The organism is Peribacillus sp. YIM B13472, assembly GCF_042788005.1.
Classification (GTDB): Bacteria; Bacillota; Bacilli; order Bacillales; family DSM-1321; genus Peribacillus; species Peribacillus simplex_E.
The window spans coordinates 57,672-115,342 of record NZ_JBHZPG010000012.1; the positions used below are offsets into that span (position 1 = coordinate 57,672).

The 57,671-nt window shown below is 37.9% G+C and carries 51 protein-coding genes and 3 pseudogenes (2 of these 54 cut by a window edge); 44 read left to right on the forward strand and 10 right to left on the reverse strand.

The genetic code is table 11. From position 1 onward, the window contains the following. Positions 1-286, forward strand: a pseudogene (locus ACFX4I_RS11810) (hypothetical protein) (it extends 69 nt beyond the left edge of the window). A gap of 193 nt (positions 287-479) precedes the next feature. On the opposite strand, the gene ACFX4I_RS11815 reads toward ACFX4I_RS11810, so the two are convergent. Beyond that, the gene (locus tag ACFX4I_RS11815; RefSeq protein WP_377420779.1) at positions 480-1,040 is read right to left on the reverse strand and encodes a hypothetical protein; all 561 of its coding nucleotides are present in this window, start codon (positions 1,038-1,040) and stop codon (positions 480-482) included. A gap of 500 nt (positions 1,041-1,540) precedes the next feature. After that, the gene (locus ACFX4I_RS11820) at positions 1,541-2,314 is read right to left on the reverse strand and encodes a DeoR/GlpR family DNA-binding transcription regulator (RefSeq protein WP_230304058.1); all 774 of its coding nucleotides are present in this window, start codon (positions 2,312-2,314) and stop codon (positions 1,541-1,543) included. A gap of 269 nt (positions 2,315-2,583) precedes the next feature. Between ACFX4I_RS11820 and ACFX4I_RS11825 the strand changes: the two genes are divergently transcribed. From ACFX4I_RS11825 to ACFX4I_RS26400, 5 genes and pseudogenes are all read left to right on the forward strand, one after another. Then, positions 2,584-3,570: an ABC transporter substrate-binding protein gene (locus ACFX4I_RS11825; protein WP_377420781.1), complete on the forward strand. Its 987-nt coding sequence runs from the start codon at positions 2,584-2,586 to the stop codon at positions 3,568-3,570. A 75-nt stretch (positions 3,571-3,645) separates the two neighbouring features. Further along, the gene (locus ACFX4I_RS11830; protein ID WP_377420783.1) at positions 3,646-5,211 is read left to right on the forward strand and encodes a sugar ABC transporter ATP-binding protein; all 1,566 of its coding nucleotides are present in this window, start codon (positions 3,646-3,648) and stop codon (positions 5,209-5,211) included. 2 nt (positions 5,212-5,213) lie between these two features. Next, positions 5,214-6,200, forward strand: coding sequence for an ABC transporter permease subunit (locus ACFX4I_RS11835; protein WP_283932898.1), 987 nt, complete (start codon positions 5,214-5,216; stop codon positions 6,198-6,200). A gap of 32 nt (positions 6,201-6,232) precedes the next feature. After that, positions 6,233-6,868 (forward strand): annotated as a pseudogene (locus ACFX4I_RS26395) (glycoside hydrolase family 32 protein); the annotation flags it as partial. A 1,341-nt stretch (positions 6,869-8,209) separates the two neighbouring features. Next, positions 8,210-9,769, forward strand: a complete 1,560-nt coding sequence (locus tag ACFX4I_RS26400) for a glycoside hydrolase family 32 protein (RefSeq protein WP_483878223.1) — start codon at positions 8,210-8,212, stop codon at positions 9,767-9,769. 313 nt (positions 9,770-10,082) lie between these two features. Here the strand turns inward: ACFX4I_RS26400 and ACFX4I_RS11845 are convergent, their stop codons facing one another. Beyond that, a complete protein-coding gene (locus tag ACFX4I_RS11845; RefSeq protein WP_377420787.1) occupies positions 10,083-10,265 on the reverse strand; it encodes a hypothetical protein in 183 nt (60 codons plus the stop codon). A 70-nt stretch (positions 10,266-10,335) separates the two neighbouring features. Between ACFX4I_RS11845 and ACFX4I_RS11850 the strand changes: the two genes are divergently transcribed. The 11 genes and pseudogenes from ACFX4I_RS11850 to ACFX4I_RS11900 all read left to right on the forward strand — a co-directional run bounded on the left by ACFX4I_RS11850 (position 10,336) and on the right by ACFX4I_RS11900 (position 15,633). Next, the gene (locus ACFX4I_RS11850) at positions 10,336-10,464 is read left to right on the forward strand and encodes a hypothetical protein (protein WP_283932899.1); all 129 of its coding nucleotides are present in this window, start codon (positions 10,336-10,338) and stop codon (positions 10,462-10,464) included. Between the two features lie 40 nt (positions 10,465-10,504). Further along, positions 10,505-10,765, forward strand: coding sequence for a metal-sensitive transcriptional regulator (locus ACFX4I_RS11855; protein WP_230303846.1), 261 nt, complete (start codon positions 10,505-10,507; stop codon positions 10,763-10,765). A gap of 39 nt (positions 10,766-10,804) precedes the next feature. Continuing rightward, a complete protein-coding gene (locus ACFX4I_RS11860) occupies positions 10,805-11,110 on the forward strand; it encodes a monooxygenase (protein WP_377420789.1) in 306 nt (101 codons plus the stop codon). Between the two features lie 124 nt (positions 11,111-11,234). After that, positions 11,235-11,714, forward strand: a complete 480-nt coding sequence (locus tag ACFX4I_RS11865) for a DsrE/DsrF/DrsH-like family protein (protein WP_214795994.1) — start codon at positions 11,235-11,237, stop codon at positions 11,712-11,714. A gap of 27 nt (positions 11,715-11,741) precedes the next feature. Then, positions 11,742-12,110, forward strand: a complete 369-nt coding sequence (locus ACFX4I_RS11870; RefSeq protein WP_230303844.1) for a rhodanese-like domain-containing protein — start codon at positions 11,742-11,744, stop codon at positions 12,108-12,110. 18 nt (positions 12,111-12,128) lie between these two features. Further along, a complete protein-coding gene (locus ACFX4I_RS11875) occupies positions 12,129-12,425 on the forward strand; it encodes a rhodanese-like domain-containing protein (RefSeq protein ID WP_377420791.1) in 297 nt (98 codons plus the stop codon). 53 nt (positions 12,426-12,478) lie between these two features. After that, positions 12,479-13,051 (forward strand): sulfurtransferase TusA family protein, encoded by a 573-nt coding sequence (locus tag ACFX4I_RS11880; RefSeq protein ID WP_377420793.1) that lies wholly within the window; start codon positions 12,479-12,481, stop codon positions 13,049-13,051. Positions 13,052-13,080: 29 nt separating this feature from the next. Next, a pseudogene (locus ACFX4I_RS11885) lies at positions 13,081-13,415 on the forward strand (DsrE/DsrF/DrsH-like family protein). Continuing rightward, complete coding sequence (locus ACFX4I_RS11890) at positions 13,405-14,532, forward strand: MBL fold metallo-hydrolase (protein WP_377420795.1); 1,128 nt, start codon at positions 13,405-13,407, stop codon at positions 14,530-14,532. The pseudogene ACFX4I_RS11885 and the gene ACFX4I_RS11890 overlap by 11 nt, the downstream one beginning before the upstream one ends. A gap of 42 nt (positions 14,533-14,574) precedes the next feature. Then, positions 14,575-14,802: a sulfurtransferase TusA family protein gene (locus tag ACFX4I_RS11895; RefSeq protein WP_377420797.1), complete on the forward strand. Its 228-nt coding sequence runs from the start codon at positions 14,575-14,577 to the stop codon at positions 14,800-14,802. A gap of 51 nt (positions 14,803-14,853) precedes the next feature. Further along, positions 14,854-15,633: a sulfite exporter TauE/SafE family protein gene (locus tag ACFX4I_RS11900; RefSeq protein WP_377420799.1), complete on the forward strand. Its 780-nt coding sequence runs from the start codon at positions 14,854-14,856 to the stop codon at positions 15,631-15,633. 219 nt (positions 15,634-15,852) lie between these two features. Here the strand turns inward: ACFX4I_RS11900 and ACFX4I_RS11905 are convergent, their stop codons facing one another. Continuing rightward, complete coding sequence (locus ACFX4I_RS11905) at positions 15,853-16,335, reverse strand: DUF456 domain-containing protein (protein ID WP_101221754.1); 483 nt, start codon at positions 16,333-16,335, stop codon at positions 15,853-15,855. Positions 16,336-16,698: 363 nt separating this feature from the next. Between ACFX4I_RS11905 and ACFX4I_RS11910 the strand changes: the two genes are divergently transcribed. Further along, positions 16,699-17,019 carry a hypothetical protein gene (locus tag ACFX4I_RS11910; protein WP_101221755.1) on the forward strand — a complete coding sequence of 107 codons (321 nt, stop codon included), beginning with the start codon at positions 16,699-16,701 and terminating at the stop codon, positions 17,017-17,019. 507 nt (positions 17,020-17,526) lie between these two features. On the opposite strand, the gene ACFX4I_RS11915 is transcribed toward ACFX4I_RS11910, so the two are convergent. The 3 genes from ACFX4I_RS11915 to ACFX4I_RS11925 all read right to left on the reverse strand — a co-directional run bounded on the left by ACFX4I_RS11915 (position 17,527) and on the right by ACFX4I_RS11925 (position 21,281). After that, complete coding sequence (locus tag ACFX4I_RS11915) at positions 17,527-18,849, reverse strand: CitMHS family transporter (protein ID WP_377420801.1); 1,323 nt, start codon at positions 18,847-18,849, stop codon at positions 17,527-17,529. A gap of 397 nt (positions 18,850-19,246) precedes the next feature. Continuing rightward, positions 19,247-20,374: an AbrB family transcriptional regulator gene (locus ACFX4I_RS11920; RefSeq protein ID WP_377420803.1), complete on the reverse strand. Its 1,128-nt coding sequence runs from the start codon at positions 20,372-20,374 to the stop codon at positions 19,247-19,249. Positions 20,375-20,420: 46 nt separating this feature from the next. Beyond that, positions 20,421-21,281 carry a LysR family transcriptional regulator gene (locus tag ACFX4I_RS11925; RefSeq protein WP_318566009.1) on the reverse strand — a complete coding sequence of 287 codons (861 nt, stop codon included), beginning with the start codon at positions 21,279-21,281 and terminating at the stop codon, positions 20,421-20,423. Between the two features lie 268 nt (positions 21,282-21,549). Between ACFX4I_RS11925 and tcuA the strand changes: the two genes are divergently transcribed. Next, positions 21,550-23,061, forward strand: a complete 1,512-nt coding sequence (tcuA, locus tag ACFX4I_RS11930; protein WP_377420805.1) for an FAD-dependent tricarballylate dehydrogenase TcuA — start codon at positions 21,550-21,552, stop codon at positions 23,059-23,061. A 702-nt stretch (positions 23,062-23,763) separates the two neighbouring features. On the opposite strand, the gene ACFX4I_RS11935 is transcribed toward tcuA, so the two are convergent. Beyond that, positions 23,764-24,891, reverse strand: coding sequence for a 2-methylaconitate cis-trans isomerase PrpF family protein (locus ACFX4I_RS11935; RefSeq protein WP_377420807.1), 1,128 nt, complete (start codon positions 24,889-24,891; stop codon positions 23,764-23,766). Between the two features lie 149 nt (positions 24,892-25,040). On the opposite strand from ACFX4I_RS11935, the gene ACFX4I_RS11940 reads away from it, so the two are divergent. Together ACFX4I_RS11940 and ACFX4I_RS11945 are read left to right on the forward strand one after the other, a co-directional pair. Next, positions 25,041-25,904 carry a LysR family transcriptional regulator gene (locus ACFX4I_RS11940; RefSeq protein WP_377420809.1) on the forward strand — a complete coding sequence of 288 codons (864 nt, stop codon included), beginning with the start codon at positions 25,041-25,043 and terminating at the stop codon, positions 25,902-25,904. Between the two features lie 249 nt (positions 25,905-26,153). Next, entirely contained in the window at positions 26,154-27,464 is a 1,311-nt protein-coding gene (locus ACFX4I_RS11945; protein WP_377420846.1) for a CitMHS family transporter, read from the forward strand. Positions 27,465-27,554: 90 nt separating this feature from the next. On the opposite strand, the gene yyaC is transcribed toward ACFX4I_RS11945, so the two are convergent. After that, complete coding sequence (gene yyaC, locus ACFX4I_RS11950; protein WP_230176480.1) at positions 27,555-28,088, reverse strand: spore protease YyaC; 534 nt, start codon at positions 28,086-28,088, stop codon at positions 27,555-27,557. A gap of 380 nt (positions 28,089-28,468) precedes the next feature. Between yyaC and ACFX4I_RS11955 the strand changes: the two genes are divergently transcribed. From ACFX4I_RS11955 to ACFX4I_RS11970, 4 genes are all read left to right on the forward strand, one after another. Next, entirely contained in the window at positions 28,469-28,708 is a 240-nt protein-coding gene (locus ACFX4I_RS11955) for an alkaline phosphatase PhoX (RefSeq protein WP_377420848.1), read from the forward strand. An 88-nt stretch (positions 28,709-28,796) separates the two neighbouring features. Next, the gene (locus tag ACFX4I_RS11960) at positions 28,797-29,120 is read left to right on the forward strand and encodes a hypothetical protein (protein ID WP_377420811.1); all 324 of its coding nucleotides are present in this window, start codon (positions 28,797-28,799) and stop codon (positions 29,118-29,120) included. A gap of 56 nt (positions 29,121-29,176) precedes the next feature. Then, positions 29,177-29,560 carry a bifunctional UDP-sugar hydrolase/5'-nucleotidase gene (locus ACFX4I_RS11965; protein ID WP_377420813.1) on the forward strand — a complete coding sequence of 128 codons (384 nt, stop codon included), beginning with the start codon at positions 29,177-29,179 and terminating at the stop codon, positions 29,558-29,560. A 1,003-nt stretch (positions 29,561-30,563) separates the two neighbouring features. Further along, positions 30,564-30,791, forward strand: a complete 228-nt coding sequence (locus tag ACFX4I_RS11970; protein WP_377420815.1) for a hypothetical protein — start codon at positions 30,564-30,566, stop codon at positions 30,789-30,791. Between the two features lie 803 nt (positions 30,792-31,594). On the opposite strand, the gene ACFX4I_RS11975 is transcribed toward ACFX4I_RS11970, so the two are convergent. After that, positions 31,595-32,353, reverse strand: coding sequence for a GTP cyclohydrolase II (locus ACFX4I_RS11975; protein ID WP_309519054.1), 759 nt, complete (start codon positions 32,351-32,353; stop codon positions 31,595-31,597). A 712-nt stretch (positions 32,354-33,065) separates the two neighbouring features. Here ACFX4I_RS11975 and ACFX4I_RS11980 point away from each other — a divergent pair. The 19 genes from ACFX4I_RS11980 to ACFX4I_RS12070 all read left to right on the forward strand — a co-directional run. Beyond that, complete coding sequence (locus tag ACFX4I_RS11980) at positions 33,066-35,135, forward strand: bifunctional aldolase/short-chain dehydrogenase (RefSeq protein ID WP_377420817.1); 2,070 nt, start codon at positions 33,066-33,068, stop codon at positions 35,133-35,135. 183 nt (positions 35,136-35,318) lie between these two features. Next, positions 35,319-36,572, forward strand: coding sequence for an L-rhamnose isomerase (gene rhaA / locus ACFX4I_RS11985; RefSeq protein WP_283932912.1), 1,254 nt, complete (start codon positions 35,319-35,321; stop codon positions 36,570-36,572). Positions 36,573-37,592: 1,020 nt separating this feature from the next. Beyond that, entirely contained in the window at positions 37,593-38,630 is a 1,038-nt protein-coding gene (locus ACFX4I_RS11990; protein ID WP_377420819.1) for an autoinducer 2 ABC transporter substrate-binding protein, read from the forward strand. Further along, a complete protein-coding gene (locus ACFX4I_RS11995) occupies positions 38,620-40,491 on the forward strand; it encodes a cache domain-containing sensor histidine kinase (protein ID WP_377420821.1) in 1,872 nt (623 codons plus the stop codon). Before ACFX4I_RS11990 ends, ACFX4I_RS11995 begins: the two co-directional genes overlap by 11 nt. After that, positions 40,457-42,070 carry a response regulator gene (locus ACFX4I_RS12000; protein ID WP_377420823.1) on the forward strand — a complete coding sequence of 538 codons (1,614 nt, stop codon included), beginning with the start codon at positions 40,457-40,459 and terminating at the stop codon, positions 42,068-42,070. Before ACFX4I_RS11995 ends, ACFX4I_RS12000 begins: the two co-directional genes overlap by 35 nt. 192 nt (positions 42,071-42,262) lie before the next feature. Then, on the forward strand, positions 42,263-42,952 hold the full coding sequence (rpe, locus tag ACFX4I_RS12005) for a ribulose-phosphate 3-epimerase (protein WP_048677821.1): 690 nt from the start codon (positions 42,263-42,265) through the stop codon (positions 42,950-42,952). Beyond that, on the forward strand, positions 42,949-43,920 hold the full coding sequence (rbsK, locus tag ACFX4I_RS12010) for a ribokinase (protein ID WP_377420825.1): 972 nt from the start codon (positions 42,949-42,951) through the stop codon (positions 43,918-43,920). Before rpe ends, rbsK begins: the two co-directional genes overlap by 4 nt. 23 nt (positions 43,921-43,943) lie before the next feature. After that, positions 43,944-45,491, forward strand: coding sequence for a sugar ABC transporter ATP-binding protein (locus ACFX4I_RS12015; protein ID WP_377420827.1), 1,548 nt, complete (start codon positions 43,944-43,946; stop codon positions 45,489-45,491). Next, positions 45,488-46,471 carry an ABC transporter permease gene (locus ACFX4I_RS12020; RefSeq protein WP_098186552.1) on the forward strand — a complete coding sequence of 328 codons (984 nt, stop codon included), beginning with the start codon at positions 45,488-45,490 and terminating at the stop codon, positions 46,469-46,471. Before ACFX4I_RS12015 ends, ACFX4I_RS12020 begins: the two co-directional genes overlap by 4 nt. A gap of 15 nt (positions 46,472-46,486) precedes the next feature. Next, positions 46,487-47,461: an ABC transporter permease gene (locus ACFX4I_RS12025; RefSeq protein WP_377420829.1), complete on the forward strand. Its 975-nt coding sequence runs from the start codon at positions 46,487-46,489 to the stop codon at positions 47,459-47,461. Between the two features lie 68 nt (positions 47,462-47,529). Beyond that, the gene (locus tag ACFX4I_RS12030; RefSeq protein ID WP_283932918.1) at positions 47,530-48,567 is read left to right on the forward strand and encodes an autoinducer 2 ABC transporter substrate-binding protein; all 1,038 of its coding nucleotides are present in this window, start codon (positions 47,530-47,532) and stop codon (positions 48,565-48,567) included. Between the two features lie 95 nt (positions 48,568-48,662). Then, positions 48,663-50,327, forward strand: a complete 1,665-nt coding sequence (locus tag ACFX4I_RS12035; RefSeq protein ID WP_377420831.1) for a ribulokinase — start codon at positions 48,663-48,665, stop codon at positions 50,325-50,327. Further along, on the forward strand, positions 50,327-51,790 hold the full coding sequence (rhaB, locus tag ACFX4I_RS12040) for a rhamnulokinase (RefSeq protein WP_377420833.1): 1,464 nt from the start codon (positions 50,327-50,329) through the stop codon (positions 51,788-51,790). The genes ACFX4I_RS12035 and rhaB overlap by 1 nt, the downstream gene beginning before the upstream one ends. Before the next feature lie 15 nt (positions 51,791-51,805). Next, the gene (locus ACFX4I_RS12045; protein ID WP_377420835.1) at positions 51,806-53,101 is read left to right on the forward strand and encodes a class II aldolase/adducin family protein; all 1,296 of its coding nucleotides are present in this window, start codon (positions 51,806-51,808) and stop codon (positions 53,099-53,101) included. 119 nt (positions 53,102-53,220) lie between these two features. After that, a complete protein-coding gene (locus ACFX4I_RS12050) occupies positions 53,221-53,982 on the forward strand; it encodes a DeoR/GlpR family DNA-binding transcription regulator (protein WP_101221779.1) in 762 nt (253 codons plus the stop codon). Between the two features lie 444 nt (positions 53,983-54,426). After that, positions 54,427-55,326, forward strand: coding sequence for an ABC transporter ATP-binding protein (locus ACFX4I_RS12055; protein ID WP_377420837.1), 900 nt, complete (start codon positions 54,427-54,429; stop codon positions 55,324-55,326). Beyond that, the gene (locus tag ACFX4I_RS12060) at positions 55,319-56,569 is read left to right on the forward strand and encodes an ABC transporter permease (RefSeq protein ID WP_377420839.1); all 1,251 of its coding nucleotides are present in this window, start codon (positions 55,319-55,321) and stop codon (positions 56,567-56,569) included. Before ACFX4I_RS12055 ends, ACFX4I_RS12060 begins: the two co-directional genes overlap by 8 nt. A 152-nt stretch (positions 56,570-56,721) precedes the next feature. Then, the gene (locus ACFX4I_RS12065; protein ID WP_377420841.1) at positions 56,722-57,024 is read left to right on the forward strand and encodes a hypothetical protein; all 303 of its coding nucleotides are present in this window, start codon (positions 56,722-56,724) and stop codon (positions 57,022-57,024) included. Positions 57,025-57,430: 406 nt separating this feature from the next. Beyond that, on the forward strand, positions 57,431-57,671 hold the 5' portion of the coding sequence (locus ACFX4I_RS12070; RefSeq protein ID WP_377420850.1) for a metal-sensitive transcriptional regulator. The gene runs 98 nt beyond the window's last position; 241 of the gene's 339 nt are visible here — the first part of the coding sequence; it begins with the start codon at positions 57,431-57,433; its stop codon lies beyond the right edge, outside the window.

The following is a 57,671-nucleotide window of genomic DNA, read 5'->3' on the forward strand; positions in this document are numbered from 1 at the left end:
ATTATCGAAGTGGCAACTGAAGAAGAAATGGAAAAGGCAGCAGAGCTTGAAATTAGACATATGGCTTTCATGAGGTTGCAGGAAATGAATATACAATTTGACGGTGCGTCATATAAAGAACTATTAAAAGAGTTTCAAGATTTTGAAACCGATTCGAGTAATTTTTGGAGAGGTGTAGCAAGCCGTTTATCGGTTCCGTATGAATGGCCAATCAGAATTGTATGCAAACGGCCCAATTTATGTTGGTGAACACGATTTATATGAAGAAGAAGAGAATGAAGATTGATATTGAAATTTATGCTTGGCATAGTCGAATAGGTTCATGTATTAGTTATTCATGTATGTTAATCGATTTTAGAGCGTTGACCAAAGGGGTAACGCTCTTTTTATTTTGGCTCTGTTAAATAATATTGTGATATAAGCTAATATAAATTGAGGACCTCAATCAAGGTCCTTGATTTTGTTCTTATTTAAGCTAATTAAATGTCGCTGTTCTCCAAATCAAGCGAGTAGGCTTCTGATATAAAGTGTGTAATTTTTTTAGGGGAGTTGTATTTGTCATTCTTACTAACTATAGTGAGTCCAACCTCGTGTACATCAATAAATGTATCGACCTTTTCAAAATCTAGATTTTTAAATTCAATAGGTTTATCCCAGTTTCTTGTTGGGACTAAATTCCCTTCAGAAAGTCCTTGTCCAAAGAAAATAAACACGCTCAATCCATTTAAAACTAAATCAACCGTACTACTACAAATCACTTCTAGTGTGTCAACCGAATCAATTTTGATAATAATACCGTCCGAAGCAAACTTATAGTAAGGGATATTCCTTTCCAAAATAATCTTTTCAATATGTTCAAAAATCACAGATTCCAGCACAAAGAATACAGGAAAGCTGAACATATTTTGAACCAATGTATAAAGAAAGTCCGTATCTATGTCTCTAATTCCGACATCCATTGATTTAAACATATCTTTCGGAAGGGCAAAATCATCTTTTATACTATCGTCTGAGAATTGAACAAAATATTGTTTTTTCAATTTCTCACCTCCTACTTAGGTTATTTTTAACATTTCTCTAAAATTCACCCGTCCCCATACGGCCTTTCCCCGATTGAATACCGAGAAAAGGCCGCAGCTTGAACTACTCTTTTTTTTCTCTACTTGACAGGGTTATGTGCAGACGCTTTCATTTTTATTTAACAAACCATTCTACCGATAGGAAGATATTAAATTTATCACTTTTTTAATAATGAAATGAGAATTCTGTAAATCACTTAATCCTTGTCTGTAATTCCTCTTATGAGTAACTTGTTAAACACTCCAGCCGCAGGTAGAACAAATTGTGCAAGCTCTTTTCCTTATGGATAGAAATATTTAGAAAATGACTATTTTCTTTTGTAAAAATCTTTTTTCTTAATTTATGCCGTTATGATAAATGACTCGATATAAAAATGAATTTTTTTCAATTTCAATCACTGTCTAAGGGTCAAACGTCAGTTACTTCTTAGATTAAGGAATGTTTTTTCTGTTAAATAGCTTCAAGGTCGAGTCTGAACAGAAATAACCTCAACCCCAAGGTCTTCCATTGATTTTTTAAAGGAAGGGTGGAGTCGATCATCCACTATAAATTTGTCAATTTCCTGCAAGTCTGCAACCTTTGCAAAAGAAACCTTTCCCATTTTGCTAGAGTCGCTTAATAGGATAACTTGCTGTGCATTCTGGATCATCAATTTTTTTATCCTAGCTTCAATTAAATTTGGTGTTGTCAAACCTTCAGTTAAATGAACACCATTTATCGCCACAAAAGCTTTGTCCACACGGATCATTTCCAAGTTGTGTTCAGCAAACGGTCCTACCGATGCAAGCGTTTCATTTCGCAGGCTTCCGCCTAAAAACAATATTTCTATACCTGCAGAGGGTTTGAAATTTCTCATAATCAGTATGGAATTGGTGACTATTGTTAACTGGGAAAACTGTTGAAGATCTTCGAGGATTGGCAGGGTAGTTGTTCCAGCATCTAAAAGAATTGTATCCCCATTGTCAATAAATTCAACAGCTTTTTTTGCGATGGCTTTTTTTTCTTGTACATATTCAACTTCTTTATCCATAATCTTTGGTTCAAAATTAACGGCTTGTAAAGAAACAGCTCCCCCATGAGTTCTTTGAATCTGGTTAGTTTTTTGAAGTTCTTTCAAATCTCTTCGAATCGTTGATTGCGATACTTTTAGATAATCACTTAAATCTTGGACTGAGGCTCTAGAATAGTTAGTTATAAAATCAATAATTTTTAATTTTCTCTCTTCACTGTACAAAAAAATCTACCTCCATCACAGTGTACATCGTAATTGTACACGATTAAGCAGAGCAATACATTATTTTTAAAAGAATTCTAAATCTTTAGAAAACATTGACAATTATTTAAGATTCTCATAAAATTGTCATATATAATCATAGTTGGTCAAAAAAAATCATAAATGATCAATTATGAAAGCGATTCCAAATATATAGTGTGGAGGTGATACATTTTTTAACTAAGAATTTAACTCAATAACAGGCGAAATTCAAAAAACGGGAGGATTTTATGAAAACTTATCTAAAATCGTCATTTATTCTGATTATCATGTTGTTTCTGGTTGTTTTGACTGCTTGTAGCGTAATTGATACAGGATCAGATTCACAATCAAGCAGTGCGAGAAGTGTTGAAAAAAATAAAAGTGACCAAAAATTAAAAATAGGGTTAACACTAGGAACGCTCTCTAATCCTTTCTTTGTTTCTATGTCAAAAGGAGCGAAGGAAGCGACAAAAGAAATGGGGGCTGAGTTAATTACGGTGAGTGCAGACTATGATTTGGCGAAGCAAACTTCTCAAATTGAAGATTTCATTACAAAAGAAGTTGATTTAATTCTTTTAAATGCAGTCGATTCAAAAGGAATTGCTGCGGCAGTACAACAAGCCAAATCAGCGGGTATCCCGGTTATTGCAGTTGATGTAGCTGCAGAAGGCGGAGTGGACAGTGTCGTTACATCTGATAATTACCAAGCAGGTAAAATTGCAGGTGAGTATATGATCAAACAATTAAAAGGGAAAGGAAATATAGCAATAATTGAAGGACCACCGGTATCTGCAGTTACAGATCGTATTAATGGTTTTGAAGAAGCGATTAAGAAATCAGAGATTAAGGTGATTGCTAAACAAAATGGAGAAGGAAATAGAGAAAAAGCGTTATCTGCAACAGAAAATATCTTGCAAGCACATTCGAAAGGCTCTATTGATGCAATTTTTGCTATTAATGATCCTGAAGCACTTGGAGTAAAGATTGCTCAAGAACAAGCAAAACGTGAGAAGGAATTTTTTATAGTGGGTGTAGATGGTGCTCCAGAAGCAGTCGAAGCTTTAAAAGAGAAAAATAGTTTTACAGCTACTTCTGCACAGCATCCAGATGAGATGATGAAAAAAGCATTGGAAATTGGGAAAGATGTGTTGGATGGAAAGAAAGTCGACAAGTTAGTCAAAGTTCCTGTTGAATTAGTTACTCAAGAGAATGTGAACAACTATAAAGGTTGGTAATGAGATGCTGAATAAGATCTTCCTTAGAAGGTCTTATCTTTTTTAAGATATTAATTCATTAAGGGGGACAATAATGTGAACAGTGTACAATTAATTGAGAATGATGTTGTTTCGGTATCTGACTCTCCTTCTCCCATTCTGAAAATGAAAGGGACCAGTAAGACATTTTCAGGAGTAACTGTTTTAAAAAATATTAATCTTGAACTCTATAAGGGGGAAGTTCATGCATTAATGGGGGAGAATGGAGCAGGGAAATCTACACTTATTAAAATATTATCAGGTATCTATCAGCCTGATGCAAATGGTGGCAGCATCATATATAAGAATAATTCTGTCACTTGGAGTGGTCCAGTGGAAGCGAAGAAACAAGGAATTAGTGTGATTCATCAAGAACTGAAGCTATCTCCAAATTTGACAATAAGTGAAAATATTTTAATGGGTACTAAATTTCCTGAAAATAAATTTGGCATGGTGAAATGGAATGATGTTCATCATAAAGCAAAAGAAATTTTACATTCAATGGGATCTGAATTAAATCCCAAAACGATAGTATCCACATTAAGTGTGGCACAGCAACAAGTTGTAGAAATTGCTCGTGCTCTTTCATATAAAGCAGACGTGTTAATTATGGATGAGCCGACCGCGTCGTTAACTGATAAAGAAATTGAAAAGTTATTTGAGATTATTGAGGATTTAAAAAAGAAAGGTGTTGCTATTGTTTACATTTCTCATCGAATGGATGAAATTTTTCGGATTTCAAACAGGTATACCGTTCTAAGAGATGGCGAGTGGATAAATAGTGGACCAATCAAGGATACCAATCCTGAGCATCTTGTAAAGTTAATGGTCGGAAGGGAATTAAACTCCCTTTTTAAGAGGCACACAAAAGTAGCTACATCTCGTGTCGAGAACACGAAGCCCGCCCTTGAAATAAATGGAATATCTGATAAAAGGGTTGTGAAAAATGTTTCGTTTAAAATATATCCTGGAGAAATTGTAGGACTTGCTGGTCTTGTAGGGGCAGGCAGAACCGAATTAATTCGGACCATCTTTGGAGCTTCTCAAAAAACAGGCGGTGAAATTCTGGTTAATGGAGAAAAAGTGAATATTACCTCTCCGAATGATGCAATCCGACATGGAATTGCCCATGTGCCGGAAAGTCGAAAGGAGCAAGGATTGTTTCTGAACATGAATGTCAAAGAAAATATTATTATGAATGAATTAAAAAAATTTCGCAAAGCTGGGAAATTGAACTGGAAAGAAATTGATCAAAAAGCAGATTACCTTATAAAAGAATTAGGAGTAAAGGTTTCTTCGTCTGAACAGCTTGTTGCCAATTTAAGCGGTGGAAACCAGCAAAAGGTTGTCATCGCACGGTGGCTCTCGATTGGTCCAAAGGTGCTACTTCTCGATGAACCAACTAGAGGTGTGGACATTGGGGCAAAAACAGAGATTCATAAAATTGTATCAAAGTTAGCTGAAGCTGGATTGGCAGTGTTAGTAGTTTCCTCCGAGCTGCCTGAAATTTTGGGAATTAGTGATCGAATTCTAGTAATGCACGAAGGTAAATTACAAAAGCATTTAACAAGGCAAGAAGCAACTCAAGAAAAAATCATGTTTTTTGCTACAGGGGGGCAATGAAAATGAAAGCTAATACAACGGTTGTGACCACTGATAAAGCCCGATATGGAAAGGAAGCTCTACAAATTTGGAATCGCTTAGGAATGCTCATTATTTTAGTATTATTATGTGTTGTGCTGGCTTTTACTGCACCAAATTTCTTGGAAATGTCGAACTTGTTAAATGTACTTAAACAAGTGTCCATAAATGGCGTACTGGCAGCTGGAATGACGCTTGTCATTTTAACAGGTGGAATTGATTTATCAGTAGGTGCCATTGTTGCTTTATCAGGTGTTGTTTCCGTAATGATTTCCCAAGCGGGAGTACATCCGTTGGTGTCAATCTCTGCTGGACTATTAGTGGGGGGATTCTTTGGACTTGTAAATGGATTTTTTACAGCAAAAACAAAATTACCGGCCTTTATTGTCACCCTTGGAAGTTTTACATATGTAAGAGGGCTTGCGTACGTGATTAGCGGTGGCTACCCTATAGTTGTGGAGTCAGATTTGTTTAAATTTTTAGGAGCTGGTCGGCTATTTTTAATCCCCACTCCTATCTATATCATGGTTATTGTGTATATTGGTATGTTCTTTGTCTTGAAATATACTATGTTTGGTCGTCATGTATACGCAATTGGTGGAAGTGAGGAAGCGGCACGTCTTACAGGTATTAAAGTAGAGCGTACTTTAATGAAAGTTTATTCGTTAAGCGGGCTATTAGCGGGTCTTGCGGGTGTTGTTCTGGCAGGTCGATTATTTTCTGGACAGCCAACCGCAGGTTTAGGGTATGAACTTGATGCTATTGCCGCAGTAATATTAGGCGGCACGAGTTTAACGGGTGGTGTTGGGAGAATACAAGGGACCATTATAGGAGTTTTAATAATGGGTGTAATTAGCAATGGACTAACGTTAATGGATGTTGGATATTACTGGCAACTCGTTGTTAAAGGCGGTGTGATCATTGCTGCTGTCCTTATTGACCGATTAAGAAGTCAGTCTCAATCATTGTAAAAGTAAAACAAAATTGCAAAGGTGTGAGGCCGATGAAAAAAGCAATAGAAAAACTTTTAGCATGTGGTGTAATTTGTACTTTAGCATTAATCCTAGTTGTTCCGACATTTGCAGCCGATTCAAATTATTATAGTGAAAGTAACCGAAATCAATTTCATTTTTCACCTGAAGCAAGTTGGATGAATGACCCGAATGGAATGGTCTATTATGATGGGGAATACCACCTTTTTTATCAAAACGATCCTTATAGTTCTAAATGGGGTCCTATGCACTGGGGACATGCAGTCAGTAAAGACTTAGTTCACTGGGAGCATTTGCCTATTGCTCTATATCCAGATGAAAATGGAATGATATTCTCAGGAAGCGCAGTAATCGATTATAACAATACTGCAGGATTTGGAAAAGAAGCAATGGTGGCGATTTTTACTCATGCTGATGGGTCAAAGCAAGTGCAAAGTCTTGCTTATAGCAATGATAAAGGAAGAACATGGAAAAAATATGAAGGGAACCCGGTGATGCCGAATCCTCCTATTTCTGATTGGCGAGATCCAAAGGTTTTTTGGCATGACCAATCAAAAAAGTGGGTGATGACGCTTGCTGCTAAAAACGATGTTATGATTTACACTTCACCCAATTTAAAGGATTGGAGTTACGGGAGTTCATTTGGTGTTGATCCTACATCGGTGCAAGCCACAAGCCTAGATAAGGATGGATCAGTGTTATCCAAACAAACAGGCAGTGATTTTGTTTATGAAGCGGATATAAGTGTACGAGAAAAAAATGGTCGAAAGGGTTCAGGTGAACTGGTCTTTCGTTCTGATTCTTCCTTGAAAAATGCTTATCTTGCTGGATTGGATGCAAAATCCGGGAACGTGACTTTAAGCAAATTGGTTGATGGGAAGAAAATTGTCCTTCAGGAAAAGAAAATTAAAGTGATGGATGAAGATTCAATTAGGTTGAGAGTGGAAACTAAAAAGGATTTAATAAAAATTTCTATAGGAAACAAACCGGTTATAAAAATAACTGATAATTCCTATGAAAGTGGAAATTTTGGTTTATATAATAGAAATGCTGTTTCTGTTTTTAGGAATGTTTTCTTTAAAAATGCGACAAACTTCAAAACAAATATCCTTAGTTGGAAAGCTATTGCTGGAAAATGGGAAAGTACGTTAGAAGGGAAGGTAGGGAATTCTAAAACAAACGGTAATTACGTATCTTCACAGGTTGGTGATCAATTTGGCTATAGAGCGAACGTTTCACTAAATGGAAAAAGTGCGAGAGGTGGACTTCTTTTCAGAGCTGACAAAAACGGTGAAGATGGATACATTGCCCAATTGGATGCTGGGGAGGGTAAGGTTAGTCTTTTAAAAATTGAAAACGATAGACCTACTGTGTTAGCTGAAAAATCAACAAGTATTGATTCTAATCAAGTGTATGCTGTTTCTGTTTATACTAATGGCAGCAAGATAAAGGTATTAATAGATAATGAAGAAATCATAGAACAGTCTGATACAACGTATGAGAGGGGGCATTTTGGTTTATCTGTAAGTAATTCAAATGTAACCTTTCAAGACGTGAATAAAGAAAATTACATTGTGGCAAAGGAACAAAATATTGCTAATCCTGATTTCGAGTCAGGAAGTCTAGAGGGATGGAACGTTCTTGACGGTGATGCTTTTGGGGCAGCAAATGTTACAAACGCTACTTCTTATTGGGGTGGTTCATTCGGACAACAGGATAAATATCATTTATGGGGATATACAGCAGAAAAAGGGGATGATGCAACCGGTTCGATTCGATCTTCCTATTTTACACTGGGGGGAAGCGGCGAAATTAATTTCTTGATTGGTGGCGGATATGATAAAAACCTTTATGTAGCGCTCGTCCGCGCCTCTGATAATAAGGAATTAATTCGTGCAGAAAACACCAAGTGGGCAGAGGATGAAAAGTATCGCCGTGTGACATGGGATGCTTCAAAATATATTGGAGAGACCGTCTATATGAAAGTGATGGACAATAAAACTGGAGGTTGGGGACACATTAATGTGGACGATTTTCATGTATACAATCAGGGTTCACTGCCTATTGTTGTTGACAATGATCCAACTAAGGCTGATACACCATTCGTAGGTAAGCGAAAGGGCTTGATTAAAGAATGGGACTTTATAAATGGTGAATGGACAGAAGGGACACAAGGATCTTATAACGGAGTGTGGGAATGTCCAGAATTAATTCAGGTGCCGGTTGAAGGGAGTTCGAATAAGAAAAAGTGGGTGTTGTCTGTAAGTATAAATGATGGAGCAGCAGCCGGGGGTTCAGGAATGCAATACTTTGTGGGTGACTTTGATGGAAAAAAATTCACGAATAATAATTCGTCAGACAAGGTTCTATGGACGGATTATGGGGCAGACTTTTATGCAGGTGTGACATGGAGTAATACTGGGAATGAAGGCAAGCCATTATGGTTGGGATGGATGAGTAACTGGCAATATGCGAACGACACCCCAACTTCCCCATGGAGAAGCTCAACCACTGTTCCACGTGAATTATCGTTAGTGCAGACAGAGAAGGGGTTACACTTGAAACAAACACCTGTTCAACAATTGATAACCTTACGAGATAAAGGTCTTAAGTTAAGCAACCAATCTATTATCCCAGGTAAAAATCTTTTGAAAAATGTTAAGGGAGATACGTTAGAAATCGAAGCGGAGTTTTCAGCAAATAAAGCAAGTGAAGTTGGTTTTAAAGTAAGAAATGGTAACGGTCAATATACGACCATTGGATACAACCCTAGCAATGAAACAGTGTTTATTGACCGAACCCATTCAGGATATGATTTTGGTCCAAATGTTAAAAAAATACATGAAGCCCCCGTACAAAATACAAATGGAAAAGTGAAATTGAAAGTTCTTCTAGATCGTTCGTCCATCGAAGTGTTTGTTAATGAAGGGAAACAAGTGTTAACTGATCAAATTTTCTCATCACCAGAGAATCAGGGTGTCGAACTTTATAGTCTTGGCGGTACTGCTCATATACACTCTCTTGATATGTATACATTAAAAAGTATATGGGGAAGCAGTCCGATTGTTTCCAATCTATCTGGATGGACTACAATCAATGGTGAATGGGGAGACACTAGGGAAGGGAAACAAGGCCGTAGCGATTCTGACAGCTTTCTAGTTGCCTCTCAAACCGCAAGTGATTTCACATACAAAACCGAGGTGAAGGTATTAAACGAGGGAGCTGGAGCTCTTTTATTCCGAGCAGATGAAAAAGCCGAAAATGGTTATATAGCTACAGTGGATGTACGTAATGATATGTTGAAATTGTTTAAAATTGTAGATGGGAAGATTGAAGTGCTGCAGGAAGAACATATGGTCCTTACGCCTAATCAAACATATAAATTAAAAGTTACAGCAAAAGGGAGTCTGATCCAAACTTATTTGGATGATAATCTGATCCTAGAAAAGTCTGATACTACTTTTAACAATGGGCGTGTAGGGTTAAATGTATGGGATTCAACTACTGTCTTTAATCATCTATCTTTAGAGACGCAAAATAAAAAATGATAAGTAAGGGCTGTTAGGCAATAGCCAGCAGCTCTTTTATCAGGGAATATAAGCATTAGTATCGTTCATATAAGTACTTTTTCACGAACGGTGGCATTTTTTCCTGAAAAAGCCATTTTTAGGTACGAACTAGTTTCAAGAACTTACATGGACTTTTAAGAACGTTTTGAATGGGTCATTCTTATTTTTTTGTGCTGAAATAATTGAAGAATGAAGAAATTGGTGAAAGCTCCCGTATATGGTGGCTTTTAATTTTTTATAAAAGTGTGAATTAAACGGCTTGACATAATACCCCTATAGGTATAATATGAACTCACAAGTTAAGAATGCATAAACTCACGAGTAAAACGAGTAAAGCACTCAAATTCACGAGTAAAATGCGCAAATTCACGAGTAAAACGTGCAAATTCACGAGTAAAACGTGCAAACTCTCGAGTAAAGCACTCAAACTCACGAGTAAAACACTCAAATTCACGAGTAAAATGCGTAAACCCACGAATAAAGCACGCAAATTATTGGGTATTAGGGCTCATTAGCGTGAGAATGTTGATAAAGAGGTTTTGGATATGCATTATGCCTATTCTTTTAATGAAGAAATCCCTCATGAAAACATTCATGTCATTGCTTCTGATAAATTGGAAATGAACTGGGGGCTGCGCTTCTTAATCGGAAAAGGAAATAAGGTAATCAGTTGAGTTTAGTAATTGCATTTGTAAATAGAAGGGTGGGCAGAGTATGGAGTATGATAAAAGTGTCATTAATCGCTTGAAGCGGATTGAAGGACAAATCAAAGGTGTACTTGGAATGATGGAGCAGGGAAAGGATTGCAGGGAAATCGTCACTCAGTTGTCGGCTGCACGTAATGCCATCGATAGGACCATGGGTGTTATCGTAAGTGCCAATCTTGAGCAATGCGTTCGGGAAAACGTTGTGAAAGGCGAAGGCACTGATCATCTAGTCAAGGAAGCGGTTAATTTACTGATAAAAAGCAGGTAATAGAATTTGACCTGACCTTTAGAAAAAGGAGTGTTATTCATGCCTTATATTTTACAAGTGGATTTTAAAATGGAGGGACCATTTGGCCACGAAATGATAAAAGAATTTACTGATTTAGCAAAAAGCATTAATGATGAAGAAGGCTTGATCTGGAAGATTTGGACCGAAGATAATGAGGAAAAGGAAGCTGGTGGCATTTATCTGTTTGAAACGAAGGAATCCGCATGTAAGTACTTGACTATGCACACAGCTCGGTTAAAAGGGTTCGGTATCGAGAAGGTTAATGGAAAAATATTCGAAGTGAATGAAGTTTTGACTTCAATCAATCAGGGACCAATTAAATAAAGAAAAACCTATTCCATTCATTTTTTTAGTGAAGTAGGTTGACGAACTATATTTTTTAGCATAATATATACCCCGTAGGGTATATGGAAATAAAGAAATGAAATATCATCAGGGGGAAAACATAATGACTGAAAAGAAAAGAACGACGATCATATTATTTAGTGGTGATTATGATAAGGCAATGGCTGCATATATCATTGCAAATGGGGCGGCGGCTTACGATCATGAAGTGACCATCTTCCATACATTCTGGGGATTGAATGCCTTAAGAAAGGATGAGCCGGTTTCATTAAAAAAAGGATTTCTGGAAAAAATGTTTGCAAAAATGATGCCGCGTGGTTCAGATAAAATGGGTCTATCCAATATGAACTTTGCTGGGATGGGTCCTAAAATGATCAAACATGTGATGAAAAAGCATAACGCCATGTCACTCCCAAATTTAATTGAGTTGGCCCAAGAACAGGAAATCAAACTAATAGCCTGTACGATGACAATGGATTTATTGGGTTTGCAGCAAGAGGAATTAATGGATGGAATTGAGTATGCAGGTGTTGCGGCTTATTTAGCTGAAGCAGAGGATGGAAATGTAAACTTATTTATATAATTTGGGGTACTGGAGGGATGATTTCAAATGGGAACTATATTCAATCTCATAATTTTAGGTTTCATCGTTTGGTTTTTATATCAGCGATTTGTCCCGGCAAAGGGGATAAAAAATATAAATGCGACTGAGTTAAAAGCTGAGCTGAGTAACAAAGGAAGTAAACAATTCATTGATGTCCGTACTCCTAATGAATATCGGGGCAATCATATTAAGGACTTTAAAAATATACCTTTAAGCGAACTTGGCAAAAGGGCACAAGAACTTTCTAAAGATAAAGAAGTGGTTGTGATCTGCCAAAGCGGGATGCGGAGCAGTAATGCAAGTAAAGGATTGAAAAAATTAGGATTTAAAGAAATCACCAACGTAAAAGGCGGCATGAGTTCTTGGCGCGAATAAAAGGAGGATCTTAAAAAGATGAAAGAAATTTTACCGAATGAAGTGAGTGCATTGTTGAAGGGAAACTCGCCAGTCCACATTATTGATGTGCGGGAGGTGGAGGAAGTAAAGGCAGGGAAAATACCAAATGCTTTGAATATCCCGTTGGGTCTAGTGGAATTTAGAATGCAGGATCTGGATAAATCAAAAGAATATATCATGGTCTGCCGGTCAGGGGGCAGAAGTTCAAGGGCCGCACAGATTCTTGAGAATCATGGATATAAAGTGTTGAACATGGTGGGTGGTATGAAAGGATGGGAAGGTCCCACAGAATAATTTTAAACCCGGATATACCCCCATCCCTATTGAGGAAGCAAGGAGGAAATAAAATGATTAAAACAAATTCCGTTTTGGATGCTAAAGGTTTAGCATGTCCCATGCCAATCGTAAAAACGAAAAAAGCCATGAATGGCCTGGAAGCAGGGGAAGTACTGGAAGTTCAAGCGACTGATAAAGGGTCGACTGCAGATATGAAAGCCTGGGCGGAAAGTACAGGTCATCAATATTTGGGTACGGTTGAAGAAGGAACCACACTAAAACATTATCTTCGGAAAGCAAGTGGAGAAGAAACAGAAGTGAAGAAGCATGAAAAAGTCATTTCAAATGAAGAACTTCTTCAAGTAATGGAAGAAAATCGAAATATGATCCTTCTGGATGTACGAGAATCCGCAGAGTACGCTTTTAATCATATTCCAGCAGCTAAATCCCTTCCAATGGGTGAATTGGAACAACGTATGGGTGAACTGGATAAAGAGTCAGAGATTTTCGTGATTTGCCGTACTGGAAGCCGAAGTGATCTTACTGCACAAAAACTGACGGCGGCTGGATTTGAACAGGTTTTCAATGTTGTACCTGGCATGAGCCAATGGAACGGTCCTTCACAAAAATCCGTTAATGAATAAAGGTTACTCTAAAAATGCAGGAATATATTATGACTAACAAAGTAGCTATAATCGCAAGTAATGGTGGTGTATTTGAAGCATATAAAGTGTTTAACATCGCAAAGGCAGCGGCAGCAACAGATCAAGAAGTGGCCATTTTCTTTACTTTTGAAGGCTTGAACTTAATTCATAAAGATGTGAATGGACAACTTCCACTGCCTGAAGGTAAGGAGCATTTTGCCGAAGGCTTTAAAAGGCTAATGTTCCTTCCATTCCGGAATTAGTTACTATGGCACAGGAAATGCAAATGACATGTTACCTTCTAATGAAGGTAAAAATTTTTGAAATTTTAAATACTATAGGGGGTATAAAAGATGGCATTTAAGCAAATGACAGCCGCTGAAGTTTCAAAGAAAGTAATTAATAAAACAGACTTATTTATTTTGGATGTTCGAAATGAAAGTGATTTTAATGATTGGAAAATTGAAGGTCAGAACTTTGAATTCCTTAATATCCCTTACTTTGATCTACTGGATGGCGTGGAAGAAATCCTCGATCAACTCCCGGCCAATAAAGAAATCCTGGTGGTATGTGCAAAGGAAGGCTCATCTGTTATGGTAGCTGAAATGCTATCTGAAGCTGGATTGGATGTTTCTTATTTAAAGGGCGGCATGAAAGCATGGAGTGAACACTTGGAACCAGTGAGGGTCGGCGAATTGACTAACGGTGGAGAAATTTACCAATTTATTCGACTTGGTAAAGGCTGTCTATCTTACATGGTCACCTCCAATGGTGAAGCAGCCGTTATTGATTCTACAAGAATGATAGATGCCTATCTTGATTTCGCCGATGGTATCGGAGTGAAAATTACACATGTTCTGGATACGCACTTACATGCCGATCATATATCAGGTGGAAGACGAATAGCGGAAGTAATAAATGCAGCCTACTGGCTGCCGCCAAAAGATGCGGCTGAAGTAACCTTTGAATATCAGCCATTAGAAAGCGGTAAAGTGATAACGATCGGTCATACAGCGATTGATATCCAAGTATTATACTCCCCGGGCCATACCATTGGATCCACTTCATTTGTGGTCGATCAAAAATACTTGCTTTCCGGGGATATACTATTCATTGATTCCATTGGCAGACCGGACCTAGCTGGATTGGCTGAGGATTGGGCAGGGGACTTGAGAGAAACACTTTATACACGTTATAGAAAATTATCAGACGAGTTAATTGTATTGCCATCACATTTCATGATCATCGATGAATTGAATGAAGACGGAAGTGTCGCTAAAAAGTTAGGTGCGCTGTTTGCTGACAATCATGGATTGAACATTGTAGATGAAACGGAATTCAGAGAGATGGTAACAGGTAATTTACCGCCTCAACCAAATGCTTATCAAGAAATTCGCGAAACCAATATGGGGAAAATCGAGCCTGATGATGAAAAACAACGGGAAATGGAAATTGGACCCAATCGTTGTGCGGTTCGCTAATACTGGTAAAAATAGAATCCAAGAAAATAGGAGAGAAGAAATATGAATTCAGATAAAGTGTTAGACGCTAAAGGACTTGCATGTCCAATGCCGATTGTAAAAACGAAACAAGCGATGAATGATTTGCAAACTGGGCAAGTGCTGGAAATACATGTAACCGATAAAGGAGCTAAAGCCGACTTAACGGCTTGGTCAAGATCTGGCGGCCATGAACTGGTGGAAATGGCAGAAGGAAATGATATACTGAAATTTTGGATCAGAAAAGGCTGATAAAGGGAAGGGAACCAATAGGGTTCCCTTCTTTTAAGGGAGGCACTTACAATGGAAATCACCTTTATCATGACCATCTTTTTGATTGGTTTTATAGGTTCATACGTTTCAGGGATGCTCGGCATCGGCGGCTCGATAATAAATTATCCAATGCTGCTGTTTATTCCCCCAATCTTTGGTTTAGCGGCATTTAGTGCACATGATGTGACAGGAATAAGTGCTATACAAGTCTTATTCGCTTCCATCGGAGGTATATGGAGCTATCGTAAAAGCGGACATTTAAATAAAACGCTTATTCTCTATATGGGGATCAGTGTGTTAATCGGAAGCGTGGTTGGAAGTTTTGGATCACAATCGATGTCGGAAAACGGAGTGAATATCGTCTATGGCGTTTTGGCGTTAATCGCGGCTGTCATGATGTTCATACCGAAGAAAGGGATAGATGACATTCCTTTGGATCAAGTTACCTTCAACAAATGGATTGCGGCCATCCTTGCCTTAATCGTTGGTTTAGGTGGGGGTATAGTCGGTGCCGGAGGGGGCTTTCTATTAGTGCCCATCATGCTTATCGTTTTAAGAATTCCAACCAGGATAACGATTGCGTCTTCATTAGCCATCACTTTCATTTCATCCATTGGTGCAACAGTAGGGAAAATCTCAACGGGACAAGTTGATTACTATCCGGCATTAATCATGGTTGTTGCTAGTTTGATGGCATCTCCGCTTGGGGCGATGGCCGGTAAAAAAATGAATGTAAAAGTCCTGCAAGTCATACTGGCACTATTGATTTTAGCGACGGCTGTGAAAACGTGGGTGGGGATAATGTCTTGAGTTTTGACACGGAAGGAAGCAGTTGTGAAAATTATATTAGAATTCTAAAAAGAGTTCCATCGTTAAAGAATTGTTCACAATAGGCCACAATAATAGTTCCTTTTCCTCCATCACTTTTTTTCTTATTATCTGTACCAGATATGTAAATGGGACTTCTGTTAATAGAAAAAGCTGACTGTTGAAAGTCAGCTTTTTCTTATTGTGGCCGTTGACAAATAATTAAAAAATTACCGCTAAAATAAACCAAACAATCATCAATAATTGAATTAATACTTTGGCTAAGCTGCCGCCTAAAAAACCGATGATAGTTGCAAACCCAACTTTAGTAGCCTTCATTATATCTTTTTGAATGATTAATTCCGAAACGAGGACTGCTAAAAATGGTACGAGAATTATTCCAAAAGGAGGAAAGACAAATGAACCAACAATCGTGGCAATAGCTGCTATTGTCTCGGATGTTTTTGACCCCCCATACTTTTTAACAAAATAACTATTTGCGATAATGTCGGCCGCGATTAATACACCGCTCAACACAACCATACTGATCCAGAACCATAACGATAACTCATCAGAATTAATGAGGAATTGATAAACTGCAAATCCTCCCCAAATAGCAACAACCGAAGGAATAATAGGATAGACAATTCCTACAAAACTTAAAGCGAATAAGACGATCGTTAACCCCCACCATAAAATATCCAATAAAACTCCACCTTTTCATACTTACTTATCATATATCTACTAAATTATATTTCTATTTAGGGACAAAAACCATTTATTCTTTTTTTGTATATTCGATTCCCTCACACTTTAATTAACATTAGATGTATAATGTGTAAAATTAGAGTAAGTTTATGATGAAATAAAAATATTTCCCAAATTGCCAAAAAGAACTTGTTGATGAATCCTTATAATAACACTTTAACTAGGGTTGTTGCGGCTACCTTTTCCTTATTCAAAAAACTGGGCAGGTTAGTTGAAGATCATTTTCAAGCAAATGACATATATAAGCCATTTCCATATAAAGATGTTGTAATATTAAAGGAAAAGTAGGAGGTTAAGAAGATGAAAACTTTTGATTTAAAATCAGGAACAAAAGTAATAATAGACGAAAGTAGAATAGTAATAGAAAGAACAGGTGGAAAAAGTGCAATGAAGGGTTTGTTTGCAGGGCGAGCAATGGGGCAAATGACCATAAAAACGTCAGCAGTGACTGGGTTAATTCACTTTGCTGACTTTTTAATGATTTGTGCTTCTGGACTCCCGACTCCCAATGATTTTAAATTATCCAGCGTAGCAGAGATAAAACAATACCCTAACTGTATTGTGGCAAAAGAAAGTGAATTAGAAGAGTTATATCAATTTCTCAATGGATTTATTAAGTAATGATTCCATAAAAGCCTTAACCTTTAGAGGTTTACATATAGGGAACAAAAAACACAATGAAAGCAGTTGATTTCATCTAAGAAATACAACTGCTTTTAGCTTTTGAAAGAGTTATTTACGGTATAGTTCAAATACAATTGGTTATGATTTGAGAGCAATTAATAAGATTGAAGCTGTCTTTAGAGCAGCTTTTTACTTTATGCAACTATCAGGGCAGTTTCATAACAAAATAAGAATATATTTTTTGTAATAACCAAAACTTTATCAGACGCAACATTTTTAAGACCAGCTTAATTTCAACTTCTTCTTCATTGTCTTTCAAATGGGATATTAGAGTACTAAGTGAAGTATATGTGATAATCTGTTAATTATATGCCGCTGAGTCTTTCTTTCAAGAGTTGTTAGGTCCTCATCATTATGAAATTGATCAGAAGTCCTTAGTAGTTGTTTTTGGAAAGGATCCTGCGGATGTTTACTAGCAAACAAGTAAACAAGGACTTTTATAATTTACAAAAAAGAAATAGCGCCGCTAATTATAGCTAACACTGTTAAGGTTAACGATGTCAAGATGGCCCATTTGTATGCAAATTTTTGATATTCTCCAAGGTCTTTATCAACCATGCCAACTAATAGAATGGTTGAAGCGACAAGCGGACTCATTAGATGAGCGGGTTGTCCCAATATAGAAGCGCGAGCAATTTCTAACGGACTAATGCCATAGGCTGAAGCTGCCTCTGCAAGAATAGGGAGAACTCCAAAATAATAGGCATCATTCGATAAAACGAAAGTGAATGGCATACTTGTAATGCCAACAATGACAGGGAAAAACTGTCCTAATGAAGCTGGTATCATCGCAACCAGTCCATTAGCAATAGCATCAACCATTTTTGTACCGGAAAAGATTCCTGCAAATACTCCAGCTGCAAAAACTAGTAGAACAACAATTAAAGCATTTCCAGAATGTGCTAAGATACGTCTTTTTTGCATTTCCAGATTAGGGTAGTTAATCAATAATGCAACAGCGAAACCGACCAAAAATAAAATAGGGGAAGGTACTAATCCCATAATGAGGATGACCATAATGCCTACCACAATTAATAAGTTAGCCCACAAAAAACGAGGGCGTTTAATGTCAATATGAGGAAATGCATCAATGGCTTCATTTTCTACAGTAGCAGCTATTTCATTTTTTAACTCTTCTATGTGTATTACACCCAATCGTTTACGTTCTTTTTTCCCTAAAATAAATGCCACGAAAATAACCCAAATAGCACCGCCGATCATGGTAGGAATTAGTGGAACAAAAAATTCGGATGCATCAAGTCCCAATACTGCTATTGCTCGGGTAGCAGGGCCGCCCCAGGGGGTCATGCCACTCATAACACTTAAAGCTAGCATGGCTACTGTGGCTAAAACCAATGGATTCATACCGATTCGTTTATAAAGTGGATACATAGCTGAAACAGTAATGATATACGTTGTTGTACCGTCTCCATCTAGGGCCACGAGTAAAGCAAGAATTGTGGTACCTATTGAAATTTTGACAGGATCACCTTTGACAACTTCTAATAACTTTTTGATAAGTGGGTCAAATAAGCCCGTGTCTATCATAATGCCAAAAAACAATATGGCGAATAATAATAGAGCTGCAGAAGGAGCGACTAGCTTAATGCCTTCCATCATCATAATGCCAATTTTACTTCCAAAACCACCAACTACTGCAAAAACGATCGGTACTAAAGTTAAAGCAACAATGGGTGATAAACGTTTGGACATAATTAAATAGGTAAAGACGGTAACCATGGAGATGCCTAAAATTGTAAGAAACATTATTAAATCCCCTCCCATACTTTGAATGCGCTTTCAAATGATCTCTGGGTGACTAGAAATAATTTTGTGATTTTTCGGAAAAGATAACTGGTAGATTAATAAGTTTTACACTATGCTTGTGCGCTTTTCTTTATTAAAGGTAATACAGAGAGGACAATAAGTTAAATACATATTTTTTTTGTATTGGTATCAAAATAATTTATTCTTTAAAAAAGAATGGGGAGGAGAGCAAATAAAGCCATAGGATAAGTGATTCAAAAAACGAAATTTTTTTAATATTTAATGCTGCTTTTAGTAACAAAAAAGAAGGTCATCATCTAAATTTTGTGTAAGATAACCTTCTTTTCTTTATAAATCAGACTTTTTCATTGTCCTTGAGCAAAGCTTCCTCCTTTTTTTATTTAACATTTAGTTTTACATTACTGTTCTTGTCTTTTCTTCTTAAACTTATTTTTAATACCAATTTTAGTAATGGAGGCACTGCGGCATAAATAAAAGCCATCCGAAATAGTTGATAGCTGGTAACAGTAGATACATCAGCATTTACTTCTTGTGCAATGATTCCCATTTGATCCATTCCACCAGGGGCTAAACTTAAAAAACCCGTAATAGTCGATAAATCATAATACTGGGTCAGTAGAAAACTAAAAAACATTGTTGCGCAGATCAAAATTAGTCCGTTCATCAAAGCCAATAATAAGGTTTTTCTTTTGTTATCAAGTTGCTCCGGTTTTAATAGTAACCCGATATAACCGCCAACCATAAATTGAGATATATCAAGAAGTGTAGGAGGAAGTGGTGGTCCCTGCAAACCTAAAAGACCTATTGCAGCAGTAACGATTACTGGTCCTAAAAAGTAAGGAGCTGGTAATTTGAATATTTTACCTATTCTTGCTGCCAGAAAACTAATAAGGGCGAACAGAAAGATAAGAGGAAATAAATCACTCCATTCTGGAATAACGTTATCCGTTATTTTAGAGGAATCATTGGTACTATTCGCTGCAAAAATGGGACTGATAATTAAAAGGGGGACTAAGAAAACAACCATTATCACTCTTGTAACATGGAAAAAGGTTACTGTAGTAATATCAATGCCTTTCATATCTTCTGCAAACACAACGATTTGTGACAAACCTCCAGGAATACTACTCGTTAAGGAGGTAGGATAGTCAATGCCGGAATATTTTGACATAACAAAAGCAGAACATGCACACACAAGGACAATTAAGGTTGTAAGGATCAACATTGAGGGAAGGTGACTAATCATATCAGACAGTGAGCTCTTGGTAAAGGAGATGCCTATTGAATAACCTACAATAATTAATCCAGTATTTCTCATCGAAACGGGCCAAATTAATTTAACGTTTTTGAAACGTGATGCAATTAATAAGGCTGCCATTGGACCAAGAAGCCAGGGGATTGGAAACCTGATAAGAGAGAAAAGGCCGCCTCCAATATAAGCCGTTAGAAGTGCAGCCGAAAATTGGATTGTCTTGCTTGCATGATTTAAATCCCACTTTTTCATATTAATTCTCTTCCTTTTTATTAGTTTTACTTCGTTTCGTCTTGTTTCATTGTTTAGAATCATTAAGAAAATCAATAAATGCTTTTACTTGTGCCAAATCCATAGTCACATCCCGATAAAATACCCAAGTTTCTCTAAGCAAATAGCTATTATCGCTTAATACAATGGGGAAAGTATACAGTGGTTCATCATTTTTAATACAGATTTCTGGTAAAATGGCATATCCTAAACCATTAAGTACCAGTTCCTTACATGTTTCAATCCGATCTACCTCCATTGAAATCTTAGGTGGTAACGCAAATGTTTCCTGCCACCAGTTTTCAATAGTATTTCTTAACGATTGGTCTGTCTGATAATTTACTCTAGGAAGAAAAGGAAGTTCTTTTAATTCAATTTTTTTACTGGAGGCAATACAAATCTTTTCTTCTTGAAACAACACTTTATTTTCCTGCCATTTGTAAGGACCTCTAACGATCCCGAGGTGTGCTTCTTCTTTTTGAAGCATCTGATGAATTTGAGAACTCCATCCAGTTTTCAAACTGATTTCAACCTCTGGATATAGGGTTAGAAATTCTTTTAATAATACTGGTAGTTTATATCGGGCAAACAAGCCAGATACACCTAATCGCAAAGTTCCTTTTACTTTTTTATCCAAATTTGAAATATGTTCTTTTGCTGCTCCTAATTGCTTACGCATATTTTTCGAATATTGAACGAGGTATTCCCCTTCAACTGTAAACTCGACACCTCTTTTGCCTCTAGAGATTAAATTTGTTTTGAACTCTTTTTCCAGCTGTTTTATTCGATAGGATAAAGCTGGCTGAGAAATAAATAGTCGTTGTGCCGCCTTTGTTATATTTCTTTCTTCGTAAAGAGTAATTAATATAAGCCAGTCTTTTTCATCCATAAAATTTTTCTCCTTTAACCATAAAAAAAATTTATGGGTAATTAAAAATAATGATAATTTATTTGATTTCTAAAAGTATAATACAACTAATGAAAAAAGAAATCTATCTTTTTATGTAAATCAATAGACTCACTATAGTTTTGCCTTTCCAGGATCCTTTCATAAAATTTTTCTATGGCAATGAATAAAAAAACAATATTATTTTTATTCATTATTTTCACTTATTATTTACATGAAGCGTTATCACTACTTAACAGGAGGGGTAAAAATGTCAAATACACAAAATTATGATGTAGTTGTAGTAGGGGCAGGAAACGCAGCTTTATGTGCCGCAATCTCAGCAAAAGAGGGAGGTGCTAGAGTTCTTGTATTAGAACGGGGACCTGTGGAAAAGCGTGGAGGGAACTCTTTCTTCACGGATGGAGCCATTCGTGTGGCATACAATAATTTAGACGCAATCAGAAATATAATACCTGAATTAACAGATGAAGAATCCGAGTTAATTGTAATGCCTGAATACAGGGAATCCGACTATTACAATGATCTAATGCGAGTAACAGGTGGACAAAGTAATCCTGAGTTAGCAAAACAGCTGGTTTCTAGATCGTATGAAACAATTGCGTGGATGCGTGATCAGGGAATAAAATTTGAATTGAATTATGAAAATCAATCTTTCGTACAAGCTGGCAAGCGCAATTTCTGGGGAGGACTGCCTATCAAAACGGAGGAGAAAGGCGTTGGCTTAATGAGACAGCTCTTTGCGCGGACAGAAGAAATTGGCATCGACGTTTGGTACGATTCACGTGCTGTGGAACTCGTATCAGAGCATAACACAATAACCGGTGTCGTAGTTGAGAAGGATCATACAATGGTGACGGTTCAGACATCCGGTGTGATTTTGGCTTGTGGCGGCTTTGAAGCCAATAAGAAAATGAGAAGTGAAAATATTGGTGAAGAATGGGAAGCGGCTATTGTTCGTGGAACCGAGTTCAACACAGGAGACGGCATTTCCATGGCTATGGCAGTAGGGGCTCAAAAATTTGGGCAGTGGTCTGGATGTCATTCTATTGGTACAGATTATAATGCGCCAAAAGTAGGGGATTTCACGAAGCCGGGGGATATTTTTAAAAAGCATTCTTATCCGTACAGCGTCATGCTTAATAATGAAGGAAAACGGTTTGTTGATGAAGGAGCAGATTTGCGAAATTACACTTATGCCAAATACGGCCGTGAGGTTTTAAAACAGCCTGGACATGTGGCATATCAAATTTATGATGCACAGGTACGCCCAATGCTGCGTAAAGAATATGATCTTGAAGAAGCGACTTTTTATAAAGCAGATACGCTTGGAGAGTTGGCTAATTTACTGCCGGTCAATCAAACACAATTTCTTAAAACGATCGAAGAGTATAACAGTGCGGTACAAGATGGCGAGTATAGACCCGCAGAGAAAGATGGCAAAGGAACGAAAGGAATTACCCCTCCTAAATCCAACTGGGCACTTCGAATTGAGCAAGGTCCATTCTACGCTTTCCCTGTAACGTGCGGAATTACGTTCTCGTTCGGTGGTTTGCATGTAGATGCAACGGGTCATGTATTAGACAAAGAACAACAACCGATAAAAGGTCTCTTTGCGGCTGGTGAAATGATTGGGGGGATTTTTTATGAAAACTATCCTGGTGGATCCGGGTTAATGTCTGGAGCAGTCTTTGGAAAATTAGCTGGCTCATCCGCAGCACGCTATACTCAAGAAAAGGTTGAACCGATCAATAATCACTGAGTCTTTTCCTTGGTTTATTAGATAAGAATGTGTCCAAAAAATAATGGAGATACGTGAAGTAGAAGAATGAAAAATAGCCAAGGCTTAAAAAAGTCCTTGGCTGTTTGGTATTTTAACATATTAATAGTCTTTATTCTTTGACTAAAACTCATATAATATAGGAATATAAAAGGTCAAACTTAGTAACAGTTTATCTATTGGAGTTTTTTCAGATGGAGTGATTGTATAGCTTTAAGCGTCCTGATGGCCAGACAATAAGGTTCTTCAGTACTAGCTTTTCGAGTTCAGCACCAGCTTGAAAGGATCAGGCATTAACGCTTATGAAGTCATTCTAACTTATCAAGATTTACCAGTTATATTGCTGTTTATCACTCGATACTAAAATTCAGCATGAAAAAGGGTAGTGATTTTGTGTATTGTTTTTTTCTCTAAACAAGAAGATGGGTAGTAATTAGCTTTTTTAAAATATTATAGTAACCATACAAATTTGGTTTCAGTACCTGTACCCTAATTTGTATAGGGGGTTTAGCTTATCTGGGGAATTTTAGTGCCTTTCATATTTTTGAATATTTCTTTCGCTTCTTTTTCTGTGTCAAATTCAAATATTTTAATATTTTCCTTTAAAAAGATAGTGATGACCCACATTTGACAAGCCTCCAAGTGATAGAAAATTTTTTGCTGTAATTTGCAGATCAATTCAAATCAAGCTAATTGATAGGAATGCTCGTAATTTTTTTTCGTGTACACGTATCCCTCCAAAATGATTCTTGCTGTGCGTACCACTTTAATAGCACGTATGTGTCCTGCCAAGAAATCAACCTTTGTTTCCATTATCCCCGCAGGATGGGCTAATCGGAAAATTTCGTGTTTAATGTTCACCATCTCGGATAAAACCGTTTCCTGTAAGTAAGCCCCTGCTGTTGCACAGATGGCTCCTGTAATGGCAAGCGCTTGATGGGGCTTTTGCATTGACATCATTCGGATCATCAAATCCATCTCTGACGCTTTTCTTTCAGATCCGTTTAGATCGACGTAATCCATAGGAGGAGCAATTAGAGTCATTTTAGGTACAGCAGGAGATTTGACAGTAGCTGATTTCTTATCGGAAAATTGACACATTTCAGCTGCAATTGACCGGATTTCTTCCAGTTCATTTAATTTTTCCTGTGAATAATCATTGGGTAATTCGGTTCCCCTTAGACCAATATCCTGTGCCCTTACAAAAACGAGTGGATTGGCAACATCAATAATAGAAACTTGAATTAGCCGATCCTTGGTTTTAATCATGTCAATCGGATTTCCTGTAGGGAAAAGTTTTCCTGTAACTGCTCCTTCTGCACGAGTAAAAGAAAGATAGATAGGTGATCCTTTACCAGGCACCCCAGGTATTGAGCAGCATCCTTCTGATTTCACATGTCCATTTTCAACCTCAACTTCTGCAATAATCAGTTTTTGTGTATTCACGTTAAAAATTTTCACTGTTGTAACAGGTTCTTGTATAGGGACTAATCCTTGCTCAATTGCGTAAGGTCCTACAGCGGATGAAATATTTCCACAATTTCCTTTAAAATCAACCATTTGATTATCGATGCTGATCTGAGCAAATGTATATTCCACATCGAATTCCGGTGATTCTGATTTTTTGATGATCGCTGCTTTACTTGTCAATGAATTCGCTCCTCCAAGACCATCGATCTGTCTCCGATCCGGACTGCCCATCACGTCAAGTAAGAAATCCTCCCAGTGTAAGGGATTCGAAGGCATATGTTCAAAATTAAGGAACACACCTTTACTTGTCCCGCCGCGCATTACAACTACAGGTACTTTCATTGTATAACCACCTTTTCTCAAATCAATATTTATAGCACTACCGGTTCCTTTGAAAATATAGTATGATATGTTTGTTCATAAGTAAAATACATATTTTTTAAGTGAAAATGATAAAAAAACTTATAATCCAAAAATCGGGAGATGGTTAAGTGGACGAAAAAGATTGGATTGCGATAAGGGTACTATATGAAGAAAAAAATATTAGCCGTGCCGCAGAGCGTTTATATATATCGCAGCCGGCGCTAACGTACCGGCTTAAAAATTTAGAAAAAGAATTTAGCACAAACCTATTTTTCAAAATAAAAGGAGGCATTGAGTTCACTTCAGAAGGGATACATTTGGCGGGCTATGCGGAAGAAATGGTGAAAAAGTTGCAAAAAACGAAAGATTATATGCTGAATATGAAAAATGAAGTAAGAGGAACGTTAAGGCTTGGCGTTTCCAGCAACTTTGCCCAATATAAACTACCAGAAATATTGAAAAAGTTTTCAACACAATATCCTCATGTACAATTTAATGTGAATACAGGCTGGAGTACTGAAATCATGCATCTTCTGGATTCCTCTAGTGTTCAATTAGGCATACTGCGTGGAAATTATGAATGGTATGGAATCAAATCGTTACTGCATAAAGAAAGACTTTGTTTAATTTCTAAGAAAGAGGTAGACTTGGATAATTTGCCGGAACTTCCATTCATAAATTATAAGACCGACAGTTCTTTAAAAAACTTAATAAATGGCTGGTGGCATGATAGATTTCCAGAGCCACCATTTGTAACTATGGAAACGGATCGGCAGGAGACGTGCAAAGAGATGGTCAAAAATGATCTTGGTGTTTCCATTCTGCCGGAAATATGCCTGCAGCCTTCAGATAATTTGCATACATACGGGTTATCCTACAAAAATGGGAAGCCGGTGTTAAGAAATACATGGTTAATGTATAACCAGGATTCATTAAAACTCTCTACTGTGAAAAACTTTATTGATTTCTTGAATAAAGATTCCAATCTTTAACGAAAAAGCACAATGAAATTATTGACAATTTCATTGTGCTTTTTGGATTTCTTAATTTAATATAAAATGGATTATAAGTTTTTTTTTCGAAAAAGTACAAAAAATATGTATTTCACTTATTTGATGATATGAACTATTCTAAAAATAGAAAATAAAGCAACAGGGAAACAGAAATAATATGTAATATTTTTTAGTTATTCAAACTTCTCGTCTGATTTGTAAGCGGTTTCTTTAATAGGAGGGATTAATATTCTTACGTTACTTGGAATTTCAATGGTCGTTGTCTTTACTTATTTAATCATGTCTAAACGTTTATCACCTGTTAATTCTCTTGTAGTCATTCCAATTATCTTCGCATTAATTGGCGGATTTGGTCCAGAGCTCGGAGATATGATGCTCGATGGAATAAAGGTTGTCGCACCTTCAGCCGCTTTGCTATTGTTCGCTATTTTGTTTTTCGGAGTTCTGATTGACGCTGGATTATTTGATCCACTTATTAAAACCATGTTAAAAATCGTAAAAGGGGATCCGGTTAAAATAGCGGTAGGAACAGCAGTAATCGCAATGACCGTTGCCTTAGATGGTGATGGTACCACGACTCATATGATTACGATTTCCGCCATGCTGCCCCTTTACTTACGACTTGGTATGAATCCACTTATTCTTGCCACTATTTCTATGCTGGCTGTCAGTATTATGAGTGGTATGACTCCTTGGGGAGGACCTGCAACTAGAGCAATAGCATCATTAGGTCTGGATGCAAATGAATTCTTTGTCCCGATTATCCCAACTCTATTCTCAGGAATAGCAGCTATTCTTTTTACCGCTTATGTACTTGGTAAAAAAGAGCGCAAAAGGCTTGGCGTTGTTTATATCAAATCTGCACCTGAAATGAAAGGGGCTCTTGCTGAAGCAGCGGTGGCTTCCGCCATACAAGACGATTTAAAGCGCCCTAAATTAATATGGGTCAATCTTTTGTTGACGCTCACAGTCATGGTCGTACTTGTAATGGGCTTAGTACCGGTACCGGTGTTGTTTCTAATCGGGTTTGTTCTTGCTTCGATCATTAATTACCCTAATTTAGAACAGCAAAAAGAGCGAATCGGGTCACATGCAGGAAACGCTATAACCGTTGTCACATTAGTATTTGCGGCTGGTATTTTCACAGGGATCTTTTCCGGAACGAAAATGGTAGACGCCATTGCAAATTCATTAGTGGCCATCATTCCGGATTCTTTAGGCTCTTTTTTACCGATGGTCGTTGCATTCACAAGTATGCCATTTACGTTCGTTTTATCAAATGATGCTTACTACTTTGGTGTTTTGCCAATTCTTGCCGAAGCAGGAGAAGCTTATGGGGTGAGTCCTTTAGAAATTGCCAGAGCTTCCGTACTGGGGCAGCCTGTACATTTCTTAAGTCCACTCGTGGCCTCGACTCTTTTACTGGTAGGGATGGTAAAGACAGATATCGGGGAACTACAGCGGTATGCATTTAAATGGGCTCTAATTTGTTCATTAGTCCTTATTATTACTGCTATCTTGACAGGGGCTATTATTTAAGTAACGTTATCAAATAAATTCCCGAACTTAAAAAATTAGGGCTGTGCCAAAACCAATTATTATTAGTGGTTTTTGGGACAGCCCATTCTTTTAATAAGGTCTAGAAGTCTCGCCGGTCGCTTGAGTAATGATTTTTACGATTTTATTCGCCAAATTCATAACCGTGTATAGACGAGTATCATTTAAAAATTGCATCGTAGGGAGCGGATCTATATAATTTACCATTCCTATAATATGATAGTCTCCCACTTCAGGTAATACTTTTTTTAAAGCTTTCCCTGGGACAAGAGGTCCATCCTTTAAGAAAACATAACCGACCTGGTTTTGATCCCCTAAACAAGCATCCACACTAAAAATAAGAGGCCTTTTGAATTGTTTTTTTATTTCTTTCAACGTTTCTTTTAAATTAAATGCATGAACGGGATTTTCCAAGGTACCGTAAACACGATAAGGCACCGTGTGTTCTTTTAGCATCGTCCCGACTAAAGGGCCCAATGAATCCCCAACCGATCGATCTGAACCAATGCACAGAAAGATTACATCTTCATTTTGACATCCTGAAGATTGAATAATCTCTTTGACTTTTAATGCTAAACTGTTTATTTCTTCGCCTTTTGGTTCCACAGAACAAATCTGCTCCCTCTTTTTGTAAATTAGACTCACTTTGATTCCTATTTATTCTATTATACGAATTAAATAGATATCATGCATGTAAATATGAGCATATGCTTGAGACTGATGGATATTTTTAAATTATTAGTATTTAACATTCTGAAAAATGGCAGTAATTCAAAACATGCGAGTAAGTGGGAGTAGGTTTACAACTAGAATATTTCTAGATCAATTATATAGCATGTCTTTAACCGATACCCCTTTCAAAAATTTTATTAGATTTGGGTAGAATTAATCGGGTTAACTAGTTTGTCATAGTGTATCTCTTATATTTACAAACTATTAATAAGCTTTAATATTCTGCATCAGTCTTTTTATGACAAAATCCTTATCTGCCAAGGGGATTTCATTACAAAATGCTTTCACGAACTGGTGATGTCATGCCTAATGGTGACCTTGTCCCTTCTGCCCACGATGGAATGGCTGCCTATAAAGGGGAGAAGGGTACAACCATTCTTGTAAGAAACCATGAAAATGGGACAAATTCGGATTACCCTGTAAACGGAAAAAAACCTTGGAGTGCTGGTGCTGCCGGCGGCACAACCACATTAATCGTTGGACAAAATAAATAAACTAGTAGGTCTTGAGAAATCCGAAAAGACCGGAAACTAAATAACATGTTTTACAATTTAATAGAGCAATTTGCTTGGAGGAAATAGTATGAAAAAAATGGGAAAGATATTTTTGACGGGCTGCTTTTCGCTGGCGATGGCTGCCGCTTTTGTCGCAAATGCCGTTACGGCAGATGCGGAGGAAAAGCTCAAGGAGGGAGAGAAGTTTAAACTCACCATTCTCCAGACGAATGACTTTCATGGTCATCTGGATGATGGAACCCTTCATCACAATTCTATTGCGAAGTATGCCACCATCATTGAAAATGTGCGCAATGAAGAGGAGAATGTGCTTCTCGTCGATGGCGGGGATGTCTTCCTGCGTGGCGAGTTTCAGGCGGGTCAAGGAGAGTTGAGCACATTCAGAATGTAAAACCTTGGAAGAGTTTCACTTTCAATTTTAAAGTCGGCATGATCGGCCTTACTTTGATGAAGCCGGAAATTCGCGGTTGGAATGATGTTGCAGACCTCGATTTCATCGAACCGGTTGAATCGTTGAATGAGTTGCTTCCTGAAGTAAGTGAAAAGTCTGACATTAATATTGTCCTTTCGCATGCCGGAAACACTGAAGACCACAAGTTGGCTCAGGTTCCAGGAGTTTCAGCGGTAATCGGCGCAGATACACACAAGGTCATCGAAACTCCCGAATACGAATTCAACGGAGAGGTGATGGTGCCAATTACTCAAGCTGGCGGAGAACAAGAACATTATTTAGACCGCCTAAATTTGACTTTTGAAGTCGTTGACGCCAAAATGACTTTGGTCGAATCCAATGGATTCCTCTACGACGTTACAAATTTGAAAGCGCAATAATCAACTCTTCATAGTGCTATGAGGGATGGACAAAGCGAGGTTATTCGCTTTGTCCTTACTATATTAATGATAAAGTAAAGACTGCAAGGGGCCTGTCCAGAAAGTCGGTGAAAACTAACTTACTTTCGGCCTTTTTATTTTTGCTCATTTCCCGCCATTTCAACTGACGAGAGTCGAGATTGTGTAGAGTTTGTCTGTTTAGTTTAGCTTTAATACCACTAATTAATGTGCTAAAAAGAATAGTTAGGGAACAAAACATTTTTATGTCATTGAGATTGCGAAGATGAGATTGCGAAGATTTTTACTTACCATTAAGTACCTTTTTTGTTTGTTGAAATTCGTTAGAAAGAGTACTAATGAGTTTTTCATTATATAGCTATAAATTGATTTTAAACAATTCTCGAAATCCATAAACAACCAGTTATTTTTTTGCGGCTGATGGTCATTATAAATAAAGAAGAAGGGGCTACTGATTACGTATGATTCACATCATATAGTAAATGAGGTGTTAGTTAAAGACGTTTAACTTAACTACAGGTAGCTTCATTAAAAAATCGATTCGAGCAAGGAGATGGTTCTCTTGCACGTAAAAGCAGAAAACTCATTCAATAATTGTCATTTATGCTTTGAAAGTTGATGAAACTTTTAAGATATAGGGGATGGTTGCTTTGGATAGTAAACTCTAGTCAGATACCAGTTCTTACTCTAATGTAGATGAGGTGTTTATCGCAGAGAATTTATGCTGATTCGAAATGAAGCAAACCCCTTTTTCAGGCAGGGTGCAACGTTCGGTTGCATCCTGTTTTTATGTATTTTCTTGTTATCCTAGCGCGAGCCATTTTATTTATATCCCTTATACTCGTATGTGTTTTCATTTTACGGTAACCTGTGATGTTATAAATAAAAGAACTTAATAAGGAAAAGCATACGGGTAACAAGATGATAAAAAAATAATACACTATTATTGAAAAGACATAAATCAAACAAGAAGGATGGGATCCTGATGGTTGATGAAAATATACAAAAAAACAAACGGGAACAATGGAAAAAGCAAGTTATGAATAACCTGAAGAGGGAAGCAGTTAAAAATATCATAGCAGGAATGGGAGACCTAGCAAGATTAGATGCTAAAGTCAATAATACTTACATTGTATACATCAAGGATGGAAGGATGATAAAGCAACCTACAAATGGCAAGTGTGTTGTAATTAATGGAAAAATCCAAGATTAACTGAGAAGGGTTAGGAAAAACATCAAGGATTTTTTTGGTAATTTAACTACAGCTGCTCTTCTATTAAAAGATTTCTACGATCCAATTTTTAATAAAGAAATAATGACAAGAAATCACTGCGATTTGCCAGGACTGCCACAATTGTTATAGGGCTGATTCCCATTCCATTTGCGATTATTGCTCCAGATATACTAAGCATGGTCTCCTTTGCTATGGCATTAAGAAGCACTCTAGCCGTCTTTGTTGTTTTGATGATTTATTTCCCGAGATATAGCAGTGGCCGAGGAGCAGTATTGGGAATGCTCTTTGCAGTAGTTACGAACTGTCTGGTATCTTATCGGTAATCCATTAGGAATAGATAATATCTATTGTCGCTGCGGTTTAATTGTTATGCTGCTTGACCATATCATCGGGAAGAATGATAGTGTTTTGCAAAACGAATCGAGCAGCATAAGCAAATAATGAAGATAAGGTCATCATATGATATAGAAAGAGGGGGGATATTCCCTCTTTTTTTTATTCATCCAAAAATCTGCAATTGTATTGAATGACATTGTGAGAAACTCAGTATTGAATATGTTTTTTGGAATAAATTCCTTTTTTCAACAAATAGTTTGGTCGAATCGAAATCTTTTTTACCTTTTTATCAAATAATCTTTTAATAACACATTTGATTTCCATGACAAATGATTTTTAAAAGCATATTTACAGGATAATACATTCATCGATTCTAGAAATCCCACGATTATTCCAAAAATTCAATCCTATTCAGGGGTATAAACAATTTCATATAAAACAATCAGTCATTCATTTTTACTATCTTTTAAATGACCGGAACGTACCACTTTAGTTTTTAAATATTTTTCATTAAACTCGGAAATATCTCCCCATAACGGAACTCTGCCTGCAACATTGGCACCTGAGTTTTGAAGGGCTTCTAATTTTCTCGGATTGTTGGTGATAAGGGTCACTGGATTAGAGCGCAGTTTTTTTAACACCCGAATGGCGTCATCATAGTTACGTGCATCATCCACAAATCCAAGCTCCAAATTCGCTTCAACCGTATCCAATCCTTTTTCTTGCAGAACATAAGCCATGGCTTTACTAAATAATCCGATGCCTCTTCCTTCGTGATTCGCTAAATAAAATAAAGCACCGGATCCTTGAGTCGCAATCATTTTCATAGCATGCTTTAATTGAAATCCACAATCACAGCGTTTGCTGCCAAATATATCGCCAGTATGACAAATACTATGCATCCGGATAAGGGCTTCAGCTGAATGTTGGAAATCTCCATACAGTAACACACTTGATTGCTGCATTTCCGCTAAGTTGGAAGAGGCTAAAGTTTCAATGATCTTTTCTAAATTATAAGTGCCGTCACCACAAAAATGACCTGCCATATTCTCACATCGTAACCAGCAATACCATTGGAATATAATTGTTTCTCCCTCTAAGTTAACGGGTAATTTGATGGGGCCGACTAAATAAATGGATGTTTCATCACTTTTAATAACGTTAATTTTATCTTCTAATATTAAAGCCACTTTTTCATTAATCATATAAACTTCCTCCCGAAACTTCTAATACTACGATAACGTTTACTAGTTCATTTCATATTGTACCCAATCCACTCTTTTGTGAATCTTTGATTTTAAATAGAAAAAAAAGCTCCAAATGTACTAAAACGAAAGACAATATCAAAAGGTTAACCCCATTTTTGGTGTGAAAGCCCATGACCATTTCTTATTTGAACAGTAACTCATATAACCTCAATAAAACCTCAATAAAACCACAGCACCGATTTTTCAAATGGAATTCGATTAAAAACACTGTATCTCTTAATTTCAGTAAAAAGGATTGAGAAGCATTATTGCATCGATGGTATTTGGATTAGAAAGAAGTTTATCTAGCTGCCTGTTTACCCGTGAAAATGCAGTCTTTCCGTAGGAAATGTCCTGCGAAGTCTTTGGGAAGTTTTGCATCTTTCTTTTTCTAAGATGGAAGGGACATGGTGTTTACATTCATGGTCATTTGTTGTATTTACGTTTATTTTACAGACTTCATCTAAGGAAAATGGTGATTTTTTAGATGATATTACCTTGCAGAATGATTTGGATTGTTGAAAATGCGGATACATCCATTGTCTTTCACGCTCAACGATTTTCCTTGTTTTCGTAAAATTGGAAACAATTAAAAAAACTTCTTCAAATGAAAACAAAAGTGTTATACAATAAAACAAACGCAAATAAAGATAAACGGGGGTAAAACAAAATGGTTAATAATTTATGGAATGATAAAGAAGCGTCAAAAGTAACATCTGGAGTAGAAGAACTGGTATATCGGTCTAATTTAATCGGTACAGATCGAGCCGTCTGCAACTGGGGCGGGGGCAATACATCCATGAAAACAATGGAAAAGGATTTTCGTGGCCGGGAAATTGAAGTCATGTGGGTAAAAGGAAGCGGTTCCGACCTTGCTACAATGAAAGCGGGCAATTTCACAGGTTTGAATCTAGCGGATATTCACCCTTTAATCGAGCGTGATGCAATGCCTGATAAAGATATGGTTGAATATTTGTCACACTGCATGATCGACAGTAAGCATCCACGTATGTCGATTGAAACTTTACTTCATGCCTTCCTTCCCTTTAAACATGTTGACCACACACATCCAGATGCAATTATTAGTCTTTGCTGTGCAGACAATGGAAAAGAAGTCGCCAATGAAATTTTCGGTGATCGTTTTGTCTGGGTACCATATGAGCGCCCTGGCTTCACTTTGTCTAAAATGATCGCAAAAGGTGTGAAAAATAACCCGCAAGCCGAGCTTGTTTTAATGGAAAAACACGGATTGGTTACTTGGGGTGAAACATCGAAAGAAGCCTATGAAAAAACCATTTCGATCATAACGGAAGCAGAAGAGTTTATTAAAAGCCGCCAGCATGAAGAAGCTGCATTTGGTGGACAGGCATTTGACTCTTTACCTGAAGCAGAGCGCAAAAAGGTACTTGCTTCGATTATGCCGGTTATCCGCGGTGCTGTGGGCGAGGAGAAAAAAATGCTTTTAACCTTTGACGATGCAGATGATGTCCTGCAATTTTTGAATAGCAAAAATGCGGCAGCCTTATCACAAGTCGGTGCCGCTTGCCCGGATCACCTTGTACATACAAAAATGAAGCCGCTTTTCATTAACTGGGATCCTCAAAATGAACGGACTGAATCCTTGGTGGAAAAAGTTAAAACGGGTATTCAACAATATAAGGAAGAATATAAGCAATACTTCGAGCGCAATAAAAACGAAGGCGATGTGATGTTTGAGGCGGCACCACGAGTTATTTTGATTCCCGGTGTCGGAATGGTCAACACAGGCAGAAACGTAGCCATGGCTAACGTGAGTGGAGCACTTTACCATCGAGCGATTGCGGTTATGAAAGGGGCAACAGCACTTGGCGAGTTCGTATCTCTCAGTGAAAATGAGTCATATAACGTTGAATACTGGCCACTTGAGCTTTATAAATTGTCTCTTTCGCCGGCAGAAGCGGAGTTCTCACGCAAAGTAGCCTTTATTACAGGCGGTGCGGGCGGTATTGGCAGCGCAACAGCACGGCGTTTAGTTTCTGAAGGTGCCCATGTAGTTCTAGCTGATTTAAATATTGAAGGTGCTGAAAAAGTTGCGGATGAAATCAATAAAGAATACGGAGAGATACGTGCTGCAGCTTTTAAAATGGATGTTACCAGTGAAGAGGAGGTACAGGATGCCTTTGAGAAATCAGCTCTTACATTTGGGGGAATTGATATTATCGTCAACAATGCCGGCCTTGCCACATCCAGCCCGTTTGATGAAACAACCTTAAAAGAATGGAACCTAAACATGAATGTACTGGGGACAGGCTATTTCCTTGTAGCACGTGAAGCTTTTAAGCAAATGAAACAACAGGGAACAGGAGGAAATATGGTATTTGTGGGATCGAAAAACTCTGTTTACGCTGGAAAAAATGCTTCTGCTTACAGTTCAGTCAAAGCACTTGAAACACATCTAGCACGATGCATTGCAGTGGAAGGCGGGGATTTCGGAATCCGTGTTAATTCTGTTTTGCCAGACGCCGTATTACAAGGATCTTCCATTTGGGGATCGGGTTGGCGTCAAGAGCGTGCCGCTGCATACGGAATAGAACCAGACCAGCTTGAAGATCATTACAAAAAACGTACGACATTGCTAGTAAACATATTCCCGGAAGACATTGCTGAGTCCATAGCGTTTTTCGCTTCATCAAAAGCAGACAAAACAACGGGTTGCATGGTCACTGTAGACGGCGGTGTACCTGGAGCTTTTAATCGCTGAATAGGTTTTGCCTGTTTTCTTGGATTTTGTTGCTTTAAGTGGAGGGTTTGTCATAGGTGGAATCAATCTATCCAAAAATAATAGATTAAGTATGTACTGCCCATTATGATAAGTGAAGAATATGTGAAAAGGTAGTAGGAATCATGGTGTAATCAATTCAATCCGTTAAAAGGATGGGACGATATGACAATTAAAGAACAGTACGAAACAGCGAAACAAGCGTATGCGAATTGGGGAATTGATGTTGATGCGGCACTCGAGACACTGAAAAAAGTGCCCATTTCGATTCATTGCTGGCAGGGTGATGATATTGGTGGATTTGAAGTGAACAAAAGTGAATTATCTGGCGGTATTGATATAACGGGAAATTATCCAGGAAAAGCCACTACGCCGGAAGAGCTGCGCATGGATCTTAAAAAAGCGCTATCTCTTATTCCGGGGAAACATCGGGTCAATTTGCATGCCATTTATGCGGAAACAAATGGAGAAGCAGTCGAACGCGATCAGCTTGAGCCAAAGCACTTCGAAAACTGGTTGAATTGGGCTAAAGAAAACGGTCTTGGTTTGGATTTTAACCCGACACTATTTTCCCATGAAAAAGCAGCAGACGGCTTGACACTTTCTCATCCAAATGAAGAAATTCGTGAATTCTGGATTGATCATTGCATCGCCAGCCGAAAAATCGGAGAGTACTTTGGCCGTGAACTAGGCAATCCCTGCTTAACAAATATATGGATTCCAGACGGCTACAAAGATATTCCAAGCGACCGTTTGACACCGAGAAAGAGATTAAAAGAATCCCTTGATCGAATTTTTACAGCAGAAGTGGATGAAACATGTAATTGGGATGCTGTGGAAAGTAAAGTATTCGGTATTGGCTCCGAGTCATATGTCGTAGGATCGCATGAATTCTACCTTGGCTACGCACTGAAAAATAACAAGATTTGCTTAGTGGATACAGGTCATTATCATCCGACTGAAACTGTATCGAACAAAATTTCTTCGATGCTATTATACAGTGATAAACTAGCACTTCATGTTTCGCGCCCGGTTCGATGGGACAGTGACCACGTCGTAATTTTAGACGATGAGCTTCGTGAAATTGCGCTTGAAATTGTTCGCAATGATGCATTAAACCAGGTGATCATTGGTCTTGATTTCTTTGATGCCAGCATCAACCGTGTTGCTGCCTGGACGATTGGTACGCGTAATATGATTAAGGCCCTCTTATATGCCTTACTTGTACCGAACGATCATTTGAAAGAACTGCAAGAAAAAGGCGATTTTACTGAGCGACTGGCATTAATGGAGGAATTTAAAACCTATCCATTTGGTGCAATTTGGGATTATTATTGTGAAAAAATGAATGTGCCGGTAAAGGAAAGATGGCTGACGCAAGTGAAAGAATATGAACGTGATGTTTTAGCAAAGCGTTAAAATAACAGGTTGTCCTGAATCCGCAAACCGATGTGTGACTATTTCCGCTAAATTAATATGGGGTCTATCGATTCTTCCCGAGTGAATGGTCTGGAATTACCGAAATATAACGAAGAAGTGGAGAAAAAGTAAAAAAGTTTTTGTTTAAATTAGAAAATTAATATAGTTAAAAAGGAAAACTTATTAGAAAGGTAATTCCTTTATAAAATATACCTATAACGATCTATGACACAGGTCTTTCTATGGGTATATTTTTTTTGATTGCACGTTAATAAATAGACATGAAAGCTAGTCAATTTGTGTTAAATCCGGAATGAGAGTCTCGTGCACCAAATTGATTTAATCAGTTGAAAATTAGACTGAGGATTGAGGAGGAATCGTTAAAGTAACTTTTTCTAAAAGGGGAGGATTTGGATTGAAGGTATCAATCTACAGTTTAAGATAATAAAAGCACTATGAAAAAAGGATATAGAAAATGTAATGACGTAGACTGCTTTGTAATTTTCCAATACAACTAAAAATGAAACACTATGAGCAAGTGAAACTATATAAAAATATTATTTGAATTTTAAAAATGTTTGTGAAATTTAAATTGACAAACCTTTCAAAAACAGTAAAAATCAATAATAAAAAGAAAAAAATGATGGGGTTCAAATGTACAATAGAGATATTTTTAATAGTATAACCCTAATTGCTTTACTAAAATAGGAAACCTTTATATACTTTCAGGTTTCCCTATAATTTATTGTCCAGCCATGTCCTTCTCTGTTATGTTCAACTACTAACTTACACAAAAAGCGAGATGGAAACTGGAAAAATCGTATTTTAGCATCAAGAGTGAGCGCCTTTCTCATTCTCTTCTATATGTCCCTGTAAAATCCATCATTTATGAAACCGTTTTCTTAGAAAGAAGCAGCGGTGAATGTAACCGGATGAGAAAAGCACTTCTTAAGTCATGCCTTATTACAATATCCATGATACGTGCTAATGTTTAGAATTTAAGAAAGAAGGTAGCTAATCATGTTAAGGATGCCCATCTTTTTTATTTTGTTTTTATTTATACTAAGCGGCTGTGATCATTCTGCAGAATACGAGATTATTTACAATGATGAAGAAAGTATCGACGTCAATACAAAACCTGTCGAGAATAAAAAAGATTCGTATACGATAGCTGTTATACCTAAAATTGACGGAATACCTTATTTTAAAGCGGTAGAGGAGGGGGCGTTGGAGGCGGGAAAAGACTTAGGTGTTAAGGTCATATATACAGGCCCACCTACCCCCAGCTCTGAAAAGCAGGAAGAGATTATAACAAAATTAATTGAAAAAAAAGTGGACGTAATTGCGGTATCTGCAAATGATCCATATAAATTAGGTAGGGTGCTGAAAAAAGCAAAGCTTAAAGGAATCAAGGTGATCACCTGGGATTCTGATACTAATGCATCATACAGAAGCTTTTTTGTGAACATGATAGATCCTGAGATAATTGGCAGGCATGTAATGGATACTCTCGCTATTGAAATGGAAGAAAAAGGGGAGTTTGCGATTATGACGGGATCTCCTACCGCTGCCAATCTTAATACATGGATTGATTGGATTCAAATCCAACAAAAAGAATATTATCCAACTATGAAACTAGTTGAAGTGGAATATACAAACGAAGATATTCATAAAGCGTATAAGGTAACACAAAATTTATTTAAAAAATACCCGGACCTAAAAGGAATTATTGGTATTTCAACGGTCAATCCTCCTGCTGCGGCTCAGGCTGTGAAAGATGCAGGGAAAATCGGCAAGGTTGCCGTAGTCGGTACATCGACTCCTAATTTAATGAATGAGTATTTACAGGAAGGGGCTGCCCAGAACATTACGTTATGGAGTCCACAAAAGTTAGGTTACTTGACTGTTAGCCTAGCAAAAAACTTATTGAATGATGAATTTCCGTATGAAGGACAGAACATTAAGAACATAGGTAGGATTAAATTCAACGGTGATATGGTCATTATGGGAGAGCCCATCGATTTTAAAAAGGGAAATGTGAACCAGTATGATTTTTAAAGGAAAAAAGCCGATCCAGATAAAAAACTTGCGTTTAACGACAAAACTAGTTACAACCTATACATTATTAACGGTTCTACCTATGGCCTTCCTTGGGTTCATTGCATACTGGCAATACACAAAATCAATAGAAGAAGAAGTAGGCGAATATATTCCCCGTCTTGTCAAACAGGTTAATGGCAACATTGAAAATGACATTCAAAAACTAGAGACCTTACCTGATTTAATTTATAATTCCGGTGATGTTATGGCTATTTTAAGAGACAGCCAATCAAAAAAAAAATCGATTTTGCTACACGATGAATATATCATGAAGAGTTATTTGACAAGAACCTATTTAAATAACAATTCATCTCATATTTTGGGGGCGTTTCTTGTTTCCAAGAATCGTACATTTGCAAGTACAAGTCTGCATTATGACAGTTTTGGTTTTGAAGATGGTTCCTTGCCATATGCAGATGACCTAGGATTGCTAGGCGAGATGCAGTTGCTCCTTCCTAATCAGACTAATTTAACGTTTGAAGGGGATCCCTCCTATTTTATGCTGGTCAAAACAATTACTGATTTCGATAATAGAAAAAATTTAGGAACGCTCTATATAGCCATCGATGTAGCCTTTTTTGAGCAATCACTTCAGGATTTGCAAAAGGAAGAGAATGTTACGATGTGGATCATGAATAAGCAGGGGAAGATAATTTATCATAAGGATCATTCAAAAATTGGTACAGTGGAAAAAGGGATACATGATTACCCATTACTGAATGGTAGTTTTCGTACAGAAATCGATGGAAAACGGAATTTAATCAGTATAAGTGAATCAAATGAGCTGCCATGGGTACTCGTTCATAGCATGCCTATCAAAAACATGACAGAAAAAACGGATGTTATCCGAAATGTGACAATTTTCGTTTTTATCCTTTTTACACTCATTACTACATTGATCTCTATCTTTTTTGCCTGGACCGTTACACGTCCACTAAACGAATTAGGAGATATAATGAAGCGGGTGGAAAAAGGTGATTTATTAGTAGAAATACCTATACATTCCAAGGATGAAGTCGGGATGCTCGCGAACAGTTTTCGATCAATGCTTGCAGAGATAAGAGAGCTGATTCATAAAAACTACCACATTGAACTGCGAAAAAAAACAGCTGAATTATACGCCCTTCAATCTCAAATAAATCCTCACTTTATGTATAATACGCTGGAAACCATAGGCATGGCTGTGGAAGAAGGAGAGAGCGATGAAGTCGTGAAGATGGTGACTTTGCTTGGTAGAATGATGCGCTTTTCAATCAGTAATAAAGAAAGCTTGGTTCCTATAAACAGTGAGGTTCAGCACATTGAAGATTATTTAAGCATCCAACAATTCCGTTTTGAAGATCGTTTGCATTTTATGATAGAAAAAGGAGCAGATGTTGTTAATTATTATATACCCAAGTTTGTTTTACAGCCAATCGTTGAAAATTCCATTAAATATGGATTGGAAAAAAGAAAGGAAATAGACATTCAAATACATATTTCTGAAGAGGAAACTCAGACAGGTGAGGAATATCTTTTGCTGATAGTCAGTGATAACGGACCAGGGATGACAGAAAGCAAATTAATTGAATTAAATGAAAAGTTACGTTTAGATCCAATGATGAAACGGGACTCTGGCTTTGGGATTATCAATGTAAATGCAAGAATTGGCATGATGTTCGGGGAACAATATAATCTTCAAATTAATAGCGAATACGGAAAGGGAACGAGTGTGATTATTCGACTTCCCAAAATAAATGCCCAACAAGTAACCATGTATGTTCAAGGAGAGGAGAAGAACAGAGATGATACAAAGGGTCAGGACGGTCATTGTAGATGATGAACCAAGGATAAGAAGAGGCATAGAAAGACTAGTACAATCTTGTGGGGAAGAGTGGCATGTTGTAGGTGTTTACTCCGATGGTCAAGAGGCATACGATGCAATTATCAATCAAGTAGAAGAAGTTGATGTATTAATAACAGATGTACAAATGCCTGTCATGGACGGGTTAACGTTAATTCAACATTTGAAAAAAACTAAACCAAGGCTATTTCCATTCATTATAAGCGGGTATGATGATTTTCTCTATGTACAGACTGCCCTAAGGGAAGGAGCTGTCGATTATATATTGAAACCGATTGATCGAGAAAAGTTTAAACTGCAGTTGAAGACTGTGCAGGAAAAAGTAATTGAGGCACGAAAGGAAAGGGAAAAGATAGGAGAAATAGAAGAAAGAGCCTTGATATTAACCCATGAAAAGCAGCTTCAATTGCTGATGGAAATTACGTGGAAAGATGCAATGGACTTATCATTACTTGAATGGACGCGGCAATTTCCAGAAGGAACCTATTCCCTGATCCATATTGGAATCGATCATACATCTGCCAAAACCCAAAGTTTTTCACCAGAAGATTGGGGTAGATGGAATGATGTAATAAAAAAAATTATAACAGACTTACTAGATGTTCATTCAACGCATTGGATGTGGAAAGATAGTCTACATGCCAGTTGGTTATTGATTAAGGATACTACCCCTACAGCTTTGGAGCAATTGTGTATAACATTAAAAACAACTGTCCAACGGCAAACCCCTTTTACGGTTTCCATTGCCCTTGGGAATGAGTTTAATGACCTTACCCTTTTAGTAAATATTAAAGATGAATTACGATCTACCTTGCAATATCGAATGATACAAGGAGGCAATAAAATTTTCAGAACTGAAATGCTTAAGCATGTATCATATAATAAAGTGATTGAAGTGCCGCCATCCATCTATAAATGGGCAGAAGAGACAGTGGAGGCGATGGAGCATGGTGAAGAAGCTGCCATTCGTTCTCTCAGGCAATTTTTTAACGAACTGAAAGATGTCACGTCCCCTTTCGTAATACAAGAATCGGTTCGCTATTTGTCTATTAGAATTATTAATAAATGGATTAAAAGTGATGGTTTTAAAGAGCTTCCGCTTTTACTTGAGGAAGCATTTAGCATTGCCGAGGATTCTTCACATTTTAATCATTTAAAAAAGGAGACGGAGCGCTGGGTCATGAATATGTTAAAAAAGCAAGCAGCATTTCAAAATGACCAAACAGATCCCATACGCCAGGCAAAAGAATGGATTCTAAAACATATAGGCGATAACATCACAATAAAAAAAATCGCCAATCATGTCCATTTAAATTCAACCTATTTTTGTGAGTATTTTAAAAATCAGACAGGTGAAACCGTGCTTGACTATGTAACCAATGAACGGTTAAAAGTGGCGAAGGAATTATTAAGTCATACAGATTTAAAGATTTACGATATCGCTTCAAAAGTAGGCTATCAAGATACCAAATATTTTAGTCGGCTGTTTAAGCAATGGACAGGACAACTTCCGTCTCAATATCGAGATACTCATGAGTTTTTTGTGAAAAAGTAGAAGCTTCCATTCCGGAGCTTTTTTTTTATGTCTACATTGAAAATGTCCCGAAGAAAATCCCCCCTACCCGAATTTTATCACCTACCAGCTTATGCGAATTCCCTTTATAGTGAAAGTATCAGAAAAGAAAGCGCTTCCTTTACGAAGAAAACGCTTTCTTGATAAAAGACGAAATGGAACGGGAGTGTTTATATGACCTTAATTGGACCCTCACTTATGTGTGCAGATATGGGGAATTTACAAGAATCAGTAATGAGATTAGACCGTGCAGGTGTTGATTTCTTTCATCTAGATATAATGGATGGATCGTTTGTTCCTAATTTTACAATGGGCCCGGATCTAATTAAACGCATTAGGCAATTCTCGGATAAACCATTTGATGTTCACTTAATGGTTGAAAGACCGGAAGACCATTTAGATCTTTTCATTCAGTCGGGGGCAGATATGATTTCCATTCATGCAGAGGCAACTGCCCATTTACAGAGATCACTACAAAAGCTGAAGAATGATGGGATTAAGGCAGGGGTAGCCTTAAATCCATCAACCCCCATCACAGAGCTTGAACATGTATTGGATGTAGTCGATTATGTAACGGTGATGACGGTGAATCCTGGTTTTGCCGGGCAGTCCTTTGTACCGCTAATGTATAAGAAAATAAAAAAGATAAAAGAATTAATTCAATCGGAAGGCTACCAAATTGATATACAGGTAGATGGAAACATTGGGTTCGAAACCATTCCGGGTGTATTGAAAAATGGAGCCGACATGTTGGTTTGCGGGACGTCCTGTTTATTTAAAAACGATGTATTACTGGAAGATGCCGTTGGCCAACTCCGGGCATTCTTAGAGCAAATGAAAATGAAAAACGAGGGTTGTGCATGAAAGGGGTTGTAGTGGTAGGGAGTATTAATATGGATATTGTCGCAGTCACTAATCTGTATCCAGCGCATGGGGAAACGATTTTCGGAGAAAATATGAAACTATTAAGTGGTGGAAAAGGCGCAAATCAAGCAACGACGTGCGCTAAACTTGGAAAACCAGTAAAGCTAATCGGTGCGGTTGGCGACGACGCATTCGGGCATGAAATAGAACGTTCTCTTCTCCAAAATAACGTGAACATATCCTCCTTGAAACATATTGCAGAACATCCAACTGGATGCGCAGTCATTACAGTGGATGCTACAGCAGAAAACACCATGCTTGTCATTAAAGGGGCCAATGAATATTTGACAAGAAGTGATATTGACATTTGTTTTTCTACCATCAGTGATGACTATGCTGTTTTACTTGTACAGATGGAAATTCCTAATGAGGCTGTTCTACAAGCCATGAAAAGGGCTAAAGAAAAAAATATGTTTATTATCCTGGACCCTGCTCCGGCAGAAGGGGTAACGACTGAAGCACTGACGTATGCCAATTTGATTACGCCGAATTGGCAGGAAACAAAAGTGTTGACTGGGATCGACGTCAACTCGAAGGAAAGTGCATGCAAAGCGGGTGTTTTCTTTGAGAATCATTTTGGCGTGGAGAATAGCATTATTAAGTTGGGCCATAAAGGAGCATTGGTTTATCAAAACGGTGAAACAAACTTTATCGAGCCCATTGCTGTAAAAGCTGTTGATACAGTGGGGGCAGGAGACTCGTTCGCAGGAGCCCTTGCTTGTGCCATTGCAGATGGGGAGACGATCGAATCAGCAGCCGAGTTTGCTTCAATTGTAGCGGCAATGAAGGTAACGAAAATGGGGGCCCAAGATGGTGTGCCGAGGCTAGCAGAAGTGGAACATTTTTGTGAAACCAATAACATTAATTATTATGGTAAAAAACAAAAGTTGAATCAAATTTATGACTGATTAAGGTTGGAAAGGAGAGAAACATGTCTGATTTCTTATTGCAAATGACGAATGTCAGTAAAACCTTCCCAGGTGTAAAAGCACTGGATAGCGTTCAGCTTGAAGTGAAAAAAGGAGAAGTTCATGCGTTAATAGGTGAGAATGGTGCCGGTAAATCAACGCTCATTAAAATATTAGCTGGCATTTATCGACCGGACCCAGGCGCCAAGTTTTACTTTGAAGGAAAAGAAGCCGAAATTCAAAAACCGATTGATGCTACGCTAAAAGGCATTTCAATCATTTATCAGGATTTAAGTTTATTTTCAAACCTATCTGTAGCTGAAAATATCTATATTGGCCGGGATAGTGACAAAAAACCATGGAAAAAGATTAGATGGAAGGAGATGGAGGATACAGCAAAACGGGCACTTAAAGAACTAGAATTTGAGATTGATGTTCATACACCCGTTGAAAAATTAAGCATTGCTCAACAGCAGCTGATTGAAATCGCCAGAGCCCTCGCTTTTGATTCCAAGTTGATTGTAATGGACGAACCGACTTCATCCCTATCCGCAGGGGAAGTTGAAAAGCTTTATAAAGTTATACAAAAATTAAAGGGTCGCGGAATTTCCATAATCTTTGTCAGCCACAAGTTAAAAGAGTTATTTACTGTTTCCGATCGATTTACAATATTGCGAGATGGGAAATATGTAGGCACTTATGAAAATGAAGAACTTGATGAAGATAAATTAATCACACTAATGGTGGGACGTCAGATTTTATATAACAAGAATATGGTTAAAGGAAAAACAGGAAAAACTCTTTTGGAACTGAATGGTTTATCAAAAGAAGGTAACTTTAAAGATATTTCCTTTGAATTGAAAGCTGGAGAAGTCCTTGGGATTACAGGACTTGTCGGATCAGGAAGAACAGAGCTTGCACAGGCGATATTCGGGGTCAACAGGCCCTACGATGGAAGTATGAAAATAAATGGGGTTTCTACTAAAATCAAGTCTTCTGAACATGCTGTAAAGCAAGGGATTGCATATATTCCAGAAAGCAGAAAAACGCAAGGACTCATCCTTCGCCAGTCCATAATCAATAATATTTCATTACCTGTTTTGAAACAATTGAGAAATAAATTCAAATTGATTAAGCGAAAGGAAGAAGTTAAGCTGGCTGATCATTATATGAAAACGCTAGATGTTAGACCCGCTTTGCCTAAAAGGGCAGCTGGTGACCTGTCAGGCGGAAATCAACAGAAAGTCGTGATCGGCAAGTGGCTTTCTACTAAACCACAAATCCTAATTATTGACGAACCGACGAATGGGATTGATATTGGGGCGAAGTCAGAAATTCATAAGTTAATGAGGGAACTGGCAGCTGAAGGAATGGGCATTATTGTGATTTCTTCAGAGCTTCCAGAAGTACTTGCTGTCAGTGATCGGATTTTGGTCATGAGACATGGAAGAATAGTCGGAGAGCTTGGTATAGAAGAAGCGACACAGGAAAATATCATGAATTATGCTCTGCTTGGTTCTCAATCTCCTTCCAAAAAAGGGCTTCCGCTAAAAGAGGAGGTACGTGCATGAACGCCATTTTGAAGTCGAAGGAAATCAGCATCGCAATGATTGTTTTGCTTCTATGTATTACATTGACATTCTTAAGCCCGTATTTTTTAACTGTAGACAATTTGCTGGATGTACTAAAAGGGAATGCTGTACTTGGAATTCTGGCGGTGGGTATGACACTTGTAATCATCACTGGCGGGATTGACGTATCGGTGGCCGCTGTTACAAGCGCTGTCTGTGTCATCGTTGGAAAAGTAATGATGCTCATGCCTGACCATCCCATCTCTATACTATTACTCTTTTTGATTGGGCCATTTCTTGGGGTTTGTTTAGGTGCACTGAATGGACTGCTTGTTGCAAAGGTTCAGATTCCAGCTATTGTCGTGACACTTGGAATGATGAGTATCATTAATGGGCTCGTGTTGTACATTACGAATGGACAGTATTTGAACAGCAGCAGTTTTCCAACCGTATTCATCAAGTTTGCTAGTTTTGAGATGTTTGGTATATCTATCATCATTCTAATTTTTATCGCCGTAGCACTGTTTACTTGGTATATTTTGAAATACACATTAATCGGTCGCGAAGTATTGGCGATTGGCGGTAATAAAGATTCAGCCATTCGGGTTGGGATAAATTTTGACAAAGTTCAAATATTTGTTTTCTCCTATATGGGGTTTCTTGCAGGAATAGCAGCCATTGCTCAAACAGCATATACAAAGGCTGTGGATCCTAATGGAATGCTTGGTCTGGAGCTGATGGTCATAGCAGCCGTTGTTTTGGGCGGTGCGAACATCATGGGGGGGCGCGGTACCATTTTGGGAACGGTTTTGGGCGTTCTTCTGCTAGGCATTGTACAAAATGGACTTATCTTGGCAAAAATTGATACCTTCTGGCAAAAAGTATTCACTGGATTGATTATATTACTGGCTGTGTCATACGACCACATTCAATATAAGCGCTCAAAAGATAAGTTAGCGAAAATTGAAGTGGAAGCGTAAGAAAGAGGTGAAAAAATGAAACGGCTTTCAATATCAAAAGAAAATACTTTAGGTGTAATTACAGCAGGCTTGTTTGTGTTAATGAGTTTTTCAATACCTGGATTCTTTTCTTCAAATAATTTAACCAATATGATGTTCCAGCTCCCGGAGTTTGGTTTAATCGCATTAGCAATGATGGTGGTGATTGTAACTGGAGGGATTGACCTATCGATTACGTATACAGCTGCCTTGTCTGGCGTGACAATCGCACTTATGGCAAGCAGCGGATACCCAATGCTAGGCGCAATCTTAATCGGTGTTTTAGTCGGGCTGAGCTGCGGATTGATTAACGGCGTACTCATCTCAAAAATCGGTGTTTCGCCAATACTGGTAACACTCGGAACGATGGTGCTTTTTGAAGGTTTGATCTTAAGCATTACGAAAGGAAATTCAATTTCAGGATTCAGTGAGGGTTATAGCTTAATTGGAAACGGCTACTATATGGGGATCGTTCCTCTTTCCATCATTATTTTTGTACTATTTGCAATAATAACAGCTATATTGCTGTCAAAAACCAAATGGGGCAGAAGTGTTTATATGGTGGGTAGCAATCCGATCGCCACATTATTTTCAGGTGTAAATAATAGCAAGGTATTAATGAGGGTTTACTTATATGCGGCACTTCTTGCCACAATTGCTTCTATTATTATGACATCCCGTTATAATACTGCAAAAGTGGATCTGGGATCTTCTTATTTATTACAAAGTGTAGCGGCAGCCGTGCTTGGCGGAACTGAAATTCAAGGTGGTTATGGCAAAGTTATCGGCACTGTTTACGCAGTGGTCATTTTCCAAATGTTATCAAGTGGATTGAACTTAATGGGTGTACCACGATCGATCGTAACTGTAATGATGGGGGTTATTTTAATCACGGTATTGGTCATAAACTTCGTGAAAACGAAATTAGACGAAAAAAGTCAAAAGAAATTTCCTTCAAACTCTGTAGCGTAATTTACATGACCATGTAATCTCTGAAAATACTTTAGTGAAAAATTAGAAAAATTGTAAGGGGGATCATTATGAAGAAAATGACGGGGATATTGGCAACAGCTATTTTAGCTGGGGGACTGTTAGCAGGCTGTGTATCACAAGAAGGAGCATCGGGGAACAGTGAAAAAGAAACAAGTGGCGGAGATGGTAATGAGAAGTTGAAAATTGCCGTAGTTCCAAAATTAATGGGGATACCATATTTCAATGCTTCTGAAAAAGGAGCGATTCAAGCAGGTAAAGATCTTGGTGTGGAAACCATTTACACAGGACCTACGGAACCGGATGCTGCACAGCAAGTAAAAGTCATTGAAGACTTAATTAGTCAAGATGTGGATGTAATCGCAGTAGCACCAAATGACGCTGCATCACTCTCACCAGTCCTTCAAAAGGCGAAGGATGAAGGAATAATTGTAATGGATTGGGATACACCAGCTGATCAATCCCTTGTAGAATTATCCGTCCACCAAATAGACGATGAAGCATACGGTCGCCATATTGCTAAATCCCTCGTAAAACAAATGGGTATTGAAAAAGGGCAAATCGCTATATTAACTGGAGGGCTTTCAGCTGCAAACTTAAACACCTGGATTGATGCAGCAAAAAAAGAACTGGAAGAGAATTATCCAGGTATTGAATTAGTATCGGATAAAATCGCGACAGATGAAAAACAACAGGTGGCATACCAAAAAACACTGGATTTAATAAAATCAAATCCTGAATTAAAAGGAATCATGGCTTTTTCTACTCCGGCACCTCTTGGGGCAGCCCAAGCTGTTCAGGAAAAAGGACTGCAAGATGATATAACAGTTGTTGGAACTGCTCTACCGAAAGACTCTTCACCATATTTAAATGATGGATCTCTAGATGTAGCCATTCTTTGGGAGCCAGACAAACTAGGTTATTTAACAGTTGCCCTCGCCAAACGTCTAGCTGAAGGGGAGAAACCAGAAGATGGTTTGAAAGTTGAAAATGTAGGTGAAATTGACGTGTGGGAGGATGGAAAAACAATCATCATGGGACCACCGACAGATTTTACGAAAGACAATGCAGCTGATTTTAATTTTTAAGGTTAGATAGACCGAAAAGTCCCCTCTCAACTATCTAGAGGGGCCTTTTTATTAAATATCATTGCGTGACTTGCATGTTAGGAGATGATGAAGGGATGAATGAGAGATATACAATCGGAATTGATTTTGGCACTGAATCAGGAAGAGTGCTGCTAGTAGATATAGAGAACGGAAATGAAATGGCTACACATGTTGCACCTTATCGTCATGGAGTATTGTCTAATAGGCTTCCAGACGGATGTAAACTTGAAAAAGATTGGGCTCTCCAGCATCCAGGTGATTATTTAGACGTTTTATACACTTCTGTTCCTGAAGTGATTCGGTTAAGCGGAGTAGATGCGAATGATGTGATAGGCATTGGAATCGATTTTACCTCATGTACCATTTTGCCTGTTGATAAGAAAGGAAATCCCCTTTGTTTTGATGAGAAATGGAAAAGGGACCCTCACAGTTGGGTCAAATTATGGAAGCATCATGCCGCACAAAAAGAAGCGGATGATATTACACGCATTGCACAGGCAACGAATCAACCATTCCTGCAACGATATGGCGGGAAAATTTCTTCTGAATGGATGTTCCCTAAGATTTTACAAGTGTTACGTGAATCACCTGATATCTATGAAGAAACGGATCTATTTATGGAAGCCGGAGATTGGATTACCTTCCGTCTGACGAATGAGCTGGTACGCAGCAGTAATATGAGCGGTTATAAAGCATTTTGGGATAAAAAAGATGGATATCCGGACCCTGCTTTTTTAGCGGCTATTGATGAACGTCTTCTGGATATACTGGATACAAAAATGCGTGGTGAAGTATTACCCATCGCTGGACGGTCGGGTGGTTTAACAGAAGGGATGGCTAAGAAGATGGGGTTGAAATCTGGTACGGCTGTTTCTGTATCCATAATCGATGCCCATGCAGGTGTTCCAGCTGTAGGAGCTGTCCATCCAGGCCAATTTGTGATGACGATGGGAACCTCTACTTGCCACATGTTAATTTCTGAGAAAAAACAAACAGTAGAAGGTATTTGTGGAGTAGTGGAGGATGGAATAATTCCCGGATCATTCAGTTATGAAACGGGACAGGTGGCTGTTGGCGATTCGTTTGCATGGTATATTGAGCAAACTGCTCCTGAGTATGTAAAGAAAGAAGCTGAGCAAGAAGGTGTCAATCTACATAGCTTACTGGAAAAAAAGGCTTCTTGCTTAAGGCCTGGTCAATCTGGGTTAGTGGCGTTAGATTGGTGGAATGGCAACCGAACAGTCCTTGTAGATGCGAACTTGTCAGGTGTGATAGCAGGGATTACTCTTTCTACGAAGCCGGAAGAAATATACCGTGCACTTTTAGAATCAACAGCTTTTGGAACAAGGAAAATCCTTGAAACCTTTGAGAATGACGGTATAGAGATAAACGATTTGTTTGCCTGTGGCGGATTACCTCAAAAAAATAAACTGTTAATGCAGATATATGCCGATATTTTAAATCGTGAAATTAAAATCGCGGATGGGGAACAAGTTGTTGCATTGGGAGCAGCCATATACGCTGCCACGGCTGCCGGCCGTATAAATGGTGGGTATGATTCCATAGAGGAGGCATCCTCTAAGATGGCAAAAGTAAAAGAAGATACTTTTATACCGGTTAAAGAAAATGTAAGTATTTATCAACAACTGTATGCTTATTATTTAGAACTGCATGACTTCTTTGGCCGAGATCATATTTCCATAATGCATGGTTTAAAGAAATTGAGGAGTGTGGACTAATGATACATATTGCGGTGGATATTGGTGCTTCAAGTGGCCGGCTGGTCTTAGGGAAAATGGAGAACGGGAAATTAGTAATTGAAGAAATCCATCGATTTGCGAATGGTTTCACCACCCAAAATGAAACCTGTTTTTGGGATATTGATCATTTATTGAATGAAATCTTAAAGGGGTTAGAATCAGCAAAAAAGCTTGGATACGACCACTGTACACTTGGAATTGATACGTGGGGAACGGATTACGTATTGTTGGATGATAATGGACACAGAGTGCAAGAAGTTATCTCTTATCGTGATAAGCGCACCGAAAATACAATCGAAAAGGTCACAAGAACACTACCTAAAGAAATCATTTATCAAATAACTGGGATTCAATTCTTATCATTTAACACGTTATACCAATTGTACGAAGAAGATATAAAGAACCTGAAAGTCACTAGGAATGTCATGACTGTGCCAGATTATTTAGGTTACTGCCTAACGGGGAAAAAGGTCACAGAAGTTACAAGTGCTTCTTCGATGCAATTATTGAATGTAAACACGAAGAAGTTTGATGAAGAGTTACTAAACCTGATTGCATTGTCAAAAGATCAATTCCCGCCTTTTGCTAATCCGGGAGAACGATTAGGGAAACTGATGAAAGAACGTTTTTCTACTTTTGATCTTCCCAATACAGAAGTGATTATCGTTGCTTCACATGATACTGCTTCCGCCATAGTCGGTTCACCTGGTAATGGAGAGAAATGGGCCTATATTAGTAGCGGAACGTGGTCGTTGCTTGGGATTGAAAGCGATAAACCGATAGTGAATGAGTTAGCCCTTAAAAACAATTATACAAATGAATGGGGTGCATACGGAACCTACCGCTTTCTGAAAAATATCATTGGTATGTGGGTTATTCAAGAGGTCAGAAGACATTTAAAGGAAGACTATAACTTCGAGCAGTTTGTATATGAGGCAGAGAAAATAAAGGTGTGCAGGCAGTTCATCAACTTTAATGATAAACGATTTTTAAATCCAGAAAATATGATTCAAGAAATTCAGCAGTATTGTCGGGAGACGAATCAGGAGATTCCACATACAGTGGGCGAATTAGCGAACTGTATATTTACAAATATGTCTATTATTTATGCGATGTCCATTCGGCAAATAGAAGAGATAACCGGGAAAAGAATCGAGCAACTTCATATTGTCGGAGGAGGGGCGAAAAATGAATTCGTTAATCAACTTACGGCAGACCTTAGCGGGAAAACCATATACGCTGGACCAACAGAGGCTACGGCGATTGGGAATATACTAGTACAAATGATTTCAGGCAATGAAATAAGCGATTTACAAACGGCACGTCAGTTAATAGAACACTCGTTCTTTATAAAAAAATATGAGCCAAAAGAAAAAATTGAATCATCATCCCTGATTGAAAAATTCAAACAAGCAATTTCCATGAAAGAAGAATGTAAATAATAGGAGTGATAAAGTATGAATGAAAATCTGCATCCAGCCGAACAAATTGTTATGATCATGGAACGTGTCTATAAATATGGCATGACAACAATTTCAGGAGGAAACCTTTCTATTCTAGATGAAAATGGTGACCTTTGGATTACTCCATCGGGAATTGATAAAGGAGCATTAACCATGGATGATATCATGTGCGTCAAAAAGGACGGTACATTCATAGGGAAACATAAACCATCGGTAGAGCTTCCTTTTCATCAAGGAATTTATGAAGCAAGGCCCGATATAAAAGCTGTCGTACATGCACATCCCCCGGCTTTGGTTTCCTTTAGCATGGCTCGTAAAGGACCAAACCCAAAGTTGCTTTTACATGCATATAAGAGTGTAGCAGATTCCCTTCAGGTTGCACCCTATGCGATCCCTGGAAGCGACAAATTAAAGGAAAATATTTCGGCTGAATTTGCAAAAGGAGGGGATGCGGTCATATTGGAGAATCATGGTATTGTGGTAGGGAAACCCACTATATTTGATGCCTTTATGTTGTTTGAAACACTTGAAGATACTGCTTGTATGGAAATAAATGCAAGGAATATAGGGGAACCATTTGAACTGACCGAACAAAATTTACAAGAAATAGATTTATATAAAGCGGATAAATTAACACAGATAGAAATGAAGCACCATTCTGTCGAAGAGGTTTCTTGTCGTCAAGAAATGATCAGGTTATTGGAACGGTTATATGATCGTCAGCTTTTTACAAGTATCTCAGGCAGCTTTTCAACACGCCTTAAAGATGGATCTATTTTAATCACGCCTTCTCAACAGGACCGTAAATATATTAAGGAAGATGAATTGGTTCTGATTCATCAGGAGTTTAGTGAAGCTGGAAAGGAACCATGTGAGTTTTTTGAGCTTCATCAAAAAATATATGAGTTAAACCCGGAGCTTACATCCGTAATCATTGCGAACCCAAGATTTTTAATGGCCTATGCAGTGACAGATGTTAAATATAATACACATATAATTCCAGAGGCCTACATTGTTCTTCGGGATATAGATAAAGTGCCTTTTGGAATGGGTGAAGATCATAATAGAATGATTGCAGATAAACTAGCAGAGGATAATCCTGTCCTATTAATTGAAAATGGGTATGCAATTGTCTCAGGAAAAAGTTTACTGAGTGTATTTGATAGGCTAGAAGTAGCTGAATATAGTGCAAAAGCATTGGTGTACGCTAAAAGTATTGGCGAAATAATCGATATTAGTGATGAAGATATTGAAGAAATTATTGAAGGTTTTAAGCTAATTGCCAAATAACCATATCAATGAAAAAAGGCAGTTCCTAAGCTCTCTATTTATATAGAGGGCTTTATATATGTTACAATACAAAAACAAACAAAGGTAAACAAAGATTATATAGATAGGAGAAAGTTGGTATGCTTGTAGCTCAAAGACACCAAAAAATTGTTGAACTCGTAAATGAACGTTCGAGTATTCGTGTTACAGAATTAAGTGAAATCTTTTCAGTAACAGAGGAAACAATCCGACGTGATCTCGAAAAGCTTGAGAAAGAAACAAAACTAAAACGCAGCCACGGCGGTGCCGTTAGCCTGCAAGAGGATGATTCGGAAATCCATTTTTCCGAAAGAGTGATAACAAATGTCAACGAAAAAAAAGTGATAGCATATGAAGCGGCAAAGCGGATAGTGGAAGGTGACAGGATTATTTTAGATGCAAGTACAACTGCCTGGTATATGTCAAAAGCCTTACCAAACATACCGCTAACGGTTATTACCAATTCCACCAAAGTGGTGATGGAATTGAGTAAAAAAGAAAAAATAGAGGTTATTTCAACCGGGGGAAGGTTGCTGTCAAAGTCTTTATCATTTGTTGGTCCGATAGCAGAGAAATCATTAACGATGTATCATGTCAACAAAACGTTTTTGTCTTGCAAGGGGATTCACTTAGAAGAAGGACTCAGTGATTCTAATGAAGGGCAGGCTTTATTAAAAAAGAAAATGATCGAGAGGTCGGATGCAGTGATCCTGATGGTGGATTCCTCAAAGTTTGGAAAAAAGGCGTTTTCATTAATCGTTCCGCCTAGTGAAGTGGATGAGGTCATTACGGATAGAGAAATAGATGAAGCATCAAGAAAATTGCTTGAAAAAAGAAATGTAAAAGTAACGATTGTAAAATAAGATAGACTCATTAGCGACAGTTGGGAAATGTGTCCTTTAAAGCGAGCAATTTAATATAGAGATTGGGTATCTTTACGGTACCCAATCTATTTTTATTATTGCCTCGTTTTCAAAAAAAGGGCTTTCAGTTTAGTAACATGCTCGCTGTTAGGGATATGCAGGAGACGAACGGGTATGTGAAAATATTGGCCATGTTATTACCAAGAAGGAAGGGAAATGGGGATTTGTCTTAAGTTTCACAGAAAAAATACTATTAGGGTAAAGGGCAAACGTGAAACGTTAAGAGGTAGTCTTTCCTTTTAAGGGGCTAGATAGTGAAATATTTTTTGGGAAATTTGCATATAATCGAAGGATAAAAAGAATTATTTGGTCCTTGGTGATAGTTGAAATTGGAAAACCTTTCCGGTAACATATATTAAGAATCATATAATAGGAGGTTGTCCATTGGCTTTACAAATTAAAGAAGTTACGAAAAAATTCGGGGAATTCACAGCAGTCAACAAGCTTGATTTAACTATTCCCGAGAAAGAAATGTTCGGTTTTTTAGGCGGGAACGGAGCGGGGAAAACGACTACGTTCCGGATGATACTCGGCCTGCTTGACCCGACTGAAGGGGAAGTGATCTGGGATGGTAAGAAAATCGATTATACGACTAGTTCATTGATTGGCTATCTTCCTGAGGAGCGCGGACTATATCCAAAACTGAAGGTACGCGATCAAATTGTATATTTGGCTAGATTAAGAGGGATGAACAAACGGGATGCTTTGAAAGAGTTGAAGTATTGGCTAGAGCGCTTTATGGTACCCGAGTATATCGATAAGCGAGTTGAAGAGCTTTCAAAGGGAAACCAGCAAAAAATCCAGTTGATCGCCTCCATGATCCATAAACCTGAATTACTTATACTTGACGAACCCTTCAGCGGACTGGATCCAGTGAATGTGGAAATACTGAAGAAAGCTGTCATTGATTTAAGGGACAGCGGTACGACGATCGTTTTCTCGAGCCATCGCATGGAGCATGTTGAGGAGATGTGTGAGCATCTTTGCATCATGCATAAAGGTTCTCCTGTTGTGGCTGGAAAGTTAAAAGAAATCAAGCGTTCTTTTGGTAAAAAGAATGTCTCAATTAAAGCAGATTTTGATCTATCTTTCTTGGATAATTACTCAGGTGTAACAAAAGTCAAGAACACGATGGAAGGGAAAATTCTTCAAGTCTCTGGTGAAGATGTGGCTGAGAGCATGATTCGTGATCTTGTTCCAAGAGGTTTCGTCCGGAAATTCGAATTGGAAGAACCATCGCTGACGGATATTTTCATTGAAAAAGTAGGTGCCGTCTATGAATAAATTTTGGATTGTCCTTTCCCATACATATCTATCAAAATTAAAGACGAAATCCTTTATCATTTCTACAATCATTATGATGGCACTGATTCTCGTTCTTTCGAATCTTTCGAATCTTATTGATAAATTCGACAGTGATGAACAGGAAAAGGTTGCCGTTATCGATCAGACTGAAGGCAGTTTATTTGATTCTTATAAAAAAGCGGTAGCAGGTGTGAACGATGACCTATCGATAATATCCGCCCAGGATGAAAAGGAAGCGGAGGAAATGGTCAGCGCTGAAGAAATCGTTGGTTATTTGTTAATCGAAAAGGATGGAACCATCGGTTTCAAGGGAACGTATAAAGCGAATCAAATTTCAGATTCTGCGGTAAGTAATGATTTGCTTTTAGCGCTTACCCAATTGAAGGGTCAAATAACTGCGAAGGAATTGAGTTTGACAGAGCAGCAAATCGCTCAATTGAATACGCCGCCAGCATTTGATACGATTGCGCTTCAAAAAAATGCAAAAACGGAAGAGGATCTCAATCAAGCACGCGGTCTCGTGTATGTGCTCTTATTCGTCATTTACTTCGGTGTGTTGATGTATGCAACGATGATTGCAATGGAAGTAGCCACTGAGAAAACATCACGGGTCATGGAAATCCTGATTTCAAGTGTCCCGCCAGTCACACAGATGTTTGCCAAAATAATGGGTGTTGCTTTGCTTAGTCTTACGCAAATGATTTTATTTTTTGGGGTGGGCTATTTCTCGATTAAACAAAACCTGACGGGTATGGATGAAGGATTCTTTTCATTTTTCGGTTTCGGCAGCACCGATATCTCAACGATCATTTATGCGATCATCTTCGCTTTGCTTGGTTATTTTCTGTACGCGACTCTTGCGGCATGCCTTGGGTCCGTTGTCAGCAAAATTGAAGATGTCCAGCAAATGATTTCACCGATGACCATGTTAGTCGTCATCGCCTTCATGATTGCGATGTTTGGACTGGGGAATCCATCAGCCAGTTATATTACGATCACATCATTCATTCCATTTTTCACGCCAATGATCATGTTCTTGCGCGTAGGGATGCTAGAAGTTCCATTTTGGGAAATCGCCATCGGCATAGCAGTCTTAATCTTAACCATTGTTTTACTTGGAATTATCGGGGCAAAAATCTATCGTGGTGGAGTCTTGATGTACGGAAGCTCAAAATCACTGAAAAGCATCAAGAATGCCTTACAATTATCAAAGAAAAATTAACATGCAGCCTGGATCCTTCATTTCTGTTGGAGGTATTCAGGTTTTTTACAAAGATAATAATATCAATTTATGAAAAAGGAATGAAAAGCAACATAGATATAAGGGAACATAAATATATTCCACTTAGGCAACCACGTTAGGAGTGAATTAATATGAGCAATCTGGTAACGTTGACGATAGCTTCAGAAGCGTTTCTCTTGCTATCCTTCATCATTATTATTTTATCAGGCAGGAATCCGAAAATGAATGTTCTCTGGGTCATCCTGCTCATAATTGGAGGGGCACCGCTTCTATATTTAGCCATTGATCATGTGAAAAACGATTATATGGATGCAAATATCGGATTGGGCCTTGCCTTTATGTTTACCTGGATATATAGCGCGGTAGCCTTTATCATTGCCATCATTCTTTTAGTGAAGAAGAAAAGGAAAAATAATATTTCAAAAGAACTGTAACAATCACAATTTGGAATCTTAAATTAAATGAAAATAAAAAGGCTGAGGATGCATGAGTATCCTCAGCTTTTTTTAAGGGTTTGTAAATTTTGAAGGTTGCCTCCAGGCACGTGTTTTCCTAAGCAGCGGTCTCGTATCTTCCGTTACAATCAACTGAATATTGTTTGGCCTCAGTGTTTTATGTTATCTGGTTTAATAAAACATACTACTCCTTTTCTTAGGCCAAATAGGTTTTTTCCTGTCCAGATTCAGGATAGTCCAACTTACAAAATGTACGTTTCATAGCTTAAGAATAGAAAACATTATTAAACGAATAGTAATAAATAAGGAACATAAATCTTTTCCTTTGCATAGGGTAGTGGGGTATGGTATATTAATTCTCGAGGAGGGATGGGAAATGGATGAAATGTTGAATGGTAAAGATTCTGTGAATGAAGAAGAATGCTGTACGACCTCTTCCAACGGCCGAAAGAGTCATCACTCAGAAGCAGTAAAAAAGAATTTAACGACCCGGTTAAATCGAATTGAAGGTCAAATTCGCGGTATAAAGGGTCTTATTGAAAAAGATACGTATTGTGATGATGTAATTACCCAAATAGCAGCTACACAAAGCGCGATGAATAGTGTAGCCAAGATATTATTGGAAG

Bases quoted from the DNA above. Each gene is read 5' to 3' on its own strand.
- ACFX4I_RS11915 (WP_377420801.1), bottom strand. From the start codon at position 18,849: ATGTTTCTTACAATTTTAGGCATCTCCATGGTTACCGTCTTTACCTAT.
- ACFX4I_RS11925 (WP_318566009.1), bottom strand. From the start codon at position 21,281: ATGGATGAAAAAGACTGGCTTATATTAATTACTCTTTACGAAGAAAGA.
- ACFX4I_RS26400 (WP_483878223.1), top strand. From the start codon at position 8,210: ATGGACAATAAAACTGGAGGTTGGGGACACATTAATGTGGACGATTTT.
- ACFX4I_RS11890 (WP_377420795.1), top strand. From the start codon at position 13,405: ATGGCATTTAAGCAAATGACAGCCGCTGAAGTTTCAAAGAAAGTAATT.
- ACFX4I_RS11990 (WP_377420819.1), top strand. From the start codon at position 37,593: ATGTTAAGGATGCCCATCTTTTTTATTTTGTTTTTATTTATACTAAGC.
- ACFX4I_RS11920 (WP_377420803.1), bottom strand. From the start codon at position 20,374: ATGAAAAAGTGGGATTTAAATCATGCAAGCAAGACAATCCAATTTTCG.
- ACFX4I_RS11960 (WP_377420811.1), top strand. From the start codon at position 28,797: ATGAAAAAAATGGGAAAGATATTTTTGACGGGCTGCTTTTCGCTGGCG.
- ACFX4I_RS11895 (WP_377420797.1), top strand. From the start codon at position 14,575: ATGAATTCAGATAAAGTGTTAGACGCTAAAGGACTTGCATGTCCAATG.
- ACFX4I_RS12030 (WP_283932918.1), top strand. From the start codon at position 47,530: ATGAAGAAAATGACGGGGATATTGGCAACAGCTATTTTAGCTGGGGGA.
- rbsK (WP_377420825.1), top strand. From the start codon at position 42,949: ATGAAAGGGGTTGTAGTGGTAGGGAGTATTAATATGGATATTGTCGCA.
- ACFX4I_RS11835 (WP_283932898.1), top strand. From the start codon at position 5,214: ATGAAAGCTAATACAACGGTTGTGACCACTGATAAAGCCCGATATGGA.
- ACFX4I_RS12065 (WP_377420841.1), top strand. From the start codon at position 56,722: ATGAGCAATCTGGTAACGTTGACGATAGCTTCAGAAGCGTTTCTCTTG.
- ACFX4I_RS12050 (WP_101221779.1), top strand. From the start codon at position 53,221: ATGCTTGTAGCTCAAAGACACCAAAAAATTGTTGAACTCGTAAATGAA.
- tcuA (WP_377420805.1), top strand. From the start codon at position 21,550: ATGTCAAATACACAAAATTATGATGTAGTTGTAGTAGGGGCAGGAAAC.
- ACFX4I_RS11995 (WP_377420821.1), top strand. From the start codon at position 38,620: ATGATTTTTAAAGGAAAAAAGCCGATCCAGATAAAAAACTTGCGTTTA.
- rhaA (WP_283932912.1), top strand. From the start codon at position 35,319: ATGACAATTAAAGAACAGTACGAAACAGCGAAACAAGCGTATGCGAAT.
- ACFX4I_RS11980 (WP_377420817.1), top strand. From the start codon at position 33,066: ATGGTTAATAATTTATGGAATGATAAAGAAGCGTCAAAAGTAACATCT.
- ACFX4I_RS12015 (WP_377420827.1), top strand. From the start codon at position 43,944: ATGTCTGATTTCTTATTGCAAATGACGAATGTCAGTAAAACCTTCCCA.
- ACFX4I_RS11875 (WP_377420791.1), top strand. From the start codon at position 12,129: ATGAAAGAAATTTTACCGAATGAAGTGAGTGCATTGTTGAAGGGAAAC.
- ACFX4I_RS11850 (WP_283932899.1), top strand. From the start codon at position 10,336: ATGCATTATGCCTATTCTTTTAATGAAGAAATCCCTCATGAAAACATT.
- rpe (WP_048677821.1), top strand. From the start codon at position 42,263: ATGACCTTAATTGGACCCTCACTTATGTGTGCAGATATGGGGAATTTA.
- ACFX4I_RS11900 (WP_377420799.1), top strand. From the start codon at position 14,854: ATGGAAATCACCTTTATCATGACCATCTTTTTGATTGGTTTTATAGGT.
- ACFX4I_RS11975 (WP_309519054.1), bottom strand. From the start codon at position 32,353: ATGATTAATGAAAAAGTGGCTTTAATATTAGAAGATAAAATTAACGTT.
- ACFX4I_RS11860 (WP_377420789.1), top strand. From the start codon at position 10,805: ATGCCTTATATTTTACAAGTGGATTTTAAAATGGAGGGACCATTTGGC.
- ACFX4I_RS12000 (WP_377420823.1), top strand. From the start codon at position 40,457: ATGATACAAAGGGTCAGGACGGTCATTGTAGATGATGAACCAAGGATA.
- rhaB (WP_377420833.1), top strand. From the start codon at position 50,327: ATGATACATATTGCGGTGGATATTGGTGCTTCAAGTGGCCGGCTGGTC.
- ACFX4I_RS11935 (WP_377420807.1), bottom strand. From the start codon at position 24,891: ATGAAAGTACCTGTAGTTGTAATGCGCGGCGGGACAAGTAAAGGTGTG.
- ACFX4I_RS11910 (WP_101221755.1), top strand. From the start codon at position 16,699: ATGAAAACTTTTGATTTAAAATCAGGAACAAAAGTAATAATAGACGAA.
- ACFX4I_RS12020 (WP_098186552.1), top strand. From the start codon at position 45,488: ATGAACGCCATTTTGAAGTCGAAGGAAATCAGCATCGCAATGATTGTT.
- ACFX4I_RS11880 (WP_377420793.1), top strand. From the start codon at position 12,479: ATGATTAAAACAAATTCCGTTTTGGATGCTAAAGGTTTAGCATGTCCC.
- ACFX4I_RS12060 (WP_377420839.1), top strand. From the start codon at position 55,319: ATGAATAAATTTTGGATTGTCCTTTCCCATACATATCTATCAAAATTA.
- ACFX4I_RS11865 (WP_214795994.1), top strand. From the start codon at position 11,235: ATGACTGAAAAGAAAAGAACGACGATCATATTATTTAGTGGTGATTAT.
- ACFX4I_RS11870 (WP_230303844.1), top strand. From the start codon at position 11,742: ATGGGAACTATATTCAATCTCATAATTTTAGGTTTCATCGTTTGGTTT.
- ACFX4I_RS12045 (WP_377420835.1), top strand. From the start codon at position 51,806: ATGAATGAAAATCTGCATCCAGCCGAACAAATTGTTATGATCATGGAA.
- ACFX4I_RS11970 (WP_377420815.1), top strand. From the start codon at position 30,564: ATGGTTGATGAAAATATACAAAAAAACAAACGGGAACAATGGAAAAAG.
- ACFX4I_RS11965 (WP_377420813.1), top strand. From the start codon at position 29,177: ATGAAGCCGGAAATTCGCGGTTGGAATGATGTTGCAGACCTCGATTTC.
- ACFX4I_RS12025 (WP_377420829.1), top strand. From the start codon at position 46,487: ATGAAACGGCTTTCAATATCAAAAGAAAATACTTTAGGTGTAATTACA.
- ACFX4I_RS11855 (WP_230303846.1), top strand. From the start codon at position 10,505: ATGGAGTATGATAAAAGTGTCATTAATCGCTTGAAGCGGATTGAAGGA.
- ACFX4I_RS12035 (WP_377420831.1), top strand. From the start codon at position 48,663: ATGAATGAGAGATATACAATCGGAATTGATTTTGGCACTGAATCAGGA.
- ACFX4I_RS11825 (WP_377420781.1), top strand. From the start codon at position 2,584: ATGAAAACTTATCTAAAATCGTCATTTATTCTGATTATCATGTTGTTT.